At 55.8% G+C, this 57,671-nt stretch carries 50 protein-coding genes and 1 tRNA gene (1 of these 51 running past the window's edge); 40 read left to right on the plus strand and 11 right to left on the minus strand.

Annotated elements, in window-relative coordinates:
- The first annotated feature begins 112 nt into the window (after positions 1–112).
- The 4 genes from lexA to VMY05_06445 are packed head-to-tail and all read left to right on the plus strand — an operon-like array spanning position 113 to position 2,417.
- A complete protein-coding gene (lexA, locus tag VMY05_06430; GenBank protein ID HUV30703.1) occupies positions 113–613 on the plus strand; it encodes a transcriptional repressor LexA in 501 nt (166 codons plus the stop codon).
- A gap of 11 nt (positions 614–624) precedes the next feature.
- Entirely contained in the window at positions 625–867 is a 243-nt protein-coding gene (locus VMY05_06435) for a DUF2188 domain-containing protein (protein HUV30704.1), read from the plus strand.
- A 10-nt stretch (positions 868–877) separates the two neighbouring features.
- The gene (locus VMY05_06440) at positions 878–1,777 is read left to right on the plus strand and encodes a nucleotidyltransferase (GenBank protein HUV30705.1); all 900 of its coding nucleotides are present in this window, start codon (positions 878–880) and stop codon (positions 1,775–1,777) included.
- 7 nt (positions 1,778–1,784) lie between these two features.
- Complete coding sequence (locus VMY05_06445) at positions 1,785–2,417, plus strand: hypothetical protein (protein HUV30706.1); 633 nt, start codon at positions 1,785–1,787, stop codon at positions 2,415–2,417.
- A gap of 483 nt (positions 2,418–2,900) precedes the next feature.
- On the opposite strand, the gene VMY05_06450 is transcribed toward VMY05_06445, so the two are convergent.
- Positions 2,901–4,511: a recombinase family protein gene (locus tag VMY05_06450; protein ID HUV30707.1), complete on the minus strand. Its 1,611-nt coding sequence runs from the start codon at positions 4,509–4,511 to the stop codon at positions 2,901–2,903.
- Positions 4,512–4,815: 304 nt separating this feature from the next.
- Between VMY05_06450 and VMY05_06455 the strand changes: the two genes are divergently transcribed.
- From VMY05_06455 to VMY05_06490, 8 genes are all read left to right on the plus strand, one after another.
- Positions 4,816–5,034, plus strand: coding sequence for a helix-turn-helix transcriptional regulator (locus VMY05_06455; GenBank protein HUV30708.1), 219 nt, complete (start codon positions 4,816–4,818; stop codon positions 5,032–5,034).
- Positions 5,035–5,881: 847 nt separating this feature from the next.
- Positions 5,882–6,418, plus strand: a complete 537-nt coding sequence (locus tag VMY05_06460) for a crossover junction endodeoxyribonuclease RuvC (protein HUV30709.1) — start codon at positions 5,882–5,884, stop codon at positions 6,416–6,418.
- Between the two features lie 772 nt (positions 6,419–7,190).
- Positions 7,191–8,294 carry a replication-relaxation family protein gene (locus tag VMY05_06465; protein HUV30710.1) on the plus strand — a complete coding sequence of 368 codons (1,104 nt, stop codon included), beginning with the start codon at positions 7,191–7,193 and terminating at the stop codon, positions 8,292–8,294.
- Positions 8,295–8,485: 191 nt separating this feature from the next.
- Positions 8,486–9,979, plus strand: a complete 1,494-nt coding sequence (locus VMY05_06470; protein HUV30711.1) for a tetratricopeptide repeat protein — start codon at positions 8,486–8,488, stop codon at positions 9,977–9,979.
- 106 nt (positions 9,980–10,085) lie between these two features.
- Positions 10,086–10,289, plus strand: a complete 204-nt coding sequence (locus VMY05_06475; GenBank protein ID HUV30712.1) for a hypothetical protein — start codon at positions 10,086–10,088, stop codon at positions 10,287–10,289.
- On the plus strand, positions 10,286–10,909 hold the full coding sequence (locus VMY05_06480; GenBank protein HUV30713.1) for a hypothetical protein: 624 nt from the start codon (positions 10,286–10,288) through the stop codon (positions 10,907–10,909). Before VMY05_06475 ends, VMY05_06480 begins: the two co-directional genes overlap by 4 nt.
- A gap of 2 nt (positions 10,910–10,911) precedes the next feature.
- Entirely contained in the window at positions 10,912–12,690 is a 1,779-nt protein-coding gene (locus tag VMY05_06485) for a type IV secretion system DNA-binding domain-containing protein (protein ID HUV30714.1), read from the plus strand.
- A gap of 243 nt (positions 12,691–12,933) precedes the next feature.
- Positions 12,934–14,220: a site-specific integrase gene (locus tag VMY05_06490; protein HUV30715.1), complete on the plus strand. Its 1,287-nt coding sequence runs from the start codon at positions 12,934–12,936 to the stop codon at positions 14,218–14,220.
- On the opposite strand, the gene VMY05_06495 is transcribed toward VMY05_06490, so the two are convergent.
- Positions 14,199–14,275 (minus strand) — tRNA-Met (locus tag VMY05_06495). The genes VMY05_06490 and VMY05_06495 overlap by 22 nt on opposite strands.
- Before the next feature lie 143 nt (positions 14,276–14,418).
- Entirely contained in the window at positions 14,419–15,471 is a 1,053-nt protein-coding gene (locus VMY05_06500) for a hypothetical protein (GenBank protein HUV30716.1), read from the minus strand.
- A 381-nt stretch (positions 15,472–15,852) separates the two neighbouring features.
- Here VMY05_06500 and VMY05_06505 point away from each other — a divergent pair, with 381 nt between their 5' ends.
- On the plus strand, positions 15,853–16,866 hold the full coding sequence (locus VMY05_06505; protein ID HUV30717.1) for a DUF362 domain-containing protein: 1,014 nt from the start codon (positions 15,853–15,855) through the stop codon (positions 16,864–16,866).
- A gap of 88 nt (positions 16,867–16,954) precedes the next feature.
- On the opposite strand, the gene VMY05_06510 is transcribed toward VMY05_06505, so the two are convergent.
- On the minus strand, positions 16,955–18,310 hold the full coding sequence (locus tag VMY05_06510; protein HUV30718.1) for a cation:proton antiporter: 1,356 nt from the start codon (positions 18,308–18,310) through the stop codon (positions 16,955–16,957).
- Between the two features lie 264 nt (positions 18,311–18,574).
- Between VMY05_06510 and motA the strand changes: the two genes are divergently transcribed.
- From motA to mfd, 3 genes are all read left to right on the plus strand, one after another.
- Positions 18,575–19,432: a flagellar motor stator protein MotA gene (gene motA, locus VMY05_06515; GenBank protein ID HUV30719.1), complete on the plus strand. Its 858-nt coding sequence runs from the start codon at positions 18,575–18,577 to the stop codon at positions 19,430–19,432.
- A gap of 3 nt (positions 19,433–19,435) precedes the next feature.
- Positions 19,436–20,287: a flagellar motor protein MotB gene (locus VMY05_06520; GenBank protein ID HUV30720.1), complete on the plus strand. Its 852-nt coding sequence runs from the start codon at positions 19,436–19,438 to the stop codon at positions 20,285–20,287.
- Positions 20,288–20,429: 142 nt separating this feature from the next.
- The gene (gene mfd, locus VMY05_06525) at positions 20,430–23,849 is read left to right on the plus strand and encodes a transcription-repair coupling factor (protein ID HUV30721.1); all 3,420 of its coding nucleotides are present in this window, start codon (positions 20,430–20,432) and stop codon (positions 23,847–23,849) included.
- A gap of 43 nt (positions 23,850–23,892) precedes the next feature.
- Here the strand turns inward: mfd and VMY05_06530 are convergent, their stop codons facing one another.
- Entirely contained in the window at positions 23,893–26,097 is a 2,205-nt protein-coding gene (locus VMY05_06530; protein HUV30722.1) for a hypothetical protein, read from the minus strand.
- Positions 26,098–26,338: 241 nt separating this feature from the next.
- The gene (locus VMY05_06535) at positions 26,339–27,919 is read right to left on the minus strand and encodes a YCF48-related protein (protein HUV30723.1); all 1,581 of its coding nucleotides are present in this window, start codon (positions 27,917–27,919) and stop codon (positions 26,339–26,341) included.
- A 332-nt stretch (positions 27,920–28,251) separates the two neighbouring features.
- Here VMY05_06535 and VMY05_06540 point away from each other — a divergent pair, with 332 nt between their 5' ends.
- Positions 28,252–28,875: a hypothetical protein gene (locus VMY05_06540; GenBank protein HUV30724.1), complete on the plus strand. Its 624-nt coding sequence runs from the start codon at positions 28,252–28,254 to the stop codon at positions 28,873–28,875.
- Between the two features lie 177 nt (positions 28,876–29,052).
- Positions 29,053–30,036: an HD-GYP domain-containing protein gene (locus VMY05_06545; GenBank protein HUV30725.1), complete on the plus strand. Its 984-nt coding sequence runs from the start codon at positions 29,053–29,055 to the stop codon at positions 30,034–30,036.
- A gap of 64 nt (positions 30,037–30,100) precedes the next feature.
- Here the strand turns inward: VMY05_06545 and VMY05_06550 are convergent, their stop codons facing one another.
- Positions 30,101–31,003: a DUF3078 domain-containing protein gene (locus tag VMY05_06550; protein ID HUV30726.1), complete on the minus strand. Its 903-nt coding sequence runs from the start codon at positions 31,001–31,003 to the stop codon at positions 30,101–30,103.
- 11 nt (positions 31,004–31,014) lie between these two features.
- On the minus strand, positions 31,015–31,830 hold the full coding sequence (locus VMY05_06555) for a mechanosensitive ion channel domain-containing protein (GenBank protein HUV30727.1): 816 nt from the start codon (positions 31,828–31,830) through the stop codon (positions 31,015–31,017).
- Between the two features lie 415 nt (positions 31,831–32,245).
- Here VMY05_06555 and VMY05_06560 point away from each other — a divergent pair, with 415 nt between their 5' ends.
- From VMY05_06560 to VMY05_06645, 18 genes are all read left to right on the plus strand, one after another.
- Positions 32,246–32,635 (plus strand): RidA family protein, encoded by a 390-nt coding sequence (locus VMY05_06560; GenBank protein HUV30728.1) that lies wholly within the window; start codon positions 32,246–32,248, stop codon positions 32,633–32,635.
- A 124-nt stretch (positions 32,636–32,759) separates the two neighbouring features.
- Positions 32,760–33,212, plus strand: a complete 453-nt coding sequence (locus VMY05_06565; GenBank protein HUV30729.1) for a ubiquinol-cytochrome c reductase iron-sulfur subunit — start codon at positions 32,760–32,762, stop codon at positions 33,210–33,212.
- Positions 33,212–34,339: a cytochrome bc complex cytochrome b subunit gene (locus VMY05_06570; GenBank protein ID HUV30730.1), complete on the plus strand. Its 1,128-nt coding sequence runs from the start codon at positions 33,212–33,214 to the stop codon at positions 34,337–34,339. Before VMY05_06565 ends, VMY05_06570 begins: the two co-directional genes overlap by 1 nt.
- A 9-nt stretch (positions 34,340–34,348) precedes the next feature.
- A complete protein-coding gene (locus VMY05_06575; GenBank protein HUV30731.1) occupies positions 34,349–35,716 on the plus strand; it encodes a cytochrome c3 family protein in 1,368 nt (455 codons plus the stop codon).
- Between the two features lie 382 nt (positions 35,717–36,098).
- Positions 36,099–36,452 carry an NADH-quinone oxidoreductase subunit A gene (gene ndhC, locus VMY05_06580; protein HUV30732.1) on the plus strand — a complete coding sequence of 118 codons (354 nt, stop codon included), beginning with the start codon at positions 36,099–36,101 and terminating at the stop codon, positions 36,450–36,452.
- A gap of 50 nt (positions 36,453–36,502) precedes the next feature.
- Positions 36,503–36,961: an NADH-quinone oxidoreductase subunit B family protein gene (locus tag VMY05_06585; protein HUV30733.1), complete on the plus strand. Its 459-nt coding sequence runs from the start codon at positions 36,503–36,505 to the stop codon at positions 36,959–36,961.
- On the plus strand, positions 36,958–37,428 hold the full coding sequence (locus VMY05_06590; GenBank protein ID HUV30734.1) for an NADH-quinone oxidoreductase subunit C: 471 nt from the start codon (positions 36,958–36,960) through the stop codon (positions 37,426–37,428). Before VMY05_06585 ends, VMY05_06590 begins: the two co-directional genes overlap by 4 nt.
- Entirely contained in the window at positions 37,428–38,531 is a 1,104-nt protein-coding gene (locus tag VMY05_06595; GenBank protein HUV30735.1) for an NADH-quinone oxidoreductase subunit D, read from the plus strand. The genes VMY05_06590 and VMY05_06595 overlap by 1 nt, the downstream gene beginning before the upstream one ends.
- The gene (gene nuoH, locus VMY05_06600) at positions 38,528–39,592 is read left to right on the plus strand and encodes an NADH-quinone oxidoreductase subunit NuoH (protein HUV30736.1); all 1,065 of its coding nucleotides are present in this window, start codon (positions 38,528–38,530) and stop codon (positions 39,590–39,592) included. The genes VMY05_06595 and nuoH overlap by 4 nt, the downstream gene beginning before the upstream one ends.
- A 13-nt stretch (positions 39,593–39,605) precedes the next feature.
- Positions 39,606–40,187 (plus strand): NADH-quinone oxidoreductase subunit I, encoded by a 582-nt coding sequence (locus VMY05_06605; protein ID HUV30737.1) that lies wholly within the window; start codon positions 39,606–39,608, stop codon positions 40,185–40,187.
- Positions 40,188–40,190: 3 nt separating this feature from the next.
- The gene (locus tag VMY05_06610; GenBank protein HUV30738.1) at positions 40,191–40,700 is read left to right on the plus strand and encodes an NADH-quinone oxidoreductase subunit J; all 510 of its coding nucleotides are present in this window, start codon (positions 40,191–40,193) and stop codon (positions 40,698–40,700) included.
- Positions 40,700–40,999 carry an NADH-quinone oxidoreductase subunit NuoK gene (gene nuoK / locus VMY05_06615; protein ID HUV30739.1) on the plus strand — a complete coding sequence of 100 codons (300 nt, stop codon included), beginning with the start codon at positions 40,700–40,702 and terminating at the stop codon, positions 40,997–40,999. The genes VMY05_06610 and nuoK overlap by 1 nt, the downstream gene beginning before the upstream one ends.
- Positions 41,000–41,009: 10 nt before the next feature.
- A complete protein-coding gene (gene nuoL, locus VMY05_06620) occupies positions 41,010–43,121 on the plus strand; it encodes an NADH-quinone oxidoreductase subunit L (GenBank protein HUV30740.1) in 2,112 nt (703 codons plus the stop codon).
- 28 nt (positions 43,122–43,149) lie between these two features.
- Positions 43,150–44,640 carry an NADH-quinone oxidoreductase subunit M gene (locus VMY05_06625; protein ID HUV30741.1) on the plus strand — a complete coding sequence of 497 codons (1,491 nt, stop codon included), beginning with the start codon at positions 43,150–43,152 and terminating at the stop codon, positions 44,638–44,640.
- Between the two features lie 4 nt (positions 44,641–44,644).
- A complete protein-coding gene (locus VMY05_06630) occupies positions 44,645–46,156 on the plus strand; it encodes an NADH-quinone oxidoreductase subunit N (GenBank protein HUV30742.1) in 1,512 nt (503 codons plus the stop codon).
- A 74-nt stretch (positions 46,157–46,230) separates the two neighbouring features.
- Positions 46,231–46,860 carry a DUF502 domain-containing protein gene (locus VMY05_06635; GenBank protein HUV30743.1) on the plus strand — a complete coding sequence of 210 codons (630 nt, stop codon included), beginning with the start codon at positions 46,231–46,233 and terminating at the stop codon, positions 46,858–46,860.
- A gap of 21 nt (positions 46,861–46,881) precedes the next feature.
- Positions 46,882–47,787 carry a PTS sugar transporter subunit IIA gene (locus VMY05_06640; protein ID HUV30744.1) on the plus strand — a complete coding sequence of 302 codons (906 nt, stop codon included), beginning with the start codon at positions 46,882–46,884 and terminating at the stop codon, positions 47,785–47,787.
- Positions 47,788–47,825: 38 nt separating this feature from the next.
- Complete coding sequence (locus VMY05_06645) at positions 47,826–49,037, plus strand: sodium:calcium antiporter (GenBank protein ID HUV30745.1); 1,212 nt, start codon at positions 47,826–47,828, stop codon at positions 49,035–49,037.
- Here the strand turns inward: VMY05_06645 and VMY05_06650 are convergent.
- The 3 genes from VMY05_06650 to VMY05_06660 all read right to left on the minus strand — a co-directional run bounded on the left by VMY05_06650 (position 49,034) and on the right by VMY05_06660 (position 53,723).
- Positions 49,034–49,717 carry a PhoU domain-containing protein gene (locus VMY05_06650; protein HUV30746.1) on the minus strand — a complete coding sequence of 228 codons (684 nt, stop codon included), beginning with the start codon at positions 49,715–49,717 and terminating at the stop codon, positions 49,034–49,036. The genes VMY05_06645 and VMY05_06650 overlap by 4 nt on opposite strands.
- Before the next feature lie 4 nt (positions 49,718–49,721).
- Positions 49,722–50,846, minus strand: coding sequence for a Na/Pi symporter (locus VMY05_06655; protein ID HUV30747.1), 1,125 nt, complete (start codon positions 50,844–50,846; stop codon positions 49,722–49,724).
- Between the two features lie 108 nt (positions 50,847–50,954).
- Positions 50,955–53,723 (minus strand): pitrilysin family protein, encoded by a 2,769-nt coding sequence (locus VMY05_06660; protein ID HUV30748.1) that lies wholly within the window; start codon positions 53,721–53,723, stop codon positions 50,955–50,957.
- A 159-nt stretch (positions 53,724–53,882) separates the two neighbouring features.
- On the opposite strand from VMY05_06660, the gene VMY05_06665 reads away from it, so the two are divergent.
- The 4 genes from VMY05_06665 to VMY05_06680 form a co-directional block, all read left to right on the plus strand.
- Complete coding sequence (locus tag VMY05_06665; GenBank protein HUV30749.1) at positions 53,883–54,320, plus strand: hypothetical protein; 438 nt, start codon at positions 53,883–53,885, stop codon at positions 54,318–54,320.
- Between the two features lie 93 nt (positions 54,321–54,413).
- The gene (gene secD, locus VMY05_06670) at positions 54,414–56,126 is read left to right on the plus strand and encodes a protein translocase subunit SecD (GenBank protein HUV30750.1); all 1,713 of its coding nucleotides are present in this window, start codon (positions 54,414–54,416) and stop codon (positions 56,124–56,126) included.
- Positions 56,127–56,140: 14 nt separating this feature from the next.
- Positions 56,141–57,067 (plus strand): protein translocase subunit SecF, encoded by a 927-nt coding sequence (secF, locus tag VMY05_06675; GenBank protein HUV30751.1) that lies wholly within the window; start codon positions 56,141–56,143, stop codon positions 57,065–57,067.
- A 123-nt stretch (positions 57,068–57,190) separates the two neighbouring features.
- Positions 57,191–57,671, plus strand: partial view of a DUF4159 domain-containing protein gene (locus VMY05_06680; protein ID HUV30752.1) — the 5' portion only. Its footprint extends 257 nt past the window's final position; the window shows 481 of its 738 coding nt (coding positions 1–481); the start codon lies at positions 57,191–57,193; its stop codon lies beyond the right edge, outside the window.

Here is a 57,671-nt window from a genome sequence, read left to right on the forward strand (position 1 = left end):
GACAGCTCCACTTCCGCTTCCCGAAGCTTGCGGACGATACTTTCTACTGTAAATCGTTGCCTGCCCATTAGATCCTCCTTCCTCGATCCAGTCCAACATAATAACTCTCAAACTGGAACGAAATATGGGGGGCAGGTCAGAGAAACTCGAATCTAAGGGTTTCATATCAAGGCCAGGTCGGGGGCAAATACGGTTGCGTAAGGAAAAGCCCGGAACAGATTCCCACGCCAAGACGGTAGACGTTCCTCTTGTCGGTTCAGCACCTTGCGGAACTCCTGTATTTGCTGATGAGAACATAGAAGGAGTCTTCCCTGTGTCAACCAAGCTAGCTCGGGCTCCATATCGTTACTTTCTACTCCGAGCCATTGGTGATTCGATGAATCAGAAAGGTATTCAAGACGGCAATCTTGTTTTGGTTCGCCAACAACCGAGTGCCGAAAATGGCGACCGTGTTGTCGCCTTGATTGACGAGGAAGCGACTATCAAAGAATTTCATAGAACCAGTAATGCAATAATCTTGAAACCAAAATCAACTAACAAACAGCACCAGCCAATAATCCTGACCAACGACTTTCAGATTCTAGGCGTGGTGCAAACAGTAATAGAATTATGAGGTAGCAAATTATGTCAAACTATCACGTATCGAAAGACCAGAAATCTGGACAATGGAAAGTTCAGCGCGAGAATGCAAAGCGGGTTAGCGACTTTGCCAAGACCCAACGTGAAGCAGAGCAGATCGCCAAACGACTTTCTGGAAACTCAGGTGGCGGCGAGGTTCGCATTCATGGATTAAACGGCAAGATTAGGGATAGTGACACCGTCCCGCCGGGGAACGACCCCTGTCCGCCGAAAGATAAGAAACATTAATTAACCAAATATGAGCTTTGAAGATACGTTCAAATCATGGGCTTCGCCACCGAGCCAGACAGAACAGGAGAAGTGCGACAACGCCGCCAGGCAGATTAGTACCGCAATCAGAAGCTCCAGCAAACTGAGCGAATATGACATTACAGTATTTCCTCAAGGGTCCTATCGCAACCGAACAAACGTCAGGCGCGAAAGTGATGTTGATATTTGCGTTCTCTGTACCAACGTGTGTTTCGCAGACTATCAATTCGGAGAAGGTCTCACCGACAAGGATATTGGACTCAGTGATCATCCTTACACGTATACGATGTTCAAGAACGACGCGCATGCTGCACTGAATGATTATTTCGGGGCGTCAAACGTACAACGAGGCAACAAAGCTTTTGATATTCACGAGAATTCGTACAGGGTTGATGCGGATGTAGTGGCCTGTTTCGAACATCGGCGCTACATGAGAACCGTAAATGGCGGTCACCGGTACGAATCGGGAACCGAGTTTCGGCCAGATAATGGTGGCAGCGTAATCAACTGGCCTAATCAAAACTACGATAACGGTGTGACCAAGAATAAGAACACAAGCAAAGGTTTCAAGGCGGGGGTTAGGATATTGAAGCGTCTTCGCAATACCTTGGAAGATAACGGTTATGAAGCAGCGTCACCGATTCCATCGTATTTGCTGGAATGCCTAGCGTGGAATGTGCCTGATGAGGGATTTCATAATCAGACATACACTGCAGATGTTCGCTACATCCTTACCCATCTTATTAACAGCACCATCTCTAAGGAAAATTGTGATGAGTGGGGGGAAATCAACGAGCTTAAATATTTGTTTCGTGGGAGCCCACCTTGGACCGTTGAACAAGTACATAAGTTTGTTGTTGCCGCTTGGGACTATATAGGATTTAAATGAAGACAGTATGAATTCCATTCGTGATCAAATCTCAATTGGGTTTCAAGCAGCAGTGTTCCTGCTGATTTGGGTTGTGCTACTTGTTATTAAGGGGGTGTCATTAGAAATCGGGTGGGAAGCCGTAAAACTAATTCCAGATGTTATCGGAGTCTATGCTCTTTTGGTGTTTGTCTTTGTCAAATGGCTTTGGAAATGTTCTGTTTTCCGTAGGTGGTTAGTGACGACACCAGTCATTCAGGGGACTTGGAAGGGAACTATGCAAACGACTTGGAAAAATCCTGACACAGGACAAATACCAGGGCCAATCGAGGTTTACATAGTGATTCGACAAACACTTCGGACTACAAACATCACTATGTTTACGGAGGAATCGACCTCCGAAAGCGACGCGGCTGCTTTATGTATCGATGAAGAGGTTGGTAAGCAGATTCTCAGCTATAGTTATTCCAACGTGCCGAAGTCTACCGTTAGAAACCGTAGTGAAATACACTATGGTTCTGCACGACTGCGAATAAGTTTGAGATCTGAGAAGATACTTGAGGGAGAATATTGGACAGACCGCAAGTCCACAGGTCATATGAAGCTGACTTATTACAATAAAACAAAGATCGAGCGATTCCCCCTTAATCAGGAATCATAATAAATAGGAGTCTAAGATGATAGACATACAGTTCAAAATCAATGGTCGAGCAGTTAGTCCCAATAGAATTGGGGATGTCCTTGAGAAAGCAATCTATGATCACGTCATTGAGTCCGTTAAGAAGAAACTCGGCTCAGTAAGATGCCCCAAACATGGGAAATCACCTAAAGTGACAATTGTTGGGAAATCGATTGATAAGGTCGAATATCAGATTACGGGTTGTTGCCAAGATGTGATCGACCGCACTCGTAATTACTTACCGGTTAACAATATTTTGAGTAGTTATAGTGTTTTTTCGACTCCAGGATAAAACAGCGGAATACCACACCTCCCCCGACGCTGCTTGTAGTGAAGCTTTTAAACGTTCTCTCCCATATGACGGGATTAAACAGATTAGGCTTTTCACACCCTATTTTGTGGAAAACTCGATAATTTGCTAAAATAAGTTCGAACATTATCGACTAAGGTCAGCCTAAAGTCCCATCATTTTGTGGATAACGCCCAGATTTTTTGATAATAGGTTCGAACTTCGTCCACTAATCCCCGAAGCCTGGAAACAGCCCTGTCTAAAGCAGGGTTTTTTCCGTTAGGTAAGCCATGTATTAAGGGTTCGAACCGAATATTATAGGGCTTGATGGATTCTATGTGATTGAAGATATTATCAAACGGTTCTTTGGCTTGTATTAGCAGATTTTTGTCCGTCAAAACGAGGTTCGAACCGATCTGACGTACTGCTGCTTTTTTTTCTTCGATTGACCCGGACATAAATGATTGCCTTAGTTTTGTCATGAATTTGAACGCGTCAATTGCTTCTGCTTTTGCACTGTCATATCCATCGGTGGCTTTTCTAAGTTCACGTTCCAGTAATTTCTTTTCTTTTTCCAATTCTTGTTTTTTTGACAAGAAATCTTCATCGCTCAGTAATTCTCTCAGCTTTATTTTCAGGAGTTCCGATAGATTCTTTTCATTCTGAACAATCCTTTTCTTGAGCGAAGCAATCTCCATTTTGTTATTATTTTCATGCGGGTCTTCCTGCGTTTCACTGATATGCAGAAGGAATTCGAGCAAATACTGATCGTATGTGACCGAGTGCAAGTAGGATACGAATTGTTCATTAAGCTCTCTCTCTTCGATATATCTCTGTGAACATCTTGTCCTTCTCTTGGTGCAATGATAGTAGATGTACTTGCTTCCAAAGCGATTTGTTTTGTGCTCGGCAGTTATTGAGGCTCCACATTCACCGCATTTTATCAGTCCGGTATACTGGAATCTATATTGCTTTGGTCTTGTCGAGGTTGGTGAATGAATAAAGCATTGAACTTTGTGAAACTCCTTTTTTGTGACCATTGGTTCGTGGTTGCCCTTATATAACTTTCCGTGATATTCAAACGTACCATAATAAAACGGGTTGGAGAACATATAGTATACCGATGAATGGCTTATTGGATTGCCCCCACCGGATTTGTATATTCTGGAGCGCAGTCCATATTTGTTACTGCCGATATCCAAGACTTGCGGAAGCGTATAGCCACCTGTCAGCATCAAATCCCACATTTTTCGGATAATCTTAAATCGTTCCGGATCAGGAATTATAGTATGATCCTCTAATTTGTTTAGGTATCCCAGCGGTGCTTGGGCAGGGTACCATCCTTTTTCCAGTTTTGCTCTTTGTCCTCGCTTAACATTATCGCTCAGGTCGTCAATATATTTCTTGGCCATACCAAATTCCAGTTGTAGCCAAAACTTGTCATTCCCGGAATTGAAGAATGATCTTTGTGGTGTATGAATATGCTTGAGCTTGTTTTCTTCCATAGCCCAAATGAGAGCACCGCCGTCGATAGGGTTGCGAGCAAGTCTGTCAAGTTTCCAGCAGAGTAGTTCTGTAATCTTGTTGTTTTGTATGTCAGCATAAAGTTCGTCAAAAACTTCCCGGCCGGGAGCTTTTGCGGATTTGCTTTCAGTGAAAACCTTATCGACGATCCAGTTCATTCTAGTGGCGTGTGCTTTCAGTTCCTTGACCTGGGATTCAATAGACTGGACTTGTCTATCTTCTGATTCAGTCGATTTTCTTGCGTATATTGTTACGTGATTCATTTCCCCTAATGATGTTTATGAGATTCAAAAACCGAGTGATGATATCCAATGCTTCTTGATCGGATATTTCTTTCTCATATCGCAATCGGTATATGTGTCGGAATGTTTGTATTTGTTTTTGTGTAATGGGCATGGGGGATATTATACCTATTACGTGGCTGTTTTGATAGTGAGACAAACCGGTGTGAAAGTCCCCCCACTTTGTGGAAAACCGATGCGATCAGTGAGCGTAGTCTGCTACTTGATAGTCCGTTTTGTACCATTCTGTATTGGAGTATATCATATATCTATAAAGCACACAAATATGGAAAGCATTATCTATTCAAAAGAACATAAGAGACTCATAGGCCGAATTGTCAAGGCACGCAAAGAAGCCGGTTTGAGCCAGGTCGAAGCCGCAAAGCTCTTGGCGAAATCCCAGTCGTATATGTCCAAAATTGAACTCGCCCAGAGGAAGATTGATGTAATTGAGCTTAAAAGGCTGGCACAAATATACAAAAAGCCAATGAGCTACTTTTTGTAGGCAATTGTAAGGTTTTCTGAAGCATCAATAGAATAATTAGAATACATGTGTAAAATGACCGCACATGTTTTTTGTTTTAGCTGATCGGCTTCCGGTTAAATGACAAAATCGTCATTTAAAGCTAAGGCTTGCAATTTTTCGGAATATCCTGTAAAGTTATCTGTTTTTATTTGCAAAATCAAAGCTATCCTATGGAACAAGCCATTCATGGGCATTTGTCCTATTGTTCACTATTACTATCCACATTTTGGTGGTACTTCGGCTTATTGATACTCAATAACGCATGTTTTAGGGTTACTTAAGAAAACAAAAATAAAAATCGCAAATTCATGTCCCGTGACCTAAAAACAATTGATAGGAATCAAATCCGAAGATACCGTAAGAAACGGTATCTTCGGCAGCGGGACGTTTCGGAACTGTTAGGACTGAAACAACCGTGTGATATCTACCGCTGGGAAACTGGTCAGAAACTACCTTCACTGAGAAATGCCCTGAAACTATCCGCTGCACTCAAATGTCCTGTCGAACTGTTGTTCTTAGATCACTATAAGCAGATTCAACATGAGATGTACGGGGAACACTTGGAATGAACTATTACAGCTTTATAAATAATCACTAACCAAAACAAACATGCAAATTCAAAAGAAAGAACCGTCGTCAAAAGACGATCTCGCAACCGAGATTGCCAAAACATTTCAGGAGGCACACCGCACCGAATTGTACCGGTACATTTTCCAAAGGCACGATGAGTCGACCATCAGAAAAGCTTTTGAGGAAACCACCAAAGTACCGGTCAGCAAAATCAGGAAGTCGAAGTCTGCCTTATTCTTTTATCTCCTGAACAAATATGCGGAAAAATAAAATAAAAATCCTGGCAATTGATCCCGGAACCAGGCACATGGGATTCGCTTCTTTCGAAGGAACAGAGCTTGTCGATTACGGAGTCAAGACTATCAGACAAGGCTCGGATGTAGTAATTCTCACGCACCTTGAGGAGATTATCAGTCGCCTGATGAAAGAGAAGAAACCGGATTATCTCGCTCTGGAACGAAATACATTTTCTCAAATCAAACAGAACTTTCGGTTAACGCTGGGTATCTCGAAAATGAAGTATATCGCCAAGAAGCTTGGTGTGCTGGTCTACGAATATGACCCCAGAACGATCCGCAAGGAGATATGCAATGACGGAAATGCCAGTAAAATCCGGGTCGCCCAGACGATTGTGATCTCGTTCGATGAACTGAAAGTGTATCTCCAGTCGGACAAAAAATGGGTCCTGAGATATAATCTGAACTTACTCGACGCTGTTGCAATCGGCTTAACCTTCATTCGCCAGAATATCAGCAGTGCCCGATCAACCCGCAACTGGCTATTGGCCAGATAATTGTGTATCTGACCAGATAGATGTTCATCTTGACAGCCCGAAACACATGTAACCCTAACCATAGGCTAATTGTAAATATCTATGAGTGTTAATTTAAGAAGACGACCTTTTGGAAAGGAAAAAATCCATGTTGGTTTACCGTCAAAATGCCGAATCTGCAAACAGAAGCTTAAATTCGGCAAACTATGCTATTACTGTAAGAAACGACGAACATCGTAAGCTCCTTGAAAACAATTTCAATCGGTGATTGAAATACGACCACTTGCGTCGTGGTCGTTAAAGATAAGACGCCCCCTCGTCGGTCTGGTTCACTCCATCACTTTTCCCTTGCCAGAAGCACTAAAATTATGCTTCTTGAGAGTAGAAATGATATATTTTCATTTCTACTTTCGACAACACGTAAGGTGTTGTGAGGTAAGGGGAACGTGATGTCGCTCTCCGCCCGACTTCGCTCCCTTCCCTTGGCTCTCTGCCTAGTCTGCTTCTACCGTTAACGACGACGGATGTGCTGGTGAAACAAATCCGAAGCAGACCAGGAACCGGGAGAGCCATCGGCTTCGCCGGAAACAATGAATTGTTTCCTTACTCGGGTTTGCCCCGCATCTACATGTCAGCGGAGGGGCAAACCGAAGCGAGCGAAGTCGGGCGGACACGAATCGTCAGCCAAAAACCAGTATCCTGCGGATTTCGGTTTTTGGGACGAGTTCGGCCTCCGACGAGGGGGCGTCTAAGATAAAGATTCCGGCAAGCCGGAAACGGGGATTACAAGAAGATGACCAAACCCACCCAAAAGAAACGACTCTCACGATATGTCCCGAATAAAGGGGCTTTCCCTGATTTGGTTTTGAGAGACCGGGATTTCATGATCCTCAGGTTGGTCTATGACCATCGGTTCTTAAGTAGTGAGTTGCTCTGGCAACTGTTGCAGACAGATAGCCAGTCCCGCGCCGTTTCATATTCCGTTGGCTCGGACGGCAAGAAACGTCCCACAAGCCACGGATTTGGACCACAGGCGTTGTCCAAGCGGCTAAAACAGCTTTTCAACGCTCGGTACCTGGAACGGCATTACATTACCGATCAGCCGATGGGCAGAGGGCATGGCTCGCCGCGAGCCATTTACGGTCTGGGACCGGCATGCCCGAAGATTCTCCAAGAAAGGCTCGATATTCCGCCTAGAATTACTCAGCGGATTATCGAGAGCAACAAGGTCAAATCTCCGTTCTTAAGGCACGCTTTGGAAGTGGCTGCATTTCGAGCGATTCTTGAACTGGCCTGCCAACGGCACGAAGACAAGTTCAAGCTGCTTTTCTGGGAGCAGGGCGATTCCATCAGGGACTCTGTAATCGGAGTCAATGAAAAGGGCCAAGACGAACGGTTTCCGGTTCACGCAGATGCTTTTTTCGGTTTGGAAGTTATCGGTGAAGGCAAAACGCATTTTTTCTTGGAAGTCGATCGGGGAACCGAACCAATCGTGTCGTCAAAGCAACGCACCGACATAAGGCGGAAACTTATTGGATACCGGCTGTATCGTAAATCGAAGAAATTCCCAAAACGGTACGCGTACCGGCAGCTTCCAAATGGACAAATTGTCGGAATCGACGCGTGTGTCGACCGCTTTATTGAAGACCGTCAGATGATTACCGGCTTTCAGGTTCTTTTTGTAACCCCCGGAGCAGTCAAACCGGACAAACGCCTGTCGGGACGCATCGCGAGCATATTTGCGGAATTTCCGGCTCTGGGGAAGTTTTTCGTAACGAATTCGCTGTTTTGGTTCACTCCACCGGAATCATTCAGCATTAAGGAACCGGAATCGATATTTTCCAAATGCTGGATCACGCCGAACCCGCAAAACGACCTGATGAGCATGGTGGAATAAAATGGAGTTCCAGCTTCATACATTCCGTTCTCCTCGCCATTTGACCAAGCTGTCATGTAGGAGCAGAGCACGTTATAGGTGGTAGCGTTGCTCTGGTCGTTTGAGGACTTCCGCCTCATTGAAGTCCCAGGCGATGCGGAATGATGAAGCTGGAATTTTACAGAAGAGACAATATTGATAAGGACTGAGAAATGAAGAAGGCTTCGATTGAATCCATTGAGGCGTATGTCAAGAAAGCGGATGACCGTTATTGGAACGACGATTTTACATCCGCTATGAAACTCTCCGAAAAGGGGTTGATACAGGCTAAAGCTTCAAAGGATTATGAACGTCAGATCGAATGCCTTCTTATCCAGATGAAGTCGCATATGTCTTCGGGAGAAGCGTCCAAAGCGAAACGCCTATCCGCGACAATCAATAAACTCGCTTCCGATAAATGTTCTCGCTCGACATACGCCAATGCCCTGATTGAGTCGGGCTACTTATACCTTCAATACTTGGAATACAAACAAGCGGAAGAGTTCACCGTCGAAGCGTTAATTATCGCCAGAGATGAAAGTCTTCCTGATCTTGAAGCCGATGCTTTGGTACAGTTGGCTTCGCTGGATAGCCTTCGGCAGAATTTCAAAGAAGCTTCCGTGTATCTCAGAGAAGCTCTGAAAATATCCAAGCACTTAAAACGAACCGAAGCCATGCTTGAGGCAATTATTCAGCAAGGGCTTGTATGCGGAACGGTCGGTGACTATGACAGGGCGTTGGAATTATTCGAGCAGGTCGAATCGCTGTCCGAGAAACACAAGCTATACGATTACCAAGTCGAGAGTATCTTAAATCAGGGCGATATATTCCGCTCAATAGGGGATTTTGACAAAGCGGAAAGGCTTTACAACAACGCCCTTGATAAATCCGACAAGCGCAAAGTGCCGACCAAAACCGCCGAGATTCTCAGGCGAGTCGGCAATTTGCTTTTGCATAAACAGGACTTTGAGCGAGCTTTAGAGTGGTATCGCTTTTGCGAAAAGCAAATCAAGAAATTCAAATCCGAATCCTATTTTCCTTTTGTTGCGTTGGGATTCGGAACCGCCTACAACGGTTTGGAAGATTATAAACGAGCCGTCGAATATTTCTGGCGCGTACTCGATACGATAGCACCCAGCTATTTCCTGCACAGCAGTATCTTGAAGCAAGTTCTGGAACAGCTCAGCCTGTCATTGGGCTATCTCAATAAGAAAAGCCAGAGTAAACAGGTAGGCGAATTAGCCGGCAAAGTACGCGAGTTGACCAATACCGGAATAGATAGCTCGCATCAGACAGGCTTATTCATTAAAAAGCTGGAGAATGAACTGAACATTCTTATTGAATCACTCAAAACCGAACAGCTCACCATGTTCTCTCGTGACGGCGTTCGTGTCGATTTGAAGACCGGAGAAATCTACGGAGACGGAAACCTACCAATAAACCATTTTTCCAATTTACAGCTGGAGATATTCAGGCTGTTAGTCGAGAACGAAGGTACTGCCGTCAGCAACAAAAGGATTATCGGTTGCTATGAAACATACGTTGATGATTTGCAGGGAGTGCCACGTCGAGCGCATTATTTCATTGCGGAAATAAGAAACAAACTCGGTAGCAAGAAGATTATCAAGACCGAGACCGGTTCCGGTTACAAAATTCCCCGCCTCTGATTCTATCCTTACAATCCTTACAAATCCCCTGTGTGGACATAACAGCGTCTATTACGCAATTTGATTCCGTGATTAGAACAACAACCCTTAACCGAAAGGATGAATCATGGAATCACAAAAGGAAACCGGTCGCAAAGAGCAGGAAACTCCCGATATCGGAGCCTCGATCTTCGCCGGAGCGCTTGTCTGTTTGGCAGTCTATGGAGGCTACAAGCTCTTCCAGAAGGAAGTGAACCAGGCACCTCTTCTGGGAAGCGAAGTCGACTCCGAGATCCTCAGCAAGATTGTCGATCAGGAACTGAAGTCGTGACTCTGCCAGTCAAACAGGAAGGTAGTGCCGAGCAAGTGCTCGGCACTACCTCTCTGGAGATGGTTCGAGGAAGGGTTATGCGCAATGTTTATGACAATCCTGACCTGAGCTGGAGCCAACGAGAGAGAATCATCGAGGAACTTGATGTTCTCATTGAGAACGAGAAATGCCGTCGAGCACAACTGGCAGCCCGCCAGTGGCAGAGAGAGGAACTGGAACACAAACTTGTGATCACCCAGAAGCAGGCGGACATATATCAGAAGTATGCGGATATCGTTAGCAAATTGAGATTGCTTAAGGCGGGGACTGATCGAGCCATAGCACGCTACGAGCGCGACAGTCTCATGTACAAAGTAGACATAATCGAACGGCTTGTGCAGATAAAAGCCAAATACAAACCGGTTGAAAAACAGGACGAGCATCTCAAAGAGCTATCGAAAATCAAGAAACAGCAAAAGCTGTCCGAGGCACGAGAGCAGGCGATTCTGGATTCTATCGCCAAAAGAGTCATGAGCCGGGCAGCCTTTATCAAAATGGTAAACGAAAAGTTCCCCGATACGGCTGACGAATTTATTGACTTCTATGACCGTCAGATATTTCAGCGGGGAACGAGGAGATAACAATGGAACGAGGATTTAATATCGGTCAGAATACGCTGAACGGCAGACAACAGATAATTGATTATGACGATATGTTCCTACATTGGCTCATCGTGGGCGGAACCGGCAGGGGCAAGAGCAAAATGCTGGAATTGCGGATACGGTATCATCTTGATAATAATCACGGGTTGATACTGCTCGATCCACACGGCTCACTCTACGACGACTTACTGGCGTATGTGACGGTTGCGGGCTATCGTAATCGTGTCGTTTTAATCAATCCCAATGATAATGAAAACTCAGTCGGCTTAAATTTCCTATCGCCAAATGGCATGGACGTGTCGGCGCACGCTTCACAGGTAATGAAGGCAATTGCGAAAGTGTTCGGAGAAGCGGAAGGTGAAACAAAACCGAGATTGGAACGCTGGCAACGCAACCTTCTCATGTCTTTGATTGAGGCGAATCTGACGTTGGCGGACATGCTCGATTTCCTGTCGGTCTCAAGCTCACTCTATCGGGAATCGGTTCTGGATAATGTTCAAAATAACTATGTCAAAAGAGAGTGGCAGGGTTTCGACGCAATTACCAAACGGTCGGAAAAGGAGAATTTAATCGAAGCTCCGTTGAATCGAGCCGCGAAGATGATTCTCTCAGACCCTATCAGACGCATTATCGGGCAAAGGGAATCGACCATCGATATTGGCGAAGCTATCGAGAAGGGACGGATTATTCTGGTCAACCTGGCACCCCTGAAAGTTTCCAGAGAGTGCCAGCAGATTCTGGGGATTCTCTTGGTTGACCAGATTATAAACTACGCTTTCCAACGAACCAAACGGCAGGCGAGAAAGCCGTTTTTCGTTATTGCCGATGAAGCTGCTGAGCTGACTTCCAACGACCTTCCATATTCGCTTCAGGCACTTCGCAAATTCGGAATTTACTTCACACTTTGCTATCAAACACTGACTCAGATCAAACGCATCCCCGGATACTTCGAAAACGTCATGACCAACTGTGATGTAAAGGTAGCGTTCAAGTCGAGCAGGCAGGACAGCGAAGAATTGGTCGGTGAACTGTTTGCCGGTCAGATACATGGAGACAAAATCAAGGATGAAATCCATCACACGCTTTTGACCCCTCATGAGACGGTTCGAGAGGTAGTAAGTAGCGGAACGTCAACTTCCCGAACAAAAGGCGAGGTGAGTACCGAAGGTACTTCCGACAGTTATGGGGGCGGTTCGGGTTCATCAAATTCATTCGGTTCGGGAAGTGCGAATCATCTTATTCCTGCCGATGGCTTTTTGTATCCGATGGATGTTTATTCAATGACCAATTCAGAGTCATTCGGTCGCGCTTCGAATGATTTTTCTATGTCGTCATCCGGTTCCTCTTCAAGTTTCAGTGAGACTTTGAGCAACAGCGAATCGGAATCCAGCAGCAAATCCATCGTGCCGTTTTATGAGTTTATGCGAGAGCAGGAATTGTCGAGCCGTCAGTTTTACTCGATTGAAGAGATTAAGGAGCAATATATAGCATGGGTTATGTGCCAACCCCAGCGACACGCCCAAATCAAGCTGAAAGACGACAATACCATGCCGGTATTTATCGCTTATGTCGATGAGGTTCGGGTACGAGAAAAAGACTGTCAAAAGGTGGTCGCCCGCTCCAATGAAAAGTATGCGTTACCGGCAGCCACCGTTGACAAGCTTATCGAAGAACGAAGATTGCAAATCGTTCAGAGAGAATCTACGGTCATTGACGTAACCCACGAAGAGGAAGAAATCGTAAACAGCCGTTGGCAATAGGAGATTGATATATGCAGAAGTTATTAAATGTTCAGGAATTGGCTGAAAAGCTAAACGTACCGGTCTCATGGATTTATGACCGGACTCGAAATGGAAGCACGGATCATATACCGCATTACAAAATAGGCAAATATCTGCGGTTTGCAGAGGAAGAGGTTATCGATTACCTGAGAATCAAATGTGTGGACAGTCCGCAGTAGCCTATGTGATTGACAATGATTTGTCTAATTAATACATTGCGGTATGCTCGCAACCGTTTACCACAATCACGAAACCAATCCGTCAGTCTTGGCACTGCCGGATATGGTTCGATTTATTCAATCTGCCACACAGAAAGGAGGTGAAAGCGAATTGGCAAAAGGAAGCGTTGTGCAACGCTCTGGAAATTGGTATGCGGTTTATCGGGACGGAGGAACCCAGAAATGGGAACGAGCTGGCGGTAGCAAAAGAACCGCAGAGAAGCTCTTGGCAAAAAGGATGAATCAGATCAATGCCGGAACTTATCAGGAGTTTGAGAAGATTCTCTTCGAAGAGTATTCGGCAAAATGGTTGTCTGACTATGCCAAAATCTCTGTGAAAGCATCTACTTACAACAGCTACGAAACCATCGTGAGGCTTCACTTGAATCCTCGTTTTGGTAAGCAGTTCTTGCATCGGATATCGACGTCCGACATTCAGAAGTTCGTATCTGAAAAGATTACGAAAGAAAAGCTGACTCCGAAATCCGTTGTAAACTTTTTGGTGCCTCTTAAGGAAATGTTCAAGCATGCCGTTGCTTGGGGATTTATCAAACGTGACCCTTCACTGTATGTGAAGCGTCCCCGTGTCGAATTGGAAGAGATGGATTTTTTCACACCCGAAGAAATTCGACTTTTCCTTGATAATGTCAATCCAAACCATTACCCGCTGTTTTTGACAGCCGTAATGACTGGCATGCGACGCGGAGAGCTTTTGGCTTTGCAGTGGGTCGATATTGATTGGAACTCCAATCAAATATCGGTCAGACGTTCGATCTATCGAGGAGAATTCGTCAATCCGAAATCGAAGAATTCAATTCGACGGATTGTTATTACTCCAATACTTCGTCAGGCATTTGAACAGCATCGTTTACTTGGAAGAAAATCCGAATTGGGTTTGATATTCTCCAATGAAAACGGGTTTCCCCTTAATCCCGAAAACCTAATCAAGCGGGAGTTTCATTCCGCACTGGACAGAGCAGGCTTGCGCCGGATACGCTTCCATGATCTCCGGCACTCTTACGCATCACTGTTAATCTCTCAAGGAGAGAACATTAAATTTATCCAGTCTCAACTCGGTCATTCGTCGGCAAAAACGACTCTTGATCGCTACGGACATTTAATGCCGAACCTTGAAAACGATGCGGCTCGGAGATTAGACAAAACAGTTTTCGGAAATTTTGTTAGAAAACTGTTAGAAAATCCGGTTTCTGAAGGTATTTCCCCAAAAAAAGGAACCCCCGAAGTTGTTGAACTTCAGGGGCTTAAGCTTGGTAGCGGGGGGCGGATTTGAACCGCCGACCTTCGGGTTATGAGCCCGACGAGCTACCAGACTGCTCCACCCCGCGATCAAGAGGCCCAATATACCCTCATCCTCAACTGCTTGTCAAGCCCCAACAATGATTCCTATCGGCTCGGTGCGAAGATCGTCGGTGATGCGGCCCTATCTCTATCCCCGGACGGTGCTTGCGGCCGGGATCACGCCGCCCGGCTACAGGCAGGCCGGGTCAGGCCCGCTGATGAACAGGTAGGAAATCAGGAACGTGACGTCCCCGATATCAATACCGGGGACGCCGTCCACGTCGGCCGCCGGCTCGTATGGCGGCACCGGCCCGCTGATAAACAGGTACCGGATCAGGTAGGTCAGGTCCCCGATATCCGGACCCTCGTGGTCGTCGTTGACGTCGCCGCAGAGGGCATCCAGGATCGTCACCACGCCGTCCTGCAGGGAGAGCGCAGTGGTATCGATTCGCAGGCTCGTGACGGTGTCGACCGTGAATGAATCCGCCGGGGGTCCGGTGACTTCCAGCCAGTGAATGCACCCGCCCCCAACAGGGTCGGTCTGGAGGCACGAGTACCAGCTGGTGTCGTAAACAGTGTCAGTGACGGTCGCGATATACAGGACGTCCTGGTCAAGGAAATAGCAATCACCGAGACCTTCGGCCTGAACGTGGATGGTCGTGGCCAGGTCGCTGAGCGTGTCGGGGTAGTCCTTGATATCGGCAATGATCTTCAGCAGCGGCGTCTCTCCGTCCTGGGGAAAGCTGATTCCGGTCGTATAGGGAGGCATGGCACTCACCGCCGCCGTGATGACAAGGTCGGTGCCGTCACCGGCCGGCGAAACTGCCTCGAGTGCTTCCCAGCCGCCGATGAGCGTGCCGATAGTATCGATTTGTCCCAAGGCCGCCGTGGACGGGGCGGTGGTGTACCGGTCGTAGGCCCAGCATCCATAGGTTACCGAGTCGGCCGGGACGACCGATGAGCTGACGCAGCTTCCCGTCGAACTATACTCGTTGCAGATATAGTACGTGGTGTCCGTGACAGCGACGGCAGAGGTCCTGAACGCCATGATGTCGTCGCGGTCAAGCCCGAGCGTAAGCCGGAACCCGGCCACGGAGTCAGTGAGGTTGCTCAGGGACACTGAGATGACCGCCTGTTGATCCCCGGGCCAGATAGCGGTGTCCTCGACCTTTATTTCGATTATGGGCTCGGCCTGAACAGCCGTTCCAAAACCTATGAGTGCAGCCAGCATGAACAAGGCCATGGGCGCATTCCGGGTTGAGTTCCTGCTATGCACAGTTCAGTTCCTCCGGCATGTTGTATTAGATTGCAGGCTGAATCGCTTCCTTGGGAAGCCGTAGACGTGTAGCCTGCTTCCTGTCTTTTGTAAAGACGAAAAGTGTCTCTTTTTGTTCGCAAAAACAGGTACCTTGCACTGAAAAAGAACCCTATCGCCACCGCCGGAAACCGAGGCCCCGCACCCGCAACGCGCGCCGGGGCGGCCGTCGCGGAACCGGCGAAAAAATTGAACTTTCCCGTCTTAATATCGTCTATTTGGGAGAAACTGGTCTTTTGATATTCAGGCGGGCCCGTATCCGGCCTTCGCATCTGCGCTTTCGGCCAATACGCATTAGGAGAGGACGGCATGGACGATAAAGAGCTTTCCCGACGGAGCTTCCTTCGCATGGTCCCGGCCGCGGTCGGGGGCATCGTCACCCTGGGAACCATTCCGCAAGCACTGTCCGCCCCCGTTCCGGCGGTTGGGCCGCGCGTGCGGGTTCCGAACCCGTACGTTGCCGCTGATTCAAAGCCGCTCCTGGTTTGCGTGGAGGGGACCGATATTCAGCGGATGCTCAAGAAGGGTCTGGACGTCCTGGGCGGACTGGGGAAACTGATTTCTTACAACCAGGACGTGTTCATCAAGCCCAACTGCAATTTTGCCGATCCCTATCCCGCCATTTCCAGCGTGGCCTGCGTCCGAGCCGTGGTATGCGAGGCAGTGGCCGTGACCGACGGTAACGTCAGGGTGGGCGATCAGGGTTATCAGCCCGATACCGCCGTCTACGGGCACATGAATCTCGAGCATCCGGTGACGTCGGCCGGCGGCAGCCTGGAGCATCTTGAGGCGACGTACGACGTGCGGGCGAGTCACTGGAATCCGGGTGTGCCGGATCACAAGGTTTACACCCAGGTGTACGATGCCTCAGTCCTGCTGAATCTCTGTTCGCTCAAGCGCCATTTTGCGGCCAACATGTCGTGCTCGCTGAAGAACAACGTGGGCACTGTCGCAGGACCAAATGCCGCCGCCACGCGCGCCTACCTTCACGCCATCTACAGCGAACTCGATGACGCCCCGTTTCAGCGCGAGGTCGCCGAGATTGCGGGCCTGGTGAATCCTGACCTGAACATCGTTGATGCCCGGGCGATTCTCACGGTAAACGGTCCGTTTGCCAACCAAGGTGTTGTCGAACATGCCGACAAGCTCATCATCTGCGGTGACATGGTGGCCACGGACGCTTACTGCTCCCAGCTACTGGCCGCCCACGACGAGACCTTTGACCCCGGCGTGCTGGCGCCGTTGCTGCAGCACGCGGAAACGATCGGCCTGGGGACGTCGGAATTGGGCAATGTCGTGATTATCGAGGCGACGGAGTCCTGAGGCTCAGTCGCGCCCGGCCGGGCGGGGCACGCGTATTCAGGGCAAAAAAAAACCGGCCCCTACGGCCGGCTTTTTCTTTCGCACGAGGTTATTTTTGCTTCTCTCCTCGAAGCAGCGACATCTTGAGCACGGGGGGCGTCACGAGCGTGGTGACGATAACCATGATGACCACCGCCGAATAGGTGCTCGTGGACACCACGGCATTGCCGTCAAGCATCAGCTTGGCCCCGATGCCGGCGAAAATCAGCCCCACTTCACCACGAGGGATCATGCCCAGGCCGACGGCGAATCGGTTGATGGCTTTATCCCAGACGGCCAGCGCGCACACTTGCTTGCCGACGATGGCGGCCAAGGTGAGCACAACGGCAAAACCGAGAATCTGCACCTGGCCGAAGGTGGTCAGGTCGACGAGCATTCCCATGCGCACGAAGAAGATGGGCACCAGGAAGGTGGCAATGGGGGCGATCAGTTCCTGGAGTTGGTGTTCACCGCGATCCCGGAAATTCTTGGTCTGCACTTCCTCGAGAATCAAACCGGCGGCAAAGGCGCCCACGATCGGGGCCAGGCCGACGGCACCGGCCACATACGCCAGCAGGAAACAGATCAGAAGGCTGAATGACAGAAGTACCCCGGTCCCCTTAAGTCTGAAGCCCAGCTTGAAGTAGGTGGGGAGCACCAGCGATCCGATTACAACCGCCCCGATGATAAACAGCACGGCCTTGGCCACGATCCACAGAACGGCCGCGGAGCTGATACCCCCGGCGTCTCCTGAAGCCGTGGCCACAATAATACCTGAAACCACGGCCAGTATCACCAGGCCGAGAATGTCGTCGATTACAGCCGCCCCCAGAATTATTTTGGCTTCCGTGCTCGTAATTTTACCGATGTCTTTCAGCACGCGCGCGGTAATGCCGACCGAAGTAGCGGTCAGGGTGGCGCCGATGAAGACATGGACCAGTGTCGGTTCGTTAGGCAGGAAGATCACCCCGACGCCCCAGCCGAGAAAGAAGGGAGCCACGACGCCGAAGACGGCAACCATGAACGACGTCACGCCGACCTTCATCATCTCGCGGACCGTCGATTCCAGTCCCACCTCGAAGAGCAGGATAATGACGCCGATCTCAGCCAGGATTTCCAGCGTGAGGTTGTGCTTGAACGGTTCGAAGACGTCGAAGCCGATCAGGTGCAGGTTACCGATAATCATGCCCATGACCAGCTCACCAAGCACAGCCGGTTGTTTGAAACGTTCGAAGAAGTCGCCGCCCAGTTTTGCGGCAAGAAGAATGACAATCAGCTCGAGGAGTACGACGAGGACCGGCCCGCCGTGGTTGCCACCCCCTTCGGCAGACTCAGGGCCGTTCGATGCAAAGGCAATACTGTAGCCGGCGTAAACTCCGATAATGGCGAGCAGGTGCCATAGCCGTCTGTTCGTCAGAAAACGCAAGCAATCACCAGAGTTGATCAGGTTGTCAATGATCTCAGTCGCTCGTTCCGTCGATCGGACCGGCGAATAATTGGGCGGAATTTACATCGTTGTGCCTACCGGGGCAAGCGCTTTTTGCGGAGATTCTTCGTTTTCGGACGGTTTTGGCCGGGGTGTACGGTAGTCCGGGCGGCCCGGCTACAGGTTTTGCCAGAATTTCCGAAAAGTATAATGATGGTATCGAGTACGGCGCGGAGTGTACGTTCGGGGGAAACAGGATAAAGTATGTCAATATTTATCGGCCTTGCCATTGTTCTGGGTTCGGTGCTCGGCGGCTTTCTGATTCACGGCGGTCAGATACTGGCCCTGAACCAGCCGTCAGAGTTTTTAATCATCGGCGGGGCGGCGCTCGGCTCGCTGGTTATCGCCACGCCGTTTCCCGTGATAAAAAGCATAGTCAGACAGATCAAAAGTGTTGTGGGCGGGGGGATGAAGAAGCAGGACTACCTGGAGTTGCTGGTCATGATGTATGAGGTGTTTAATGTGGCGCGTCGGGACGGTCTGGTGGGGCTTGAGAACCACATTGAGAAACCCCATGAGAGCAGCATCCTGCAGCGGTATCCCGCCTTTCTGAAGAACGAGCACGCGGTGGCGTTCTTCGCGGATACCATGCGGGTCATTATCTCCGGTTCCGTACAGCCGCATGATCTGGAAGATCTGATGGATGAGGATATTGAGGTGCTCTACGAAGAGGGGCTGCAGCCGTCGCAGGCACTGAGCACGGTTGCCGACAGCCTTCCGGGCCTGGGCATTGTCGCGGCGGTGCTGGGCGTGGTAATCACGATGGCGGCTCTGGACGGTCCGCCGTCGGAGATCGGTCACAAAGTGGCCGCAGCACTGGTCGGAACGTTCCTTGGCATTCTGGGCTGCTACGGTTTTGTCGGCCCGCTTGCGGGCAGCTTGAAACACCGGACCCACGACCTTAAGCAGTATCTCTCGTGCATGAAACAGGCCCTCCTGTCATTCCACAAGGGAGTCGCCGGTGTGATCGCGGTGGAGTTCGCGCGCCGTTCACTTTTTGCCGAGGCACGGCCCGGGTTCATCGAACTGGAAGAGGCGTGTAAGGAAGCCAAGAAAAGGTAAGCGGTGGCAGAGCACAACGGCGAACAGCCAATAATCATACGGCGAAAGAGAAGGAGCCGTCACGGCGCACACGGGGGCGCCTGGAAGGTAGCGCTGGCGGACTTTATGACCGCCCTGATGGCGTTTTTCCTTGTCATGTGGATGGTCGGGCAGAAGGATGACGTCAGGGAGGCCGTGGCCGGGTACTTCCGTAATCCCGCCCAGTTCTCGAGGCAAGGCAAATCGGGCGTCCTGGAGGGTTCCGCATCCGCGATAAAGTTGGATGCCGAAGAAATCGGTCTGGTGGAATCTGAGAGAAGCCGGGACTCGCGCCCCTCGAGCGCCGAAACGACACAGCTCTCGCTGGCCGCCAAGAAGATGCTGCAAGAGCTTTCCAAGCAGGACGTGTTCGACAAGCTCAAGAAGAATATCAAGGTTCACATGACCTCTGAGGGGTTGCGGATCATCCTGAACGAGTCCGAAGATTCTCCCGCGTTCTTTGAGCCGGGCTCGGCCAAACTATTACAGAAAAGCGCGATTATCCTCGTCACCATCGCCAAGGAGTTGGGGACGCTGAAAAACCGGCTGGTGGTTGAAGGCCATACGGATGTGAGCTACACGGGGCAGAAGGACTACACCAACTGGGAACTCTCGGCCGACCGCGCCAACTCAGCCAGACAATTGATGGAAGTCTCCGGCCTCTGGGACAGGCAGGTGCTCGAGGTGCGGGGGTTTGCCGACCAGTTTCCGATGATCCAGAACGACCCCACCGATTCGCGTAATCGCCGAGTGACGATTGTTGTCCTGTATGAGTCCCGGGAACGGCAGTATGACCAAATCGAGGTGGGGGCGGACCTGATGGCGGAGATACTCTGATCTCGGCCCGGTGCCGGGGCGAAAAAATACTGAATTTTCACAATACTTTCCGTATACTTGGAAAGACCCTGACTGTCAATACCCCGGTGCAGCAGCAACCGGGGCTTTTGTGCATGCGCAGGCCCGGAATCCGGAGTTGAGAATGGATGTACAGACTGTATCTTCCGCCGGACAACTGACGAGGGTCCGACGGCGCTGGTGCGAGTACTCGCCCTTCGTGCAGGTCCTCGAGCGGTTGCGCGCCGCCGGACGCCTGCCGATTACAGTCACCGGCCTGACAGGGTCTTCCGAAGCGCTCCTGCTGGCCTCTCTTACCGAGGCCGTCGGCCGCCCGATTCTTGCCGTGACGTCGAAAGCCGAGGAGGCGCAGGAGGTCTACGAGGACCTGCTGTTTCTTCTCGGGGCGGACAAAGTCGGACTTTTCCCGGCGCGGCAGATTCTTCCGTACGATTTCCGGGCTCCGGTCGGCGAGGTGATGGGTCAGCGGATCTCGTCGCTGGCCGGCCTGCTCAAGCAATCACTTTCGGTCGTCATCTGTCCCGTTCGAGCATTGCTGGAACCGACAATCCGGCGTGACGAACTTCGGGCGAGCCTGGTCGACCTCCGGTGCGGTCAGGAAACCGATCTTGACGGGCTGGTAGCGCGTCTGGTTCGGCTGGGTTTCCGAAACGTACCGCTGGTGGAGGAGGTGGGTGATTTCGCCCGCCGTGGCGGGCTGGTGGACCTCTTTACGCCCGGGTCGCCGGTGCCCGTCCGGGTGGAGTTTTTCGGCGACGAAGTGGATACTATCAGACAGTTTGACGTCTCAACCCAGCGCACTGTCGGCCGGCTGGATCGAGTCGAAGTGCTGCCCAGGCGCGAGATTCCCATCACCCAGGAAACGCTGGAATCGTACCTCGGGCATCTGCCGGAAGAAGACGCCGACTACATCCGCGCCCGGTATCTCAACGACCCGGACCTGCCCGGCCTGGAGTGGCTGTCGGTTCTTTTTGGGCTCAGGCAGGGCTCGCTCCTGGAATACCTGAGCGAGGACAGCCTCTTTTATCTTCAGGGGTCCAACTCGCTCGAGGCGGAAGCCGAGGCCATTCTCGCCGAAGCGCACGGGCTTTACGAACGTTTGAAAAGTCGGTTGACGAGACTGCCGACGCCCCGGGAGTACTATTGGCCCGTTGACGAAACCTTCGCCCGTCTCGGCCAGGGGGTGGTCATCAACAGGGTGCCGTTCCGCGGCGGCCGCGCGGACATAATCGGATTTGAGTGCAAACCCCATCCGTCGTTGGGCTCGCGCCTTGATCTTCTGGCGGAGACGGTGCGGCGGTTCCATGCCGACGGTATCGCGCATTTCATCGCCACCGACAGCCAAACCCAGGCCACCCGGCTGTCTGAACTCATCACGGAAAAGACCAATCTCGAGTTGCCGGTGCACGTTGAGGTGGCTAACCTTCGAGGGGGCTTCGTCTGTCAGGCCGGAGGCATTGCCGTTCTGACCGATCACGAAATCTTCAATCGTTACCACCGGCGAATCAGGAAGAAGAAGTTCAGGGAAGGGGTGGCCATATCCGACTACTCCAGCCTGCACCGGGGTGACTACGTTGTCCACACCGATCACGGCATTGCCCGTTACCTGGGTCTGGAGACGATCACGGTCGATGGCCGCAACCGCGACTGCCTGGCCCTTCAGTACGCGGACAACGTTCGCCTGTTCGTTCCCATCGAGGAATTCAACCGGGTCTCCAAGTATTGCGGCAAGGATGCCGCCCCGACGCTGACCCGGTTGGGCGGCCCGGCCTGGGACAAGCTAAAAAAGCGCACCAAGAAGGCGATTGCAGACATGGCCCAGGACCTGATCCGGTTGTATGCGGAGCGAAAGTCGAACGACGGGTACGCTTTTGGTGAAGACAGCGTCTGGCTCAAGCAGCTCGAGGCCTCGTTCCCGTATGACGAGACGCCGGACCAGCAGAAGGCCATTGGAGACGTCAAGCGGGATATGACGGACGGCCGGCCGATGGACCGCCTGATCTGCGGTGACGTCGGGTACGGCAAGACCGAGGTAGCGGTCCGAGCGGCCTTCAAGGCCATGGACGGCGGCAAGCAGGTGGCCGTTCTGGTCCCGACGACGATTCTGGCACAGCAGCACTTTCAGACGTTCACCGAACGGCTGGCCGAGTTTCCCGTCAACATCGCCCTGCTTTCCCGTTTCCGCACCCGCAAGCAACAGGCCCACACCGTGAGCGAACTGATCAGCGGAAAGGTTGATCTCGTGATTGGCACCCATCGGCTGTTGTCGGCCGACGTGGGGTTTAAGGACCTGGGGGTGCTGATCATTGACGAGGAGCACCGGTTTGGTGTCAAGCACAAGGAAAAGCTGCGCCGGCTCAAGGCGACGGTTGATACCATAGCGATGACGGCGACACCTATTCCGCGAACTCTGCAGATGTCGCTGATGGGTGTTCGCGACATGTCGGTGATTGAAACCTCCCCCAAAGACCGGTTGCCGATTATCACTGAAGTGGTCGAATTCGATCCGGCCATTATTGCCACGGCGGTCCTGCGGGAAATCGACCGTGGCGGGCAGGTCTTTTTCCTGCACAACCGGGTTCAGACGATCGATGCCATGTACAACTACCTTAAAAAACTGCTGCCTGAGGCTGAGATCGGTATTGCCCACGGCCAGATGCACGAAAGGTCTCTCGAGGGTGTCATGCTCTCGTTTGTGCGGGGACGGTACGATGTCCTCCTGTGCTCGTCTATCATCGAGTCAGGTCTGGATATTCCCAGCGCCAATACGCTCATCGTCAACCGGGCGGATCGGTTTGGCCTGGCCGAGTTGTACCAGATTCGCGGACGGGTCGGCCGCTCGTCCCGGCGCGCCTACGCCTACTTGATGACGCCGCCGACGCGTCTGATCAGTGCCGACGCCATGAAACGCCTTCGGGCGCTCGAGGCCCACTCGGACCTTGGCGCCGGCTTTGCCCTGGCCATGCGTGACCTGGAAATTCGCGGGGCCGGGACCATCCTTGGCCCCAGGCAGTCCGGTTTCATCGAAGAGCTCGGGTATGATCTGTACAACCGGCTGCTCGAAGAAGCGGTGGCCGAACTGAAAGGCCACCGGATTGTCAGGCTGCCGGATACCAAACTTGATATGGACATCGAAATACACCTCTCAGACCGGTACGTCCCGGACAGCCGGCAGAAGGTCGATGTCTACCGCCGGCTCGCTGACTGCCGTAACCTCGACGTGGTGGAGAGAATCCGCGAGGAGGTCACCGATCGGTTTGGCGTTCCGCCGCAGTCGGCGACCAATCTTTTCGATGCTACGGCGGTCAAGATCTCGGCCGCCCTGCTGGAGATAGAGAGGGTCAGGATCCGTCAGGGCCGGGTTTCGCTTCTCTTTATCGAGGACCGCAAGCTGACCCGCCGGGAAGTGGAATCGCTCCGGAAAGCCACGGATTGTCCGATGGAATTCTCTCTGACGGGACAGCAGGGCATCAGTCTTGACCTGAGCCGGGTGGCTGAAGACCGGCAGCTGAGCTACCTTCGCGGCGTGCTGGGGAAGGTGTAGGCGCGGCGTCCCCCGGCGGACGAACATGCCGTCCATCACAAGCCTAATCCCACTTGTCCAGTTCCGGGATCGTCCCATCCTCGACGTCGATGCCCACCCCGTAGTTGTTGGCGCCGAAAGTCGAGTCAGTCCTGGCAGGCTGAAACCACAGGGAGTTGTTCGCGGCTGTTGGATGGGGGCTGTTTTGCCCGTCCTTGAAGGAGAAATAACCGTCGTTCCCACCCACGTCGATAAACCCTCCGAAGGATTTCACATACGTATTGTAGGTGAGCACCTTTCCGGGCCGCTCGAAATCGGCCCGCCAGGTGGCAGCGCCCATGCCGCGCGCACCCTCGGCGAAATAGTATTGGTCGTCGCCGCCGATATCGATGCATAAGGCGTTGGAACGGATTTCGGCCAGCCCGAAAGAGATCATCTTCGCGCGGTACGTGTCGTTACCCCCCTTGTTGATGAGCAGGGCGTTGGTGTAGTCCCAGCCGAAGGCCAGGGCGGCTCCGGCGGTCTCGAACAGATCGTGGTTGTCGTTGCCGCCTTCGTCGATCAAAATGCCGTTGCAGTAGTGCGCGCCCGATCCCTGGGTAAAATAGCATGACTTATAGTGGTCATCACCGCTCCTGTCCAGAGCGATGCCGGTGCCGAACCAGTAGCCGATGCCCAGCGTCCAGTTGCCGGAGTAATACTCGTCGTCACCCTGAATGTCAATGATAGCGCCGAGTCCGCCGGCCCAGGCGTGGCCGTCCGAGCCGTCACCGCGACGGCCGAAACCGGCCCCCTGAGCTACGTTGGCATTGATGACTTGCTCGCTGTGATAATCGCCGCGATTGAAGACCTCGGCGTACGGCTCAGCCGTATACTTGTCGTTGCCGTCGAACGAGGCGAGGACTCCCACGCCGCCGCCGATGCCCCCCATGCCCTGGCCGTCACCGTACAGGTAGAAGTCGTCGTCGCCGGTGCCGTCCAGGCACAGGCCGATACCGAAATAGCCGCACCCCTGGGCGGATTCGTTGGCTCGATATCGATCATTTCCGCTTCGATCCAGGAGCACGCCGACTCCGAACAGACCGGCACCCTGCGCGTATGTCGAACCGAAATAGTGATCCTTGCCTTTGGAATCGATCACGACTCCGACGCCGCAGAGACCGACGCCGGTGGTAGGGGGAAGCGGCGTATTCTCGTAGCCGTAGTAATCGTCGCCTCCGAGGTCGATCAGTACCGACACGGGGTTGGCGATCGAGGCGGTGGCGCCGGCCGATCCGTACCAGATGCTGTTCCTGCCGAAGTCTATCACGCACAGAGTGTTGGAGGCGTCATACGCCATCCAGTCGGGTAGCGGCGCGCGTAGGGAGGAGAAGAACCCGTGCGGCAGTTTGTCGCGAAGGTAGACCGGTGAGAACATGGCTACTTTTCCGTACGGGGTGGGTATCTCGCAGGCGAAATCGTCCGGAACCTGCCGGGCCAGGGGGATGAGCTTGCGTTCGGCCCGCTCGGCAGCCGCAACGGCCTTCAGAGCCGCGTAGTGCAGAGAGGGCCAGTCGAGCGCGCGTGCGATATCGTCAAGTTCCGAATAGTATACCTGACCGTCACCCTGGGTGGAGGCCAGATCACGGATGGATACGGCAGACTGCATGTCCTGACCGTCGCAGTTGCGGAAGGCCAGGTTGCGCCATTTGACGGCCTCGGCAAGATTCGTGATTAACTCCGCAAGGACGGTTTTGACGGTATCCGGGAGCATCTCCGTGCCGGCTCGGACCTTGTCACCGATGGTCGATACGTCGGCTTTAGCCCCGAAGGTGTAGATGTCGGTCGGCTGCCCCGCCATCACGTACAAACGTTCAAAGGCCGCGACCAGAGGCTCGTCTCCGGGCGGAGCCGGGGCCAGGTTGGCCGAGTAGCTGCGAAAGCCGCCGAGTTTTCGATCCACCCCGAGGTGATACGTCAGCTTGTACAGGCCGTTCTCAGCCGTGTCGGCGTAGCCGGGGGCGAGGTATAATTCAACGGCGTTGCCCATGGTGGCAGCGTAGTCGTACAGTCTCAACGGTTCGGCAAAAAGGTCGTCGAACGACGTCAGGCGGTAGGGAATGTCCAGGGGAAAACGGCTCCAGAATCCTTTGGGCTCGAAGCCGAGATCGCTGCGGTCAAAACCCACCTCGTTAAGGATTTTGCCGAGAATATCTTCCCCGTTCGGTACTTGTGCCGTGCACGGAATCGCTGCTGTAATGAGCAGCAATACGAAAACGCATGACTTCATAACGTTACCTCTGTGCGGACGTTTCACCCTGGGCGTCAAGATATGATGTTCCGACCCGGTGAAAAAGCGATAATCAGAGGACTGCCGTGATATCAGCGCCCCGGGCAGCCGGCACAGAGCGATCCGGGCCGGCGGTCGCCGGCGCGCATGGGATTCATCGGGAAGGCAGCCGAGCGGCATTAAGAAAGCCGGCCCCGGGGGGCCGGCTCTGGATTGACAAAGCAGTTTTTTCGGTCCCTGATCAGAACCCGCCGCTCATCGTTCGCAGCATCGTGCCCCCCTCGCCGGCTGCAAGGCCGATGCTTGCATCGAAGAAGCGTACGGCGTACAGCCAGTTCTGAGTTTCGGTGAACTGGGGCAGCCAGTTGGCGCCTCCGTCGCTGGTGTGGATGATGACTCCCTCCCGACCGACCGCCCAGCCGTGGAGGTTGTCAACGAACGTGATATCCTGTAGCTTGTCCGAGACGTCAATCACCACCGGTGTCCAGTTCGCACCGCCATTGGTCGTATGCAGCATGGTGCCTGCGCTGCCGACGATAAAGCCGTTGTCCGCGTCAATAAAGGTGACACCCCACAGATCGTTATGGATGGGGGACGTCTGGGGAACCCAGCTTCCGCCGCCGTCTACAGTGTGCAGGATGGTGGCGCTGTTTCCGACGATCCAGCCGCTGGAACTGTTGACGAACTCAATGGCCGCCAGGGACATACTCGTGCCGCTGGTCTGAACCTGCCAGGTATCGCCTCCGTCGATGGTGCGCAGGATTTTGCCTCCGGAACCGACCGTCCAGCCGGTATCGGCGCCGACAAAGCCGACCGTCCAAAGCGAATAAGTGGGGTCAATCGGGAGACCCGTAACGTCGTGCCACGTCTCGCCGCCGTCAGATGTTCTCATGATCACGGCGCTGTCGCCCACGACGCAACCGGACAGGCTGTTGACGAAGTGAATACCGCCGAAAGACGTCCTTGTACGGCTCAACTTGCCTTCCCACGTCCGGCCGGAATCGGAACTCTTGAACACCACTCCGGAGTGTTCCGGCGCGTTGCCGATAAAACCGACCGCCCACGCCACATCGGGAGGAAACACGAAAAGCCCTTGCAGGTCGTGAACCACCGACAATCCCTGGTTGGAGACCATCCAAGAACTGATGGTCAGGGTGACCGCCACGTGAACCGAGTCGTTCGTCGCCTCCGGGGATGAGACGGTGAGTGTGTCGACGTACGCGCCGCCGGACAAACCGACGGGATTGACCACCACACCGATGGAGTCGGGAGCCGTCCCGGATGTCCGAGTCAACGACAGCCAGTCTGCCCCTTTGCTTACATTATAGGTCATGAAGTCGCCGCCCTCGTTGACCACCTGGAAGTACTGGGTGTCCGGCTCCAGGCTCCCGGACAGCATCGAGAACGTGAGGGAGTTGGGGTTGGCTGAGATGGCGTTGGATACGGTGAACACCACCTTGATGTACTGCGGCGTGTTGCCCGCCTGAGGCGACGAGACCGGAATGGAATCGATGTTGGTACCGGCCTGCACTCTGGCCGTGGAGACGGCGACCCTGATCGTGTCGCCGTTAGTCCCCTGCCAGTAGGACACGCTGATCCAGTCGGCCGGCGAGGTTGCGGTGAAGGTCATGTCGCCCACGCCGGCATTGACCACGATTATCCTTTGTGCCGGCGGGTTGGGTCCGCCCGCAACGGCAAAAAATTCAAGCGAGTCCGCTGAGAGTGTCAGTATCGGTACTGCCGGCGCTGTCGGCTCGTCTTCGGAGCAACCAACCAGGGCGATGAGAATAATGAGAAAAAGACTACACGCGATTCTGTGCATGATATGGGCTTCCTGTCTGCTGCATCGTTGTTGACGATAGAATGGACAACTTGTTCCAATCTATTAACGGGCGGCCGGCGCGGTTGTCAAAAGAAAAAGTTGCACGCCGGCGGTGCCGGGCCGGCCGGACCTGCGGTGTTCCCCGGCTGCAGCATTCGCAGTCTTTTGCCTACCGTCATAATCGGTCCGGATACCGGAGCCGTCCCCGTCCCCGGTGTTTCTCGCTGCACGGCAACAGGATAGGCCGACAGGCCGGAGCCGGGGAGCTGTCCTCGGCATCCGGCACAGTGTATGCTCGACTCCTCTGTGGACATGAACTGGAGCGAGGTTAGATGATGTTGGACAACAGGTATCAGCGCGGTTTCACCAGCCAGCGGCTAACGGCCATGACCGAGCCACGCGTTCGCAAGGACGACCGGGGCTATTTCATCATGTCTCTATCGGAGAACACCAAAGTCTATTTCGACGACTTTTACCGGTTTCTCGAGACCACGTACCACCATGGCCTCAAGGAGAAAGCCGTCCTGTTGCAGAAAATCCAGGTCACGCCTGCCAATTGCGTGGAGACACAGGCGTATTACCGGGCCAAGGCCGTAATTGTCGATCTTGTTCTCAGGGCCGTTCGTCGCTTTTACACCGACGGTTCAAACTTCGGCGTTATCATGACTCCGTGGTGCTTCGGGACGGTAATCCTGGAGAAGATCGAGGTTTACCGTGATCGTCTGAGCAAGGGAGAGGTTCATGATCCCAATATCAGCGACTATCCCTATTACGTGGTCAAGTATGTCGACGAGATATACAAGGCCGAACTGCTGACCCTCTTCGATTTCCCCGAAAAGGCCTTCCAGATGCGCTGGCAGTACTCGGAGTTGCTCAAGCGGTACTCCAGAGTACTCTCCGACATCACGGTGCGTCTGAACTCGGTCCTCCAGTCGGTGAAAAACTTCGGTGCCTGAGCCCGCCGGGCCCGGCTGAACCCTCAGCCCATACCGTTATTTTCCCGCCATTCTCAGCGTCGGCTGCAGGCGCGTCTTCAAGAACGCCGACCCGAATGCCGATATACCGGGTAAGACCTTTTGCAGAAAGGCAGGGGCGGAGTACCGCAGGGATGGGCGCGCCAGCCTGATAAGGCTATGTCAACAACCGCCGTCAAGACCCGGACTGACCAGAAATTCATGCCTATCCACCTTGATTCGCTCAGGGTGGATTCGGTTCTTGATTTCGATCTTTACCTGAAAGTCGACAAGCGCTTGGTGCTTTACCGGTCGGCCAACTTGGCCTTCACCGAACGGACCCGCCAAAAGCTGCTTGAAAACAATGTAGACCGCCTGTACGTCGCCTTTGAATCCAAGCAGAAATATCAGCGCTATATCGAAACGAATCTGGACAAGATTCTCAAGGATCCGGAGATCCAGGAGATCAAGAAGGCCGGTATCCTGTACGAGACGTCCAGCAACCTGGTCAGGGACGTGCTGAGCAACCCCAGCTACGGGGAGAACATTCAGCGTTCGAAAGACCTGGTGTCCAATACCGTTCAGTTTGTTTTGAAAGGACGCGAGGCCTTTCTGAATCTGCTGAAAATCACGTCCTTCGACTACTATACATATACCCACTCCGTAAACGTGTGCACTTTCGGCGTGGCGCTGGCCCAGCAACTGGGGTTCAGCGACGAGCACTTCCTGCACGAGCTGGGCACCGGGGCGCTGCTGCACGATGTCGGCAAGTCAAAAATCTCGGATCGCATCATCAACAAGCGAACCGCGCTGACACCGATCGAGTTCGAGATTATGAAGAAGCACCCGAACTGGGGAGTCGAAATCCTTCAGGAAACGGACATGATCCACGAGGCGTCGTACTACCCCGTTTTGCAGCACCATGAGCGGGGAGACCGACGAGGCTACCCCTCGGGCCTCTCACTTGACGAGATGCACATCTACTCCAAGGTCGTCGCCATCGCTGACTCGTTCGATGCCATGACGACCGAGCGCGTTTACCAGCGGGCCATGGATACCTTCCCGGCCCTGAAGATCATGTTCTCGCTCAAGGGCGCCTACGACGAACAGATCCTTCACGCCTTTGTCGAACTCATGGGCCCTTCGGGCCTGCTTGACCTGTAAAGGCCGTCGTTTCGGCGCCGGCCGTCCCGTGAAAGCCCCCGCCTGACGGCACCGACCGGCCGGGCTAGGCCAGTTTCAGGACAAAACCGATACCGAGCGTCTGTTTCAGTCGGCCTTTCCGGGTGACCTGCTTGTCATAAAGGAACTGGGTGTAAAAGTTCACGGTCAGGATTCTGGTGATCGAGGCGTTTACGATGTTCTCCCAGTTGACGTCGATGGCCTTCCAGTCATCCTCGAACGCGGTCCCTGCAACCTCGTCCTTTCCGGAAAAGAAGAACGCCCTGTACAGGGTGAGCTTTCCGGTGTACCGGAGCCGTTCACTGAGCGTGTACGTCACGTCGGTCACGGACTCGATGCCGCCGTCGGTCAGGGTTGAATCGGTCGTTGAAAGCGCGGTGGTGTCGATGATGACGTTCTTGAAAATCTGGCGCAAGGCGAAGCCGAGCCGGCTGATGACCTGGTCCGTCTCCCGCTCGTAAAACTTCCTCGTAAGTCCGGCGGACTCCGTCAGTTTCAGCGGCGTGAAAGAGCGCTTCTTGGGTTCGAAGGAAGCATCCAGGAACTGCGATTCCAGCCGGAAAGCCACGAACGGATCGAGATAGCTCTCCAGCGTGAAGCGGCCTACGTTTTCCCAGTCGATAAGGTCGGTCGACTTCCTGGGTTTGCTCCATTCCTTGGCCGTATCCTGGGTCAGGGTCTGACCGAAAGAGAGTCGGAGCGTCGAGCGGAAATCAAGCCAGGGTTTGAGTTGTTTTTCCGCGACGCCGTTGACGTTGCCGACCCAACTGACAGCTCCTGCTTCGCCGCCGACCCAGGAATCCGAGTATGCCGTTTGGGTGGCCGTAAAATCAGCTATGAGCGATTTTTTCCAGCCTGCACCGGTGCTGTCAGTGGCCGCCACAATGATTGCGGGCATCAGCAGCAGCAGGATTAAGCCCTGCGCGGTTTTTCTGATTGGGTGTAACATGCCACTCCCCTTTAGCTTACGGTTACCTGATGCATATGGACGTCCCGCTGTGGAAACGGGATCGAAATACCCTGTTCATCAAAGGCCAGCTTCACCTTTTCGACAAGGTCGAAGTGGACCGGCCAGTAGTCGGCGGTTTTCACCCACGGGCGGACGGCGGAGTTGACGGAGCTGTCGGCCAGTTCCAGGACGGCAACGGTCGGGGCGGGATCGGTCAGCACGCGGGAGTCCTGCCTGAGAATCTGCTCCAGCACTTGCTTGGCCTTCCTGATGTCATCGCCGTAGCCGATGCCAAAGACGAGGTCGAGCCGGCGTATCTCTTTGGCCGAGTAGTTGGTGATGTTGTCTCCCGTTATCTTGCTGTTGGGAACGATGACTTTCTTGTTGTCTGGCGTTGTGAGAACGGTGTTGAAGATGTGGATTTCCTCCACCACGCCGGCCGTCCCGCCGGCTTCGATATAGTCTCCAGCCTTGAAGGGACGGAAAATGACCAGCATTACGCCCGAGGCGAAATTGGCCAGTGAGCCCTGCAGGGCAAAGCCGATTGCGAGACCGGCGGCACCGATTACGGCGATGAAGGAAGTCGTCTGAACGCCGAGCGCGCCGATAGCCGCGATGACCACAAAGGTCAGCAGGGCGATCCTGGTCAGGCTGGTTACGAACCTGGTCAGGATGACGTCCGCCTTGCTTCTTGTCATCAGGCGCCTGACAATGTTCGCAAGAACGCCCACAAGGAGGCGACCGATGATGAGTATCGCCAGGGCGCCCAGGATCTTAGTCCCGTACAGGGCACCCCACTCGACTACCTTGTCGAGAATGTTTTCCATTTTCCTCTCCTTTTACCAGCTGCTTTCTGCCACACGCGCAGGGCCTGCGATCTCCGTGCCGCGAGCCTCGACGTCCGTTCAGCCGATGCTCGTTCGCGTCCGACTGGTTCTATACGACGCTCCGGACGGAAGATCGGTAAAGCCGCTACGAGGTAGCGTTTAAGGCGACGCGTCAGGCAGCGTGTCGGTTCCTTTACTTATTGAATTAGCACCTTTGGGATGTCCGGCGAGCAGAAAGGCACACCGCCAATGTTATGTCCGGGCCTTACGTAATGCAAGAGGAAAGCGCCGGCTCCTTCCGGGAGAGGGGTCGGCAGGGGGAGTCCGGCCGGTCAGCCGGGCGATGAAATAATCGTTTGTCTCGGCCGGCGGATTGGCGATATATTGGACCGAAATTCCACGCTGGGAGATATATATGAGACAGACCATCAGAAGCGACAAGGCCCCGGCGGCGGTCGGGCCGTACTCGCAGGCCGTGAGCACGACGTGTGCCACTATGTTGTTTTGTTCCGGTCAGATAGCCCTTGATTCCGGGACGGGCGAGATGGTGGGCAGGACTGCCGCCGAACAGTGTCGGAAGGTAATGGAGAACCTTGGAGCCGTGCTGGAGGCGGCCGGGGCTGATTTCGATGACGTTGTCAAGACGACCATTTACTTGGCTGATATGAGAGATTTCGGCGCCGTCAACGACGTGTATGCCTCCTGCTTTGCGTCCGATCCCCCGGCCCGGGTCACCGTACAGGTCGCCGGTCTGCCGAAAGAAGCCAGGGTGGAGATTGACGCGATTGCAGTTGTACGTTCATGATTCAAGACGGGTTGCAGGGCAGTTCCCGGCACGTTGCCGCACGGTGGAATCCTGATCTGTTGACATCGCAGCGGCCGGGTGGTACAATGACGCGATTCATGCAGGCAAACCACAGGAGGGCTAAGTGGCGGAAAGGGAATCTTCCCGGCGCAACTTCCTCAACGCTATTCTGAGCGGCGGCACTCTGGCTACTCTCGGCGCCATTGCGTACCCGGTGCTCAGGTTCATCAAGCCGCCGGAATCGGGTGAACCCAACGTGAACCAGATGAAGCTTCCGTTCAAACGGGCGGATATCGAGGCTGAGCCGTCCCGGGCCAAGACGTTCAAGTTCGGCCGCAATCTCGGCCTCATCCTCGTGACGGAAGCGGGCAAGCTCAAAGCGCTGGCGGCCACGTGCACACACCTGGACTGCACCGTCCAGCACCGGCCCGATCTCGGTATCGTCTGGTGTTCCTGCCACAACGGACGCTATGATCTCGACGGCAAGAACATATCGGGCCCACCACCCAGGCCGCTGGAGCAGTACGTTGTCAACGAAGTCGGTGAGGACATTTTCATTGCCCGGGAGGTGGGGTGATGGCGACCGGTGCCGGGAGGCAGAATGACGGCGCGGCCGGCCGCGCGTTTCAGTGGCTCGATGACAGGTTTCAGATCGGGGGACTGCTTGAGTACTTCGGCCACAAGGTGGTCCCGGTGCATTCGCATTCCATGTTCTACTACCTGGGCGGAGTCTCCCTCTTTCTGTTCATGGTGCAGGTGGTGACGGGCATTCTGCTGCTGATGTATTACCGTCCGGGGGCTGACAGCGCTTACGAATCGGTCCGGTTCATTGTCTCGGAGGTCAAGTTCGGCTGGTTGATCCGGTCCGTGCACGCCTGGTCGGCGAATCTCATGATTCTGGCCGTCTTTGTTCACATGTTCACGGTCTTCTTCACCCACGCCTATCGCAAGCCGAGGGAGTTAAGCTGGATAACAGGCATTGTCATGCTGGGGCTGGCTCTGGCCTTTGGGTTCTCCGGTTACCTGCTGCCGTGGAATGAGCTGGCCTTTTTCGCAACCCGGGTGGGGACGGGCATGGCCGGCGCCATACCGGTAATCGGCAAAGAACTGCTGGTGGTCCTGCGCGGCGGGGAGGAAGTGACCGGGGCGACGATCGGCCGCTTTTTCGGTCTGCACGTCGCGATTCTGCCGGGGATCTTTACCGTCTTCCTGGCCGGTCACCTGGTCGCCATCCAGCGGCAGGGGATGAGCGAACCGCTGTCCTGGCAGAACATGCCGCCGTCAGAGAAACGGTACATGAAGTTCTTTCCTCATTTTATATATCGCGATCTGCTCCTGTGGCTCATCGTGCTGAACGTGCTGGCGCTGATGGCGGTCTTTTTTCCGGACGGCATCGGCGCCATGCACTGGCCGCTCGGCACCAAGGCTGATCCGTTTGCGCCGGCGCCGCCCGTGATTCGGCCCGAATGGTACTTCATGTTTGCTTTCCAGGCCCTGAAGTTCCTGCCGGCACACGTGTGGTTCGTCGAGGGGGAACTGTTCGGCGTGATCGTCTTCACGGTCGGCGGCCTCGTCTGGACGGTCATACCGTTTTTCGACAGAAAATCGGTTCACGGGGAGAAACCCCGGTTCATCGTCCTGATCGGAGCGCTGGTGCTGGCGTTCGTAGTGGTCATGACCGTACTTGGATACATTCTGGAGTAGGAGGCAGCCATGAGAATCCCGTTGTTGTTTCTTTTCCTGGTGCTCGCGGCTGGCCCCGGACTCCTATCTGCGGCGGATGATAACTGCCGGACCTGCCACCGCGATTATGAGGATGAAGACGGCCCGTCGCACAAGTTCGTCCGGGACGTTCACTCCCTGAAGGGGCTTGGATGCGTCGACTGTCACGGCGGCGACGGTTCGCTTGGCGACATGGATGAGGTTCGCCGCGTGGAAGGCTATCGCGGTGTACCGACTGCTGGGGAGGTGCCGCGCTTCTGCGCCCGCTGCCACAGCGATCCGGCCTATATGCACGAGCATAATCCGTCACTGCCGACCGACCAACTGGCCAAATACGGGACTTCCGTGCACGGCCGACGCCTTCTCGAGAGTAAGGATACCAGGGTGGCCACGTGCATATCGTGTCATACGGTGCACGAGATCGGTGACGCCAAAATGCCGCACTCGAGCACCTATCCGCAGAACATCCCCGGCACCTGCGGTAAGTGTCACGCCGACCCGGAGTATATGGCCGGATACGATCTGTCAACGGCCCAGGTTGAGGACTACGTCCAGTCGGTTCACGGCATGGCACTGATGAGCATGGAGACGGTGCGGGGGCTTGCCCGGGAACTGGATCTGGCGCTCGGCGATGATTTCAAGCTTGTTCTGACGGGCGGTGATCCGGCCTCGGCCGGCGACTCCGCGCGCTATTTTGAAGTACTCGGCTACCTGGAAAGGAAGGAGTTGGGCGCGCCTGCCTGCAACGACTGCCACGGCAACCACGGTGCGGCCCCTCCGGGTGTGGTCTCTCTTTCGGCCGTTTGCGGCAACTGTCACGCTCTCGAATCGGAGATGTTCGACAGATCCCCTCACAAGGTCGCCTTTGACGAAAACGACCTTCCCGAGTGCGAAACCTGCCATTCCAACCACCTGGTCATGAAACCGTCCGACGCCATGGTCGGCCCGACTGAGCCGGGTCTGTGCGTGGACTGCCACGACATCGACGACGGCACGAGGGGCCTGGCCGTGGCCGACAGCATGCTCACGGCCATTCTAAACCTGCTCTCGGTCCGGCGGGAAGCGCAGGCGTCGCTGGAGGACGCAGTAACTAGGGGCATGATGACCACTGACGAAGAGCTGCGCATAAAGGACGTCGACCAGGCGCTGATTCAGGCGCGCACGCTCGTGCATTCATTCAGCGCCGATGAGGTGACGTCGCGTGCGCTCGCGGGGGTGCAGGTTGCCGACACGGTGAAACTCAATTCGCTGGCGCTGGTGGACGAATACTACTACCGCCGGTACGGGCTTGCCGTGGCGACCTTGTTCATCACGATTCTTGCGGTCGGGCTGTACTTCAGGATCCGGCGCCTGGACTGACCGGCTGAAACCGGCCTTTCAGACGGTGGTCGGTCCTTACATTGCTGGACGGCGTAGCCTGAGGTCCACAGGGGGGTCGTTCGTTTAGCAGACGGCGAGGTGCTTCCGAGGCGGCGTTGGACAAACATCGTGCCGCACGCTGTGCGTCGTTCGAGTACGGCGCGTCCTGTGTGCTATGTTAGTTAGTACAAACTGCGCTGTCGGCAAAAGGCGGGACCGGGCAACTTTGTACTTACGGTATTTGTTGTCGTCAAACGAGTTGACACGACGGAAAAAGCCGAAAAAAGCGCTTGACTTCGCTCGAAAACGACCTTTCTTGCGCAGTCAAAACGCGTGCACACGGTCACACCTCTGAGTCGAACGGGCAGGAAAAACGGACAGCATGTCGGAGTATTTGGCGGTTCTCATATTCCTTTTAGTTGGGACAGGAATTGTCCTGTTTACGTTTTTTCTGTCAAGTCTGATCAGGCCGTCAAATACCTACCCCGAGAAAAGTGTGAACTACGAGTGCGCGGAGTTGCCGATCGGCAGTTCGTGGATACGGTTCAATAACCGTTTCTATATTTTCGCCCTGATTTTCGTGATTTTCGACGTCGAGGTCGTATTCCTCTTTCCGTGGGCGGTGGCTTTCGGGCAGCTCGGCCTGTACGCGCTAATTGAAATGGTCATATTCATCGTGATTCTCTTCTACGGCCTGTACTATGCCTGGAAGAAGGGGGTGCTCCGGTGGGTGTGATCAGGAAGCTGCCTCTATACGCCGAGCGCATACCCGGCGGGTCACTGGTGATGACCAGCCTTGAGGCGGTTCTGGGTCAGGCGCAGGCCAAGTCGCTGTGGTATTTGCTCTTTGGTACCGCCTGCTGCGCCATCGAACTGATGTGTACCGGTGCGTCGCGGTACGATTTCGACCGCCTCGGTATGATTTTTCGCGCCACCCCGCGACAGTCCGACCTGATCATCGTCGCCGGAACCATCACCAAGAAGATGGCCCCGAGGTTGCGCCGTCTGTACGACCAGATGGCCGAGCCGCGCTACGTGATCGCGATGGGCGGCTGCACCATAAGCGGGGGTCCCTTTTACTACGACTGTTACTCGGTGGAGAAGGGCATCGACCACATTGTCCCCGTCGACGTGTACATACCCGGATGCCCGCCGCGACCGGAATCACTGATGGAAGGTTGCATTCACCTACAGGAAAAGCTCAAGAAGACCAAGCTTGGAGACTGGCAGGAAAAGCAGGCGTGACCAGGGACGAGTTGAAGAGCCATATCGCCGGCCGGTTCGAGGGCAGGATGACCCTTCTTGACACCGGTCGCTACGACCCGATGTACGAAGTGAAGCGGTCCGACCTTCTCGAGGTGGCTAAAGCCCTGCGTGACGACGAGCGTGTAAAGTTCGATTTTCTCTGCAACCTGGGCGGCGTGGACACCGGTGAGCGGTTTGAGATAGTCTACTCTGTGGCGTCCACCATTAACAACCTGCGCCTGGATTTCAAGGTTATCCTGCCGTATGAGGCGGCCGAGATCGAGTCGGTTCAGGAGGTGTGGCCGGCCGCCAACTGGCACGAACGGGAGATGTGGGAGCTTTACGGCATCAACGTGCTCAACCATGAAAACCTGACACGTTTTCTGCTGCCTGACGACTGGGATCAGGGCTATCCGCTGCGTAAGGACTGGGATGCTCCCGATTTTGTCCGCATGCCGGAGCTGTAATGGATGGCCTGAGGACCGAGGAATTCGTCGTCAATATGGGGCCGCACCACCCCGCGACCCACGGTGTCTGCCGACTCATGCTGACCATGGACGGCGAGAGAGTCATGAGGATCGAGCCCGTTATCGGTTACCTTCATCGCTCCCTTGAAAAGATCTGCGAGAATCGCACCTACGCCCAGTGCATCCCGATCCTCGACCGGTTTGAATACGTCACGTCCATGTCGTGCAACCAGGCGTTTGCGCTGGCCGCCGAGAAACTGGCCGGTATCGAGGTCCCCGAGCGGGCGGAGTACCTGCGTGTCATCATGCTCGAACTGAACCGGATTGCGTCGCACCTCATCTTCTACGGCGTCACGGCCATGGACATCGGTGCACTCACCCCCTTTTTGTACGGACTTCGCGAGCGGGAGGGCATCATCGATCTGTTCGAGATGACCTGCGGTCAGCGTCTGACTTACAACTATATCCGGATCGGCGGTGTCTCAAAGGACATTCCCGCGCAGTTTGTTCCGCAGTGCCGCACGGTTCTCAGCACCATAAGGGAGAAGCTCCACGACTACGAGGGGTTGTTAAACGAGAACCCGATCTGGCTGGTGCGCACAAAGGGTGTCGGTTACCTGGCGCCCGAAGTGGCGATCGCCTACGGCGTGTCCGGCCCGGTGCTGAGGGCTTCGGGCGTCAACTACGACATCCGCCGCAACGACCCCTACTCGATCTACGACCGCTTTGACTTCCAGGTGGCCGTCCGTCCGAACGGTGACTGCTACGACCGCTACCTGGTTCGTCTGGATGAGATCAAGGAATCCATCAAGATTATAGAGCAGGCCCTCGACGGGCTGCCGGACGGGCCCATCTCGGCCAAGGTGTCGCCCAACTTCAAGCCGCCGCCGGGAGAAGTTTACTCACGAGTCGAGAACTCTCGCGGCGAGTTAGGGGTATACATACAGTCGGACGGGGGCAAGAAACCACTTCGAGTCAAAACGCGGGGCGGGTCATTCAATCAACTTCAGGCACTTCCGGTATTCGGCACGGGGGGACTGATCGCAGACCTGGTGGCCATATTTGCGACTCTGGACGTGATCATGCCGGAGGTTGACCGATGAGTTGGCCGGTGGCCGTGGGCGAACTGCACGGCGTGTTCAGGTGGCTGTACGGGCTCCTGGCGGATACCGGCTTGCCCCAGCCGTGGCTGGATATCCTGACGTACACGGTTCTGGCGGCAATGGTGTTCGGTGTCCTGGCCCTTATCGCCCTGTACCTTGTCTGGTGGGAGAGGAAGATCTCCGCCCACATCCAGCAGCGGTTCGGACCGATGCGCCACGGCTGGCACGGTTGGTACCAGACCGTGATGGATGCCGTCAAACTCCTCCTGAAGGAGGACGTGAAGATTGCCACGCGTGACCGGGTGATATTTTTCTGGGCGCCGGTGATGTGTTTTGTGGCGGCTTTCCTCGCCTACGTGGCCATTCCGTTCGGTGACGGGCTGATTGTGGCTGACCTCAACATCGGCATTCTCTACATCATGGCGGTGACCACGTTTACCGTTATTTCGTTGCTGATGGCCGGCTGGGGGTCGAACAACAAGTATGCCCTGCTGGGCGGCATGCGCTCGGCAGCCCAGATTGTCAGCTATGAAGTGCCGATGGTGGCGTCGGTCTTGGTGGTCATAATTTTTGTGGGTTCCCTGTCCATGGTTGACATCGTGCGGTCACAGTCGGGACTTGTTTTCAACTGGTTTGTCTTTCGTCTTCCGTTCGGCCCCATAGCCTTCGCCACGTATATCGTCGCGGCCACGGCCGAGGTCAACCGTGTTCCGTTCGACATTCCGGAGGCAGAACAGGAGTTGGTGGCCGGATATAACGTCGAGTATTCGGGGATGAAGTTCGCCATGTTTTTTCTGGCCGAGTTTGTGAACATGTTCACGGTCTCGGCGATCGGGGTGACGCTCTTCCTGGGGGGCTGGTCAGGACCGTTCCTGCCTTCGTGGCTGTGGTTTCTGGTCAAGGTGCTGGCCGTGATCCTGCTGCTGATGCTGTTTCGGTGGACCTACCCGCGTCTTCGGGTGGACCAGTTGATGGAGTTCGCGTGGAAGTTTCTGGTGCCGGTGACGTTTGCCAACCTGATTCTGGCCGCTCTGGTCAAGCACCTGGGGTGGTACTGGTAGTGAGGATGGACTGATGCCGAAGCTGTTGAAAGACATCAAGAACCTGGTCCGGGGTTTGGGCATCACCGGAAAGCACCTGGGTCGGCACGCCATTACGATCCAGTATCCCGAAGAAAAATGGACCATGCCGGAGCGCTCACGCGGGATCGTGGTGCTGCTCTCCGACAAGGAGACCGGCGAACTGAACTGCACGTCGTGTATGCTGTGCATGCGCGCCTGTCCCACGGGGGCGATACGGATTGACGCTCCCCGCGGCGAAGACAAGAAACGGCGCCTGATATCGTTCGTCGTGGATAACGGCATCTGCTGCTTCTGCGGCCTGTGCGAGGAAGCGTGCAATTTCTGTGCGATCAAAATGGCCACGAAATACGAGTTTTCCACCGTGAACAAGGACGATCTCGTCTGGGATATGCGGAAGTTGCAGGAAATGGGCCGGGACGTTGATTACGTTGACACGCGCAAGAAGAAGCCGGCCCGCGCTGATGTTGCCGGTCCGGCCGGCCCCGCCTCGTCCTCGGAGAAAAAGCCCCCGGCCGACGGACAGCCGGGCCCGGACGGTGCCGGCCAGGACCCGAAGACAGAGGGAGAAGCGTGAGCCATGGCTGAATCATCGGGCGTTTCAGTGGTTTTCTGGATATTGTCCGCCGTCATCCTGGTGTCGGGGTTCCTGGTAGTCAGCCTGCGGAACATTTTCCACTGCGCCATTGCCCTGGTGCTCTGCCTGGCCTCGGTGGCCGGGATATTCATCCTGCTGGGTGCGGAGTTCCTGGCCGCGGCGCAGGTGCTGATTTACGTCGGGGCGGTGGCCGTCCTGATGATCTTCGCGGTCATGCTGACCTCGAATCTGGCCTCGCGCGAGATTGTGCAGACTAACCAGAACGCCCTTGTCGCGTTCTTCGTCTGCCTGACGTTCGCCATGGGCACCATCATCCTGATCGGGGGTACGAAGGTCTGGCAATTCACCAACGAGGCCCTCCCGGCCGAGAACGTGCTGGCCATCGGCAAGCTGCTCATGACCGAGTTCATGCTCCCGTTCGAGGTGGTTTCGGTGCTGCTTCTGGCGGCCATGATCGGCGCCATCGTGCTGGCGAGGGGGGAGAGGTCCTGATGGTCTACTATCTCGCGCTGGCGGCGGTGCTGTTTTCCATCGGCCTGTTCGGTGTCATCACCCGGCGGAACACGATCGGGATTCTCATGTCGCTGGAGTTGATGTTCAACGCCGCCAACATCAACTTTGTCACCTTCAACAAGTACATTATGAGCGACGGCCTGACCGGGCAGATGTTCGCCATCTTCATTGTCGTGGTGGCGGCGGCCGAGGCCACGGTGGGCCTGGCCATCGTTCTGCTTATCTACCGTAACTGGCGCGGTATCGACAGTGAAAACTTCACAATCATGAAATGGTAGCGCGAAACCGATGACCCCGTATGCATACATCATAGCCCTGTTGCCGCTTCTGGGCTTCCTGGTGATTGTCTTTTTCTTCCGCTGGAAGGAAGCGCTGTCGGCGGGGTTCTCGGTGGCCATGATACTGGCCAGCGGGGTGCTGTCGGTCGTTGTCCTGATCGAGACACTGGCCCGCCACGGGGCCGCCTATGAAGCATCCGTGGCGATCACGTCGTTTGCCGCCCTGAATTTCGAGTTCGGCATCCTGATCGACCCGCTCACCGCGATCATGCTTATGGTGGTCACGATCGTCGGCTCGTGCGTGCAAATCTATTCCATCGGGTACATGAAGGGTGACCCGCGATTCAGCCGCTTTTTCGCGTACCTTTCGCTTTTCTGTTTCTCCATGCTCGGCCTGGTCCTGGCCAACAACTTCTTCATGATCTTCATCTTCTGGGAGCTGGTCGGGCTGACGAGTTACCTGCTGATCGGTTTCTGGTTTGAGAAGAAGTCGGCCGCCGACGCCGGCAAGAAGGCGTTTATCACCACCCGCATCGGTGACCTTGGCTTTATCGTGGGGTTGCTGATGATTGCGGTTTACGCGGGCACCTTCAACTACGGCCAGGTTTTTGACAGTGTCGCCGCCGGGGCCATTCCGGCCGGTATCCTGACGGTCATCTGCATCTTCGTGTTCTGCGGCGCCGTCGGCAAATCCGCCCAGTTCCCGTTGCACGTGTGGCTGCCGGATGCCATGGAAGGTCCCACGCCGGTTTCGGCGTTGATTCACGCCGCGACGATGGTGGCGGCCGGTGTATACCTGGTGGCGCGGACGATGTCGCTATTTGTCGGCTCGGCCGAGGCGTCGCTGGTGGTTGCCATAATCGGTATAGTTACGTCGCTCATCGCGGCCTCGATCGGCCTCGTGCAGAACGACATCAAACGGATCCTGGCCTACTCGACCGTTTCGCAGCTCGGGTACATGATTATGGCGCTCGGCCTGTACGGCCACGACACCGCCCTGGGCCAACATTCGCCCGGGTACACGGCCGGAATGCTCCACCTGATGACGCACGCCTTCTTCAAGGGCCTTCTCTTTCTGGGCGCCGGTTCCGTAATACACGCCGTGCACACCAATGACATCCAGGAGATGGGCGGCCTGGCCCCGAAGATGAAGACGACGGCCATCACGTTCATGATCGCCTCGCTGTCGATTGCCGGCATCTTCCCGCTATCGGGATTCTGGTCCAAGGACGAGATCGTCGCCGCCACGCAGCACCACCCGGTCTTTATGTTCTTTACTCTCGCGGTGGCGTTCATGACGGCCTTTTACATGTGGCGGCTGTGTTTTCTGACGTTTTTCGGCAAGCCGCGGGACCAGCACCGCTTTGAGCATGCCCATGAATCGCCGCGGTCGATGACCTGGCCGCTGGTGCTGCTGGCCTTTCTTTCGATCTTCGCGGGCTGGGTGGCGCTTCCCTGGCTCCATCAGGGCTTTTCGTCCTTTATCTATCACGGGGAGGTACACCATGCGGCACCGAACTACCTGCTGATGGTGATCTCAACGGTGGTGGCGGTCAGCGGCATCGGGCTGGCCTATCTGATTTATTACAAGCGGACAATCTCCGCCGAGCGGCTGGCCGAACGGTTCAGGCCGCTGTATACCCTGCTGTACAACAAGTACTATTTCGACGAGCTGTATGATCTCGTCATAATCCGGCCGGCGCTGGCGCTGGCCCGGTTTATCTGGACGTTTGACGACAGGATCGTCGACGGCCTCGTGAACCTGGTCGGGCGGCTGACGATTCTGTGGTCGGATGTCAAGATGTGGTTCGATACGTGGATTGTTGACGGTGCGGTCAACGGCGCGGGCTGGCTCGTTCAGCAGGGGTCGTCGCTGCTGAGGTTCCTTCAGACCGGCGTGGTGCAGTCTTATGCCCTGTTTATCCTGGTGACCGTTCTGATAATCTCGCTGGTCAAGTTCGAGGTTGTCCTGATCGACGTCAGCTGGCCGGTCATGTCCGTGGTATTCATCGCCGGACTCATCGTTCTGGCGATCCTGACCAGGTACGCGGCGGCGAGAGAGAGAAAAGCGCAGGTGACGGCCCGGATGCTCGGCAGCGGAGCCAGCCAGCTGGAAGAATAACGCATGACTGTGGAGGATGGACTATAAGATGCAGTTTCCAATACTGAGCTTGCTGGTATTCATACCCTTGATCGGCATGGTCGCGGTGATGGTCATACCCAGAGAGCGCAAGTGGGCCATCCGGTGGACGGCCACGATCGCATCGTTTATCCCCATGGTGCTGTCATGCTGGCTCGTCTGGGATTACTATTTCCGGTATTCCGGTTCGTCGGCCATGGCCTACGCGGAGGGGCCGTTCAACTGGATCCCGTCGCTGAATATCCAGTACCTCCTCGGCGCGGACGGTATCAGCGTACCGCTGCTGTTCCTGACCGGGTTGCTGTCGACCCTGTCGCTGATCGCCTCCTTTAACATCGAAAACCGGGTCAAGGAGTATTTCGCCTTCTTTCTCCTGCTCGAGACCGGCATGATGGGCGTGTTTGTAGCTCTGGATTTCTTCCTGTTCTATGTCTTCTGGGAAGTGATGCTGGTGCCGATGTATTTCCTCATCGGTGTCTGGGGCGGTCCCCGCAAGGAGTACGCGGCGATCAAGTTCTTCCTGTACACGCTCTTCGGATCGATTTTCATGCTGGTCGCGATCCTGATCCTGTATTTCACCAGCGAGCCGCATACGCTGAACATGCTGACGCTGATTCAGACGGGGCCCGGCCTGGGCCACACCCTGCAGGTGGTCTGCTTTGTGTTCTTCTTCATCGCCTTTGCCATCAAGGTTCCGGTCTGGCCGTTCCATACGTGGTTGCCGGACGCCCACGTGGAGGCGCCGACGGCGGTATCCGTCATCCTGGCCGGCGTCCTGCTGAAGATGGGGACCTACGGGATGCTCCGCGTTTCGTGGCCGATGTTTCCCGAGGCCCTGCGCCAGTTGTCCTTCTGGATTGCCCTGCTCGGGGCTATTTCGATCATCTACGGGGCGCTCGTCTCCATGGCGCAGAAAGACCTGAAAAAGCTGGTGGCGTATTCGTCGGTGTCGCACATGGGGTACTGCATGCTGGCGCTGGGGGCGTTCTCGTCGGTGCAGGCGATTACCGGCTGCATGTTCCAGATGCTTTCGCACGGCCTGATCACGGGCGCGCTGTTCCTCCTGGTGGGCGTTCTGTATGATCGGGCGCACACTCGCGAGATTGCCGCCTTTGGCGGGCTGGGCGTGAAAATACCGGTCTACACCAGTATCATGGTGTTCTTCTCGATGGCTGCCCTGGGGCTGCCCGGGATGTCGGGCTTTGTTTCGGAGTTCATGGTGTTTATCGGGGCCTTCGGCGCCCTTAACAAGGTACTCGTGGGCATTTCGGTTCTTGGTGTCGTGCTCGGCGCGACCTATATGCTCCGCATGGTGCAGCACATGTTTCTCGGCGATTTCGATCTCTCCCGGTGGGGAGGGCTGACGGAGATCAACGTGCGCGAAATCATCACCGTGGCTCCCCTGATGGTGCTGACGCTGGCGATCGGCATCTATCCCAAGCCGCTCAGCGCTCTGATGTCGGCCACGCTGGAAAATCTGATCAACCTGATGGCTCGGTAGTACGATGGACGTGCAGTTGCCGGAATACTCGATTCGGATGATGCTGCCGGAGATCTTCCTGTTCCTCTGGGCGCTGGTGGTGGTCACTTTTGACGTGCTCAGCAAGCGGAAGTCGGGGTCGGCGGTGGGGTATCTGGCCCTGTCGGGGTTGGTCATATGCGGTGTGATTCTCTCCGTCACCGGCTATGGCCGGGGTTTTGGCGTGATGTTCTTCAATGATCCGATGGCCGTCTTTTTCAAGGTGATTTTCCTGGGCGCCGCCTTCATGGCCATCGGCAGTTCCTTCGGCCTGACCCGACAGAAGATCGTCAACCATCGCGGCGAGTTCTTCGGTCTCATTCTGCTTTCGACGGTGGGCATGATGTTCCTGGGGTCGTCACAGGAGTTGCTGTCACTGTACATCGGCCTGGAGCTGACCACGATTCCGCTGTACGTGCTGGCGGCCTTCTTCAAGGACGATCGCAAGTCCGTTGAGGCGGGGATCAAATACCTGATTGTCGGCGCTCTCTCCTCGGCGTTGCTCCTGTACGGGATTTCTTTCCTGTACGGCCTGTCCGGCACGACGGACATCGTCCAGATGAAGATCAACCTGGCGGTCACGCAGTTGGTCCATGAAGGCGACATCGGTGTTATCCTGATCCTGGCGACGGTGGCCATACTGGCCGGGATCGGATTCAAGCTGGCGCTGCCGCCGTTCCACCAGTGGGTGCCCGACGTGTACGAGGGATCGCCGACGCCGGTAGCGGCCTTCCTCTCGGTCGGTTCAAAGGCGGCGGGGCTGGTGGCTTTCGCCAAGATTGTCGTCAACGGGCTGTATGCTTTTTACGATCCGGTAATGAGCCCCAACGACTGGGGGGTGCTTGTCGGCGTGCTTGCCGCGGCGGCCATGATTCTGGGCAACGTCGCGGCCATACGCCAGACGAACATCAAACGGATGCTGGCTTATTCGACCATCGCCCAGGCCGGGTACATCATGATCGGGATGGTGGCGATGAACGAGTTGGGCCTGGCCGCGGTAGGTTTCTACACCTTTGCCTACCTGTTTGCCAACATGGGCGCTTTTGCGGTCGTGGCGCTGGTTGAAGATCAGACCGGGTCGTGCGAGATCGCGACCTACTCGGGCCTTGCCCGCACGTCACCTTTCCTCTCGATCACGCTCTCCGTCTTTCTGCTGTCGCTGGCCGGGATACCGCCCCTGGCCGGTTTCTTCGGCAAGTACTACGTATTTGCCGCCGCCATCAGTCTGGCCGGCAGCGGACAGGGGTACAGCTGGCTGTACTGGCTGGTCGGCATCGGGCTCCTGACGTCGGTGTTTGCCCTGTATTACTACGCCAACGTAATCAAGATGGCCTGGTTCGCCAGGGAAGCCTCGCCGCACAGGATTCGGTATTCGGGTCCGGCCCTGGCCGTTCTCGTGATCGGACTGGTCGGCGTGCTCATCGTCGGGCTCTACCCCGAGCCGGTGGTGCAGTTCGCTTCGAAGATTCCCTTCTCGTTCGGCTTTATCCCCCACTGACGGCGCATTGCTGTTGACATTGCTTTGAGCGGCGGCTATAATCAGTTCGCTTTGAATGGAAGGCAGGCCACCGGATGTCGGCAGTCAGCACTGTCATCGATACAGTCAAGCGGTATTTTATCAGCGGCGTTTTGGTCGTGGTTCCGGTCATTCTGACCTTTATCGTCCTGCGGTTTCTGTTCCAGGCTGTCGACGGTATTCTTGAAACGTACCTTCACGACATCCTTGGCTACTACCGGACCGGGCTGGGTGTTCTGACAATCACGCTGCTGATACTGCTTTTCGGAGTGCTCACGCGCAACTGGATCGGCCGCCGGATCTATCGGGCGGGAGATCGTTTGCTGGTTCGGATGCCCATTATCCGGCCGATCTATTCCGCAGCCAAACAGCTCCTGGAAGCAGTTACTACCACCACCGAGGGCGGATCGTTCAAGGAAATCGGTCTGGTGGAGTATCCGCGCAAGGGTGCCTACCAGATCTGCTTCGTCAGCCGCCGGTTGGAACTGAACGTCGGCGGCGAAAGGCGGCGTTTCATATCGGTATTTGTGCCGTCCACGCCCACACCGGTCTCCGGAATGGTGGTGATCGTGCCGGCCGACGAGGTGGTCCTGCTTGACATGACGGTGGAAGACGGAATCAAATTCCTGGTTTCCGGCGGCGTGGCTTCGCCCGCGCTGCTCAATGAGAAAGTAACTCACGCGTGACCAAATGCTGAGAGGTGTCCTGTGAAACTCGCCAATCTCCTGATGGAGCGCCGCGTCAACATGAATCTCAGGGGACGGACCAAGGATGAGGCGGTGCGGGAACTGCTGACGACTATCTGCGAAGAGGGATTCGAGTGCGACTATGACAAGGTGCTGCTTTCGGTGCGCGAACGGGAGGAGGTCGAAGGCACTTCGTACGGTCACGGTTTTGCCTTCCCGCACGCCCGGACCGACGCGGTAAAGGAACTTTACATCCTGGTCGGCGTTTCGCAAGACGGGCTGGAGGACAAGACACCCGACGGGATTCCCGTGTACGTAGTCTGCCTGCTGCTGACACCGTCGACCATCGCCAAACTGTACCTGCAAACGCTCTCCGGGCTGGCCCGGTTCGCGCGGGCTGAGGGGGTTCTGGAGAAAATCCGGAACATGACCAGCAAGAGCGACCTGATCAAGCTGATCTCCGATTCGAACGTCATGATCGACAAGGAGCTGATGGTCAAAGACGTCATGCGGCACAAGGTAGCCATGGTGACTCCCGACGACACGCTCAAGGAAGTGGCTAACCAGATGTTCTGCAACCGGCTGTCGGCCCTGGCCGTGGTGGACGAGTCAAACCGCCTGGTGGGGGTGATTAACGACCGGGACCTTATCAAGGCGGCGCTGCCGGACTACAAGTCGCTGATCTCGAACCTCAACTACTCGATGGATGTCGAACCGTTCGAGGAATTGCTCAAGAAAGAGGACAAGATCAAGGTGTCGCAGCTCTATCGCGACGACTTTGAGGTTACGACCCCTGATACGAGGATTGTCGAGGTTGCCGCGATGATGATTTTCAAGGATATCAGCCGGGTCTTCGTTATCTCGGGCGATCAGCTTGTTGGCGTTCTGCTCCGGAAGGACATTGTCAACATGATCATTCGCGGTTGAGGCAGCCGCGGCCGCAGGGCTTACCTCTTGGCTGACCTATGACGGGTTCCCAGAACAAACACGAGGTGCAAGCCTCTTTGTACGTTTTCCTTTGCCTGGCTATCCTCGGGTCGCTGCCGGGGCTGTACCTGGGCACGGTCTCGGTGCATGTCGGTCCGGTGGTCGGGGCGCTGCTGTTCGGGACGGCCATATTCGCTGCGGCCTTCCTGCTTTCGTGGGCGGCCGAGGCGGCGCAGATCGACATCTCCCAATCGCTGGCTATAGCCATTCTGGCTTTGATCGCGGTGCTGCCGGAATACGCCGTCGATTTCGTATTTACCTGGAAAGCGGCCCATGATCCTCAACAGGCCCACTACGCGATTGCCAACATGACCGGCGCCAACCGCCTTCTGGTCGGGCTGGGCTGGCCGCTCGTGCTGCTGCTTTTCGTCCTGGCCAAGAAACGACGGGCCATCGTCCTGGAGAAATCGCACCGGGTAGAAATCTTCTACCTGGCCATGGCAACCATCTATTCGTTCACCATTCCCCTCAAGGGAAGTCTGAATCTGGTTGATACCGCGATTCTGGTTACCCTGTTTGTCCTTTACACGCGCCGTGCGGCCAGGATGGAACACGTAGAGCCGGAGATAGTCGGTCCGGTCAAGATTCTGGCGAACATGTCACGCGGGTACCGCCGGGCGGCAACGATTGTTTCGTTCCTGTATTCCGGGCTGGTGATCTTTTTCGTCGCCGAGCCGTTCGCGGAGTCGCTGGTTGCCTCGGGAAGGACCCTGGGGTTAAACGAGTTCCTTGTCGTGCAATGGCTGGCGCCGATAGCGTCGGAGGCCCCGGAGTTCATTATCGCCGCAACCTGGGCGCTGCGCGGGGCCGCCGGTGCAGCTCTTCATGCCCTGATATCTTCGAAGGTCAATCAGTGGACGCTGCTGGTCGGGACCATCCCGCTGGTGTACGCGATTTCAGGCTCGGCGGTGCGGCCGTTTGTGCTCGACAGCCTGCAGGATCACGAACTGATCCTGACCTCGGCGCAGTCGCTGTTCGCGGTGGCTGTTCTGGTGAATCTCCGGCTGACCCGCCTGGAGGGCGTGCTGCTGGCAGGGCTCTTTCTGCTGCAACTGTTCATCGCGGACATCCGCCTCGAGGTCACGGCGGTTTACATCGTGCTCGCCCTGTTTTTTCTCGTGCTGCATCGCGGCTGCCTGGTGCCTGCCACCAGGATGGGGCTGGGGCTCAGAGAGAAGTCAGACGTCTAGGCCTTGCCGCTCTTTTCCTTCTCACGGAATCCGATTCTCGGGAACGGATTCACAATCGAACTGGCGATATTGGTCAGGTGAGCGTTGACGCGCTTGAGATACCGCGCGTACATGGCCAGGGTCACGGCGTCGCGCCGTGAGAGCCCCTGATCCTCTTCGCCGATCATGTCGTTGACGATCTGGTCGCTGGTTCTGCTTATCGTCTGCTCGATCTGCATCACTTCCCGGGCCCGCTGTTTGTCCTGGCTCTTGAGCAGCTCGATGAGTTTGGGGAAATTCTGCTCGATAGCCTGCTCGATCGACACGAGGGCGCTCTCGTGGTCGCCAGCCTTGAGCTTATCCTTGTGCCGCGCGGCCAGGCTGGCAATGTTCTTGGTGTAGTCTCCAATACGCTCGACGTCGATTACGATCGACACCAGCACCAGCCCCGGGACCAGGTTCTGTGTCCCGGCCACCGTCAGGTGCGTCAGCACGTTGCGGCGGACCTCGCGCTCGTACTTGTTGATCTTCCGGTCGGTCTTCTTTATGTCGAATGGAAGTTCGTCGGTGTCCGAATCGCGGAGGACCTTGCGCGACGCTTCGTACATATCGTAGTCGAACTCGAGCATTTTGAGAGTCGTGCGGTAGGCGGCCTCAAGCAGATTCTCGGAACTGAACAGCTCTTTGAATTTCTCGAACATATTGTTACCTCGTCAGCAGGATTATCACGCCTGGTATAAGAAAGAACACGATTAGAATATATACAATGGGTATCATCTTCGATCGAGCGGCGGCCGCCCCCAGTTTGGAGGCCAGGAAGAGCGGGACCACCTTCAACGGCCAGAATATGGCCATGCCGAACAGGTTGAATATCAGGTGGGCGAAGGCCACGGCTACCGCCTCGGGCGACCCGGTCACGAAAGAGGCCAGGAAGGCGGTGACGGTGGTGCCGATGTTGGCCCCCAGCAGGTACGGGTAGATCTGCTGGACGCTGATGACGCCGGCGGCGACAAGGGGGATGATTATCGACGTGGTTATCGAAGAGGACTGGATTATCGACGTCAGCACAATGCCCAGCAGAAGACTGAGCGCCGCCGTGCGGAATATGTAGCGCTGGAAGAACCGCTCCACCCGGGCCAGCACCATCGACTTGAGTACCACTACGATGTAGCGGAGGGCTATAAAGAGCAGGAGAAACGCGATCGCCACGCACAGCCAGCCGGTATCACCGGTGAGGTGCATTATTCCGCCGGCCACCGGTTTCGTGATGACGGCCAGCGGTGAAGCGAACGTCATCCCGCCGAACTGTTCAAAGAACTGCTCCGCCCATCTGGCCACCGCCCCGATGATATTGAACCATAGCTGTAGCGGCAGCAACACGATTACCGCACAGATATTGAAGAAGTCGTGCACCGTCGAAGCGGTATAAGCTCGCTGGAATTCCTCTTTTCGAGAGATGCTGGCGAGCGAGACGATCGTGTTGGTGATAGTGGTGCCGATATTGGCCCCCATGACCATCGGAATCGCGTTCTCGAACGACAGCACTCCCGAGGCGACCAGACCCACGATCAGGGAGGTGGTGGTTGACGACGACTGGATGATTGCCGTCACGACAACGCCGATGACCAGGCCGACTATCGGATGGGAGGTGGTTCTGAAAATGGCCTGGGCGAACCCCCCGCCCAGAAGCTTAAACGACCCCCCCAGCAGCGTGATCGACAGAATGAAAAGGTACACCAGCGCGAACAGGACAAGGATCTTAAGCGGTACCGCGTCACGGATGGCATAGCGGGGGCTGGTGGCGGCCGATTGCCCGGGATCTGGTGTCATCAGTGGGTCTTTTTCAGATATCTCTTTCGGTTCGGGCGGCAATATAACCGGTGGCCGACGCCGGTCAAGTGAAAAACCGGCGTTCGGGCGGCTGTCCCGGCTGGCCGCTTACGGCCGTCGCCCGGCGGTGGCCAGGACATAGGTGTCCGTGCGGAAATACCGTGAAGCCGCGCGGCGGACGGATTCGATGTCGACCTGTTCCAGCTGTCGGACAAAGACCGAGTCGTGACCGACGTCCCGGCCGAGGTAACCGTCGACCCCGAGGTAGAAAGCCTGATTCACCCGGGACAGGCGGGAGCTCAGCATGCGCCCCCACGTCTTGTTTCTGGCCCGCATGACTTCACGCTCGGTAGGGCCGTCGAGCTTGAGCTTGTCTATTTGCAGCAGCAGCCCGTCCAGGGCGGTCCGGTAGTTGTTCGAGGCCGTACCGATCGTACAGTAGTACCAGCCGAAATCGCGGTCGAAATGCGCGCTGGCTCCGGTCGAGTAGGCCAGCCCCTGTTTCTCGCGCAGGTTGAGAAACAGGCGCTCGGAGAGGATTGACGTCGCTACCGCCAGCGCCACGGCATCGGCACTACCGGCCCCGGGCAACGCCGATCCGAGGTAGATGCTGACCTGTTCCTTGGCCAGATCGACGTGCCTCTCCTTGACGGTTGCAAGCGGATCGGCCTTTTCCGCCGTTCGGGAAACGAATTCGACGGGCGTGACTCGTCCCAGTGTCGCCCGGACCCACCCGCGGACCTCCTCGACGCTCAGGTTTGTGACGATGGAGAGAATCACGTTTTCAGGAGAATACACGTTGGCGTGATGTCGGCGGAGGTCCTCTCTCGTGATACCGGCTATCGAGCGGGCGCTGCCCATGATCGGCTGGGCGTAGGGCTTGTTCTCGAACAGCGCCTGGTAGTACGACTCGCGGGCCACGTTGGTCGGCGAGGTGGCGTCGCGGCCGATTGTGCCGAGCATCCGGGCGCGCACTTTCTCCACTTCCGCAGAGTCGAACGCCGGGTACAGAAGCATGTCCACGAGAAGGCCGAATCCCCGCCCGGCGTATTCGTCGATGGTCTCGAACTTGATGAATGAATAGCCGCGGGTAGTGTACCGGTCGTCAAACGGTATCCACGGGTTGTCGTACAGCGTCAGGTTGGCGCCGATCCGGGCCAGGTCCCGGCTGAATTCCGACGCTGACCGCGTAAGCGTCCCTTTTTCAAGGCATCGATTCACAAAGTCCGTTATTCCGGCCTTTCCTTCCGGCTCGTTGACCGTCCGGCCCTTTCCCAGGACGGTCATTCCGAACACGCGGCTGTCCGGCCCGGACTTGATTATGAGAGTCAGGCCGTTTTCCAGGACCTCGCTGACGTAGCTTGCCCGGTCGTCCAGCTCGAATTTCACCGAGTCCGTCGCCGGGAAGCTCAGCGCCGGTAAGGCAGTCAGGTCATACTGTGGCAGCGTAACGGTATCGAAGTACCCGGTCACTTCTTCGGCCATAATCTCGTCCGGCACGTACGGAGGCTGGCCGGATTCCCCCACCGGCCTGACGGTGGTGGCCACGAAGTCCGGCTGATCGAGCCACTTATGCGCCGCCTGCTGACACTGCGCCCAGGTGACCCGGCTCAGCAGGTCCGGGTATTGCTCGATGAAATCCCAGCCGGCGGTCATGATCATCGGGGCGATTATGAAACCGTAATAGTGCAGCTTCTCGGTGTTATAGATATTGCTGCACTTGACCGAGGTTTTTATTCCCTCAAGGGCCTCCGGATCGGCGGCGCGTGAACCAAGCCCGGACAGTTCTCCAACCACCGTTTCCACAACGCGGTCGGCACGGTCCGTGTCTTGCAGTATCACCGACACCTCAAGCCGGGAGAACTCGCTTCTTGTCACCAGTGACACCGACACCTCCGTCGCCAGAGGGTCGGCACCTGCGGTCAGGGCCCGCTTGAGTGGCGAGATTTCGTCCAGAGCGAGGTATTCCGTCAGCAGGTTGAACGGCACGTAGTCCTGATCCTGGTAATGCGGCGCGGCAAACGAAAAATCGACGTATGTCGACGTCACGTTGGCCACGGTGTCGTATACGTTCCGGCCGCTGAGACCGGCGCCGAGAATTACCTGCGGACCTGACCGGCTTTCGGCGCCCGGCAAAGCCGCCGGAGAATCTGCAGCAGCCATTCCCGAAAAAGCGCCGAAAAGGCCCGTCACGGTCTCTTTCATCTGCCCGCTATCGAAATCGCCGATCACGAGCATAATCATGTTGTCCGGCGTGTAGGCCTGTTTCCAGTAAGCGATGATGGCTTCCCTGGGGATGTTTTCGATGAACGGCTTGAAACCGAGAACCGGCCGGCTGTACGGTGTCCCGGCATACGCCTTTTCGGTAAAAAAGGCCTGGGCGGCCGATCCGGGATAATCGGCGGAACGGTTTATCTCCTCCATGACGACCTTACGTTCTTTGGGCAACTCTTCCTCCGGGAGGGTGGAGCAAAAGAGCATGTCGGCCTGAACCGCCAGGCCGTATTCAATGAACTGTTTCGGCAGCAGAACGAGGTAGCCGGTCATGTCCTTGGCCGTAAACGCGTTTATATAGCCGCCCAGGTCGCTGATGGAGGCGTCCAGTTCCTCCCGCGACTGGTTGACCGTACCGTCGAACAGCAGGTGTTCAAGGAAGTGCGTGATGCCGTTTTCAAAGTTGGACTCGTACTTGCTGCCGGATTTGACGAATACGACGCTGGCCACCATGGGCGAACTGTGGTTCTCTTTAAGGATTACCTCCATGCCGTTTTCGAGGCGGAAGGTTTCGGTGTTCGCCGTGACCCGTACCGTCAAGGCTGTCACGACGAGGACTGCGACCAGGACGGTGATAGACACGGTTCGTGCGGCGGCTGACATGGCAGCACCTCCTGCTACTTGGTGGCTGGGTCGGCCAACCAATAGTATCTGTAACGAGTTCAATGGGTTAACCTACGGTCTGCGGGCGGTGCTGTCAAGCTGCGCGTCGATAAAAGCATTGACTGAGCTATCGAAACGACTATATTGGTCCGACTCTTTATGGAGATGAAACTCTTCAACCGTTGGCTGGCGCTCGTTGCGCTTACGGCTGCTATGGTCATGCTGGCCGGGGGGACAGTTACGGCTTCGCCGGCCACCGTGCGGACCTTCGCTGATCCCGCCATGACGGACCCCGGCGGTGATTTCCCGTCCGAACAGGTGAGTGCCTGTACCGATTCGGGTAGTGCCCGTGGGGAGATGGCGAGCACCGGCGGACCGGTCGGAGGGGCCTCGGGCTCGCTTCTGAGGGTCTGCTGGCTTCAGAGTCAAAGCCCCGAATCGCGCTCGGGCGGCAGGCCGGGAGTTACTGTCGAGGCGGGCCTTTCGCGGACTTCGTTCAGGCCCGCGTGCCTGCCCCGCAGTTCGGTGTGCCTGATATCGACGATGCTCGGTCGTCGATTGACGCTGGTCGGAGCCAAACCTTCCGGCACCGGCTGAGTACGCACTCACCAACGCCCGTCCGCAGCGGCGGGAGAATCGATATTCACACAGAAGATAAGATGGAACATTAGAGTATAGAAAGGACCGTTTATGCGTGGTCAAAGATGGCGTATCGGCATCACCCTTCTGATCATCGTCCTTGCCTGCCTGGCGTACTGGGACACGTTCAGGCTCTGGACGATGAGTGACGAGGAACAGCAGGCGATGCAGGACAGAGACCCCGGTGAGCTTCTCGAGTTGCAGCAGAAAGCGATCAGGCTGGGGCTTGATCTGCAGGGCGGCATACACGTGGTCCTGCGGGTCAAGACCGAGGAGATTGACCTGGGTGCGCGTGACGGTGCGGTCGAGCGGGCCATCCAGATTATCCGGAATCGTATCGACGGTCTGGGCGTCGCCGAGCCGGTCATTCAGAAGCAGGGCCAGGACAGAATCATTGTGGACCTTCCCGGGTACACCGACGAGGAGCGTGCCGAGCAGTTGATCGGGCAGACGGCTCAGTTGGAGTTCAAGCTGCTCGAGAACTTCGAGAACTCATCGCTGCTTGTCACCAAGATCGATTCGGCCGTGTACGCCTACGAACTTGGCCGGGCCGGCATCAGCCCTGACAGCCTGGCCAGCCTGCAGGCCGATTCGTCCTCCGCCGACAGTGTCGAAGAGCGGGATATCATGGCCGAACTCATGGGTGATTCGGCAGTGGACACACTGGATTTCGCTTTTGACGAAGAACTCGGCCCGGAACAGGACACGCGTCCGCTGTCGACTCGTCTGGAACTCGCCCTGTACAATCGCCGGACGGCCACCAACTGGCCTGGTTTCGCCGTCGAGAAGAGGGACCGGCCGAAGATCCAACGGTGGCTGGAGCTTCCCGAGGTGAAACGCCTGATCCCGGTCGACGTTGAGTGGTCCTGGTCGACCCGCTCCGAGGTCCGGAACCAGCGCGAAGTGTACTATCTGTACCTGCTCAAGCGGAAAGTGGTCTTTCTGGGCAAGTTCCTCAAGAACATCACCCTGAGTCGGGACCAGTTCGGCGGGTACACGGTCCCCTTCCGAGTGGTCGGTGACGGCGCCGGCAGGTTTGCACAACTGACCGGAGCCAACCTTCAGAAACCGCTGGCGGCCGTGATCGACAACAAGGTGGAGTCGGCCGCGTTCATCAATTCCAAGATTCGGGACAACGGGCAGATTGACATGGGTTCGTCGGCTTCCATCAATGAGGCCCGAAACCTTGAGATCGTGCTCAAGGCCGGTGCGCTGCCGGCGCCGGTTGAGATCATAGCCAAGAACGTGGTTGGTGCTACGCTGGGGATCGATTCCATCAAGAAGGGGTTTTTCTCCGCCATGGTGGGCCTTCTGCTGGTGCTCCTGTACGTTGCCGTGTACTATCGTCTCTCCGGCGTGATTGCCGATATCGGGCTGATCTTCAATATCTTTTTCCTCCTGGCGATCATGGCCGGGCTGGGGGCTACCTTGACCATGCCGGGTATCGCCGGGATCATCCTGACCATTGGTATCTCGGTGGATTCCAACATCCTGATATTCGAGCGAATCCGTGAGGAACTCCGGACCGGCAAGACGATCCGGGCGTCCATCGACGCCGGCTACAGCCGGGCGTTCGTGGCTATCTTCGACTCGCACGTGACTACCCTGATAACGGCCGGGGCGCTGTTCCTGTTCGGTTCCGGTCCCATTCGGGGGTTTGCCGTGACCCTGTTCTGGGGCGTTTTGATTTCATTATACACCGCGTACGTTATAACCAAGGCGATCTTCGATATCCGTAAGGGATACCGGACGCTGAGCATATAGGCAGGAGAGACACGATGTTCAGAATAATCGGAGAGACAAACATAGACTTCATCGGCAAGCGCCGGTTCGCGTTTGTCCTATCGCTGGCTCTGGTCGCCCTTGGTCTGTTCGCGTTCATAATGATCGTTGCGGGCAAAGCCAACATGGGGATCGACTTCGCCGGCGGGGTGATGATCCAGGGCCACTTCCAGGAATCGGTGGCCATCGATGAACTCAGGAGCGCTCTGACCACACCGTATCCCGACATTCAGGTCACCGCGCTGTCCAAGTTCGAGAAACCCAACGCGTATATCATCAAGACCAAGAATCCCGAGACCGAGGCCGCCGGCGAAGAGCGCCGTGAGGGGATCATGCAGACCCTGACCGAGGCTTTTCCCGGCAACGCCTTCGAGAGGGATTATACCGAAGTAATCGGCCCGGCCGTCGGCGAGACGCTCAGGGACAAGGCTCGCTGGGCGATCCTCATTTCCCTTATCGGCATTCTGATTTATATCGGGTTCCGGTTCGATTTCCGTTCCGGGGTTGCCGCGACGATAGCCACGTTCCACGACGTCCTTGCCGTGACCGGAGTCTTCTACCTGCTGAACGTGGAGTTTGACCTTCTCATCATCACCGCGCTGCTCACCCTGGCCGGGTACTCGCTGACTGACACGGTGGTGGTCTATGACCGCATCCGTGAGAACCTGCGAAAGTTCCGCAGCAAAGGTGAGTTTGTCGGCACGGTGAACCGGTCGATCAACGAGGTGCTTTCGCGTACCTTCAACACCTCGATCACCGTGCTTTTTGTTGTCGTGACGTTGTTCTTTTTCGGGGGAGAAGTGCTTGCGGACTTCTCGCTGGCCCTTATCCTTGGCGTCATCATCGGGACCTACAGTTCCGTTTTCGTGGCCAGCCCGATCGTCGTCGAATGGGAGGCCCGCCGGCCCAGGCGATTCAAGTAGCGATACCAACTGACCTGATGACAAGGCCGCCAGCCGGGATGGTTGGCGGCCTTTTGTCCTGGTCGGTGGCGTATATTCGACATTTTTTCATCGCAGCCTGTCGGCCGGACGTATATTAAGTACATGAGTAAGGGCAAGCCTAAACTCCTGCCGGCGGCGCTACTGGTCGCCGCGCTTCTGACGGTGAGCGCCCGGGCGCAGCCCGGTGTCCGCGGGTCTGGTCCGAGCCTTCAGCCGTACCTGTCCGAGCAGTTCCACCCCGACCCGTCGGCGATCAAAGTGGCTCGCCTGCACTATTCCGGGGGGGGAGACTGGTACTGGGGAAGTTCGGCGGTGCCGAATTTCCTGAAGTTCGTCCGGGACAACACGCTGTTTCCGGTGGATACGCTCCCGCGAGAGGTGGCAATCATGGACGCCGACCTGTTTCAGTACCCGTTCCTGTTTGCCACCGGTCACGGCGTGATCTCGTTTTCGGCGGAGGAAAAGGAACGGCTTCGAACCTACCTGGCCGGGGGCGGGTTCCTGTTCGTCAACGACTCGTACGGCATGGCGGGGAGTTTTCTCAAGGAGATGCAGTCGTTGTTTCCTGAGCGGGAGGTGGTGG

This window comes from Acidobacteriota bacterium, from assembly GCA_035529075.1.
In the GTDB taxonomy this organism is placed as follows: Bacteria; Zixibacteria; MSB-5A5; order GN15; family FEB-12; genus DATKXK01.

What these genes read in the sequence shown, in the direction of transcription:
- VMY05_06435 (HUV30704.1), top strand. Translation starts at nt 625, where the DNA reads ATGTCAAACTATCACGTATCGAAAGACCAGAAATCTGGACAATGGAAA.
- VMY05_06440 (HUV30705.1), top strand. Translation starts at nt 878, where the DNA reads ATGAGCTTTGAAGATACGTTCAAATCATGGGCTTCGCCACCGAGCCAG.
- VMY05_06445 (HUV30706.1), top strand. Translation starts at nt 1,785, where the DNA reads ATGAATTCCATTCGTGATCAAATCTCAATTGGGTTTCAAGCAGCAGTG.
- VMY05_06450 (HUV30707.1), bottom strand. Translation starts at nt 4,511, where the DNA reads ATGAATCACGTAACAATATACGCAAGAAAATCGACTGAATCAGAAGAT.
- VMY05_06455 (HUV30708.1), top strand. Translation starts at nt 4,816, where the DNA reads ATGGAAAGCATTATCTATTCAAAAGAACATAAGAGACTCATAGGCCGA.
- VMY05_06460 (HUV30709.1), top strand. Translation starts at nt 5,882, where the DNA reads ATGCGGAAAAATAAAATAAAAATCCTGGCAATTGATCCCGGAACCAGG.
- VMY05_06465 (HUV30710.1), top strand. Translation starts at nt 7,191, where the DNA reads ATGACCAAACCCACCCAAAAGAAACGACTCTCACGATATGTCCCGAAT.
- VMY05_06470 (HUV30711.1), top strand. Translation starts at nt 8,486, where the DNA reads ATGAAGAAGGCTTCGATTGAATCCATTGAGGCGTATGTCAAGAAAGCG.
- VMY05_06475 (HUV30712.1), top strand. Translation starts at nt 10,086, where the DNA reads ATGGAATCACAAAAGGAAACCGGTCGCAAAGAGCAGGAAACTCCCGAT.
- VMY05_06485 (HUV30714.1), top strand. Translation starts at nt 10,912, where the DNA reads ATGGAACGAGGATTTAATATCGGTCAGAATACGCTGAACGGCAGACAA.
- VMY05_06490 (HUV30715.1), top strand. Translation starts at nt 12,934, where the DNA reads ATGCTCGCAACCGTTTACCACAATCACGAAACCAATCCGTCAGTCTTG.
- VMY05_06500 (HUV30716.1), bottom strand. Translation starts at nt 15,471, where the DNA reads ATGGCCTTGTTCATGCTGGCTGCACTCATAGGTTTTGGAACGGCTGTT.
- VMY05_06505 (HUV30717.1), top strand. Translation starts at nt 15,853, where the DNA reads ATGGACGATAAAGAGCTTTCCCGACGGAGCTTCCTTCGCATGGTCCCG.
- motA (HUV30719.1), top strand. Translation starts at nt 18,575, where the DNA reads ATGTCAATATTTATCGGCCTTGCCATTGTTCTGGGTTCGGTGCTCGGC.
- mfd (HUV30721.1), top strand. Translation starts at nt 20,430, where the DNA reads ATGGATGTACAGACTGTATCTTCCGCCGGACAACTGACGAGGGTCCGA.
- VMY05_06530 (HUV30722.1), bottom strand. Translation starts at nt 26,097, where the DNA reads ATGAAGTCATGCGTTTTCGTATTGCTGCTCATTACAGCAGCGATTCCG.
- VMY05_06535 (HUV30723.1), bottom strand. Translation starts at nt 27,919, where the DNA reads ATGCACAGAATCGCGTGTAGTCTTTTTCTCATTATTCTCATCGCCCTG.
- VMY05_06540 (HUV30724.1), top strand. Translation starts at nt 28,252, where the DNA reads ATGATGTTGGACAACAGGTATCAGCGCGGTTTCACCAGCCAGCGGCTA.
- VMY05_06545 (HUV30725.1), top strand. Translation starts at nt 29,053, where the DNA reads ATGTCAACAACCGCCGTCAAGACCCGGACTGACCAGAAATTCATGCCT.
- VMY05_06550 (HUV30726.1), bottom strand. Translation starts at nt 31,003, where the DNA reads ATGTTACACCCAATCAGAAAAACCGCGCAGGGCTTAATCCTGCTGCTG.
- VMY05_06555 (HUV30727.1), bottom strand. Translation starts at nt 31,830, where the DNA reads ATGGAAAACATTCTCGACAAGGTAGTCGAGTGGGGTGCCCTGTACGGG.
- VMY05_06560 (HUV30728.1), top strand. Translation starts at nt 32,246, where the DNA reads ATGAGACAGACCATCAGAAGCGACAAGGCCCCGGCGGCGGTCGGGCCG.
- VMY05_06570 (HUV30730.1), top strand. Translation starts at nt 33,212, where the DNA reads ATGGCGACCGGTGCCGGGAGGCAGAATGACGGCGCGGCCGGCCGCGCG.
- VMY05_06575 (HUV30731.1), top strand. Translation starts at nt 34,349, where the DNA reads ATGAGAATCCCGTTGTTGTTTCTTTTCCTGGTGCTCGCGGCTGGCCCC.
- ndhC (HUV30732.1), top strand. Translation starts at nt 36,099, where the DNA reads ATGTCGGAGTATTTGGCGGTTCTCATATTCCTTTTAGTTGGGACAGGA.
- VMY05_06585 (HUV30733.1), top strand. Translation starts at nt 36,503, where the DNA reads ATGACCAGCCTTGAGGCGGTTCTGGGTCAGGCGCAGGCCAAGTCGCTG.
- VMY05_06595 (HUV30735.1), top strand. Translation starts at nt 37,428, where the DNA reads ATGGATGGCCTGAGGACCGAGGAATTCGTCGTCAATATGGGGCCGCAC.
- nuoH (HUV30736.1), top strand. Translation starts at nt 38,528, where the DNA reads ATGAGTTGGCCGGTGGCCGTGGGCGAACTGCACGGCGTGTTCAGGTGG.
- VMY05_06605 (HUV30737.1), top strand. Translation starts at nt 39,606, where the DNA reads ATGCCGAAGCTGTTGAAAGACATCAAGAACCTGGTCCGGGGTTTGGGC.
- VMY05_06610 (HUV30738.1), top strand. Translation starts at nt 40,191, where the DNA reads ATGGCTGAATCATCGGGCGTTTCAGTGGTTTTCTGGATATTGTCCGCC.
- nuoK (HUV30739.1), top strand. Translation starts at nt 40,700, where the DNA reads ATGGTCTACTATCTCGCGCTGGCGGCGGTGCTGTTTTCCATCGGCCTG.
- nuoL (HUV30740.1), top strand. Translation starts at nt 41,010, where the DNA reads ATGACCCCGTATGCATACATCATAGCCCTGTTGCCGCTTCTGGGCTTC.
- VMY05_06625 (HUV30741.1), top strand. Translation starts at nt 43,150, where the DNA reads ATGCAGTTTCCAATACTGAGCTTGCTGGTATTCATACCCTTGATCGGC.
- VMY05_06630 (HUV30742.1), top strand. Translation starts at nt 44,645, where the DNA reads ATGGACGTGCAGTTGCCGGAATACTCGATTCGGATGATGCTGCCGGAG.
- VMY05_06635 (HUV30743.1), top strand. Translation starts at nt 46,231, where the DNA reads ATGTCGGCAGTCAGCACTGTCATCGATACAGTCAAGCGGTATTTTATC.
- VMY05_06645 (HUV30745.1), top strand. Translation starts at nt 47,826, where the DNA reads ATGACGGGTTCCCAGAACAAACACGAGGTGCAAGCCTCTTTGTACGTT.
- VMY05_06650 (HUV30746.1), bottom strand. Translation starts at nt 49,717, where the DNA reads ATGTTCGAGAAATTCAAAGAGCTGTTCAGTTCCGAGAATCTGCTTGAG.
- VMY05_06655 (HUV30747.1), bottom strand. Translation starts at nt 50,846, where the DNA reads ATGACACCAGATCCCGGGCAATCGGCCGCCACCAGCCCCCGCTATGCC.
- VMY05_06660 (HUV30748.1), bottom strand. Translation starts at nt 53,723, where the DNA reads ATGTCAGCCGCCGCACGAACCGTGTCTATCACCGTCCTGGTCGCAGTC.
- VMY05_06665 (HUV30749.1), top strand. Translation starts at nt 53,883, where the DNA reads ATGGAGATGAAACTCTTCAACCGTTGGCTGGCGCTCGTTGCGCTTACG.
- secD (HUV30750.1), top strand. Translation starts at nt 54,414, where the DNA reads ATGCGTGGTCAAAGATGGCGTATCGGCATCACCCTTCTGATCATCGTC.
- secF (HUV30751.1), top strand. Translation starts at nt 56,141, where the DNA reads ATGTTCAGAATAATCGGAGAGACAAACATAGACTTCATCGGCAAGCGC.